Source organism: Promicromonospora sp. NPDC052451, assembly GCF_044547525.1.
Taxonomy (GTDB): domain Bacteria; phylum Actinomycetota; class Actinomycetes; order Actinomycetales; family Cellulomonadaceae; genus Promicromonospora.
The window spans coordinates 77,266-134,037 of sequence record NZ_JBIUAP010000015.1; the positions used below are offsets into that span (position 1 = coordinate 77,266).

General features: G+C 73.2%; 47 protein-coding genes. 25 read left to right on the forward strand and 22 right to left on the reverse strand.

Annotation, left to right across the window (positions count from 1 at the left end; genetic code table 11):
• Positions 1–562 precede the first annotated feature (562 nt).
• From ACIG47_RS22435 to ACIG47_RS22465, 7 genes are all read right to left on the reverse strand, one after another.
• The gene (locus ACIG47_RS22435) at positions 563–1,423 is read right to left on the reverse strand and encodes a sugar phosphate isomerase/epimerase family protein (protein WP_397433254.1); all 861 of its coding nucleotides are present in this window, start codon (positions 1,421–1,423) and stop codon (positions 563–565) included.
• Entirely contained in the window at positions 1,420–2,649 is a 1,230-nt protein-coding gene (locus tag ACIG47_RS22440; protein WP_397433255.1) for a dihydrodipicolinate synthase family protein, read from the reverse strand. The genes ACIG47_RS22435 and ACIG47_RS22440 overlap by 4 nt, the downstream gene beginning before the upstream one ends.
• Positions 2,646–3,776, reverse strand: a complete 1,131-nt coding sequence (locus ACIG47_RS22445) for a Gfo/Idh/MocA family protein (RefSeq protein ID WP_397433334.1) — start codon at positions 3,774–3,776, stop codon at positions 2,646–2,648. Before ACIG47_RS22445 ends, ACIG47_RS22440 begins: the two co-directional genes overlap by 4 nt.
• Positions 3,777–4,188: 412 nt before the next feature.
• The gene (locus ACIG47_RS22450) at positions 4,189–5,325 is read right to left on the reverse strand and encodes a LacI family DNA-binding transcriptional regulator (protein WP_397433256.1); all 1,137 of its coding nucleotides are present in this window, start codon (positions 5,323–5,325) and stop codon (positions 4,189–4,191) included.
• Between the two features lie 51 nt (positions 5,326–5,376).
• Positions 5,377–6,582 carry a glycosyltransferase gene (locus tag ACIG47_RS22455; protein WP_397433258.1) on the reverse strand — a complete coding sequence of 402 codons (1,206 nt, stop codon included), beginning with the start codon at positions 6,580–6,582 and terminating at the stop codon, positions 5,377–5,379.
• A gap of 70 nt (positions 6,583–6,652) precedes the next feature.
• Positions 6,653–7,309 carry a uridine kinase gene (locus ACIG47_RS22460; RefSeq protein ID WP_397412926.1) on the reverse strand — a complete coding sequence of 219 codons (657 nt, stop codon included), beginning with the start codon at positions 7,307–7,309 and terminating at the stop codon, positions 6,653–6,655.
• 267 nt (positions 7,310–7,576) lie between these two features.
• The gene (locus tag ACIG47_RS22465) at positions 7,577–8,374 is read right to left on the reverse strand and encodes an AraC family transcriptional regulator (protein ID WP_397433259.1); all 798 of its coding nucleotides are present in this window, start codon (positions 8,372–8,374) and stop codon (positions 7,577–7,579) included.
• 50 nt (positions 8,375–8,424) lie between these two features.
• Between ACIG47_RS22465 and ACIG47_RS22470 the strand changes: the two genes are divergently transcribed.
• A complete protein-coding gene (locus tag ACIG47_RS22470; RefSeq protein WP_397433260.1) occupies positions 8,425–8,838 on the forward strand; it encodes a DUF2000 family protein in 414 nt (137 codons plus the stop codon).
• Positions 8,839–8,842: 4 nt separating this feature from the next.
• On the opposite strand, the gene ACIG47_RS22475 is transcribed toward ACIG47_RS22470, so the two are convergent.
• From ACIG47_RS22475 to ACIG47_RS22485, 3 genes are read right to left on the reverse strand one after another with little or no spacing between them, the layout of a single operon-like run.
• Complete coding sequence (locus tag ACIG47_RS22475; protein WP_397433262.1) at positions 8,843–9,607, reverse strand: lactate utilization protein C; 765 nt, start codon at positions 9,605–9,607, stop codon at positions 8,843–8,845.
• Complete coding sequence (locus tag ACIG47_RS22480; RefSeq protein WP_397433264.1) at positions 9,604–11,118, reverse strand: LutB/LldF family L-lactate oxidation iron-sulfur protein; 1,515 nt, start codon at positions 11,116–11,118, stop codon at positions 9,604–9,606. Before ACIG47_RS22480 ends, ACIG47_RS22475 begins: the two co-directional genes overlap by 4 nt.
• The gene (locus ACIG47_RS22485) at positions 11,115–11,900 is read right to left on the reverse strand and encodes a (Fe-S)-binding protein (protein ID WP_397433265.1); all 786 of its coding nucleotides are present in this window, start codon (positions 11,898–11,900) and stop codon (positions 11,115–11,117) included. Before ACIG47_RS22485 ends, ACIG47_RS22480 begins: the two co-directional genes overlap by 4 nt.
• Positions 11,901–11,971: 71 nt before the next feature.
• Here ACIG47_RS22485 and ACIG47_RS22490 point away from each other — a divergent pair, with 71 nt between their 5' ends.
• On the forward strand, positions 11,972–12,670 hold the full coding sequence (locus ACIG47_RS22490; RefSeq protein ID WP_397433267.1) for a FadR/GntR family transcriptional regulator: 699 nt from the start codon (positions 11,972–11,974) through the stop codon (positions 12,668–12,670).
• A 4-nt stretch (positions 12,671–12,674) separates the two neighbouring features.
• Here ACIG47_RS22490 and ACIG47_RS22495 read toward each other — a convergent pair whose 3' ends face one another.
• Entirely contained in the window at positions 12,675–13,181 is a 507-nt protein-coding gene (locus ACIG47_RS22495) for a MarR family winged helix-turn-helix transcriptional regulator (protein ID WP_397412933.1), read from the reverse strand.
• 118 nt (positions 13,182–13,299) lie between these two features.
• Here ACIG47_RS22495 and ACIG47_RS22500 point away from each other — a divergent pair, with 118 nt between their 5' ends.
• From ACIG47_RS22500 to ACIG47_RS22515, 4 genes are all read left to right on the forward strand, one after another.
• Entirely contained in the window at positions 13,300–15,624 is a 2,325-nt protein-coding gene (locus ACIG47_RS22500) for an LLM class flavin-dependent oxidoreductase (protein ID WP_397433268.1), read from the forward strand.
• Positions 15,625–15,745: 121 nt separating this feature from the next.
• A complete protein-coding gene (locus ACIG47_RS22505) occupies positions 15,746–16,360 on the forward strand; it encodes a SprT-like domain-containing protein (RefSeq protein WP_397433269.1) in 615 nt (204 codons plus the stop codon).
• A gap of 4 nt (positions 16,361–16,364) precedes the next feature.
• Positions 16,365–17,405 carry a 3-oxoacyl-[acyl-carrier-protein] synthase III C-terminal domain-containing protein gene (locus ACIG47_RS22510; RefSeq protein ID WP_397433270.1) on the forward strand — a complete coding sequence of 347 codons (1,041 nt, stop codon included), beginning with the start codon at positions 16,365–16,367 and terminating at the stop codon, positions 17,403–17,405.
• A gap of 127 nt (positions 17,406–17,532) precedes the next feature.
• On the forward strand, positions 17,533–18,969 hold the full coding sequence (locus ACIG47_RS22515) for a Gfo/Idh/MocA family oxidoreductase (RefSeq protein WP_397412937.1): 1,437 nt from the start codon (positions 17,533–17,535) through the stop codon (positions 18,967–18,969).
• Positions 18,970–19,060: 91 nt separating this feature from the next.
• Here ACIG47_RS22515 and ACIG47_RS22520 read toward each other — a convergent pair whose 3' ends face one another.
• Genes ACIG47_RS22520 through ACIG47_RS22530 form a run of 3 tightly spaced genes read right to left on the reverse strand, consistent with a single transcriptional unit; the run spans position 19,061 to position 23,433 of the window.
• Entirely contained in the window at positions 19,061–20,107 is a 1,047-nt protein-coding gene (locus tag ACIG47_RS22520) for an AEC family transporter (protein ID WP_397433272.1), read from the reverse strand.
• A 12-nt stretch (positions 20,108–20,119) separates the two neighbouring features.
• Complete coding sequence (locus ACIG47_RS22525) at positions 20,120–21,349, reverse strand: Gfo/Idh/MocA family protein (RefSeq protein WP_397433274.1); 1,230 nt, start codon at positions 21,347–21,349, stop codon at positions 20,120–20,122.
• Positions 21,346–23,433 carry a DUF6807 family protein gene (locus ACIG47_RS22530; protein ID WP_397433275.1) on the reverse strand — a complete coding sequence of 696 codons (2,088 nt, stop codon included), beginning with the start codon at positions 23,431–23,433 and terminating at the stop codon, positions 21,346–21,348. Before ACIG47_RS22530 ends, ACIG47_RS22525 begins: the two co-directional genes overlap by 4 nt.
• Positions 23,434–23,723: 290 nt before the next feature.
• Here ACIG47_RS22530 and ACIG47_RS22535 point away from each other — a divergent pair, with 290 nt between their 5' ends.
• From ACIG47_RS22535 to ACIG47_RS22550, 4 genes are all read left to right on the forward strand, one after another.
• Complete coding sequence (locus ACIG47_RS22535) at positions 23,724–24,629, forward strand: carbohydrate ABC transporter permease (RefSeq protein ID WP_397413058.1); 906 nt, start codon at positions 23,724–23,726, stop codon at positions 24,627–24,629.
• Positions 24,622–25,572, forward strand: coding sequence for a carbohydrate ABC transporter permease (locus ACIG47_RS22540; protein ID WP_397433277.1), 951 nt, complete (start codon positions 24,622–24,624; stop codon positions 25,570–25,572). Before ACIG47_RS22535 ends, ACIG47_RS22540 begins: the two co-directional genes overlap by 8 nt.
• Positions 25,573–25,614: 42 nt before the next feature.
• The gene (locus tag ACIG47_RS22545) at positions 25,615–26,964 is read left to right on the forward strand and encodes an ABC transporter substrate-binding protein (protein WP_397433278.1); all 1,350 of its coding nucleotides are present in this window, start codon (positions 25,615–25,617) and stop codon (positions 26,962–26,964) included.
• 79 nt (positions 26,965–27,043) lie between these two features.
• A complete protein-coding gene (locus tag ACIG47_RS22550) occupies positions 27,044–28,669 on the forward strand; it encodes a UxaA family hydrolase (protein ID WP_397433280.1) in 1,626 nt (541 codons plus the stop codon).
• A 103-nt stretch (positions 28,670–28,772) separates the two neighbouring features.
• On the opposite strand, the gene ACIG47_RS22555 is transcribed toward ACIG47_RS22550, so the two are convergent.
• The 3 genes from ACIG47_RS22555 to ACIG47_RS22565 form a co-directional block, all read right to left on the reverse strand.
• On the reverse strand, positions 28,773–31,106 hold the full coding sequence (locus tag ACIG47_RS22555) for a discoidin domain-containing protein (protein ID WP_397433282.1): 2,334 nt from the start codon (positions 31,104–31,106) through the stop codon (positions 28,773–28,775).
• Positions 31,103–32,512: a DUF1996 domain-containing protein gene (locus ACIG47_RS22560; RefSeq protein WP_397433284.1), complete on the reverse strand. Its 1,410-nt coding sequence runs from the start codon at positions 32,510–32,512 to the stop codon at positions 31,103–31,105. The genes ACIG47_RS22555 and ACIG47_RS22560 overlap by 4 nt, the downstream gene beginning before the upstream one ends.
• Positions 32,513–32,577: 65 nt before the next feature.
• Entirely contained in the window at positions 32,578–34,839 is a 2,262-nt protein-coding gene (locus tag ACIG47_RS22565; RefSeq protein WP_397433285.1) for a discoidin domain-containing protein, read from the reverse strand.
• A 297-nt stretch (positions 34,840–35,136) separates the two neighbouring features.
• Between ACIG47_RS22565 and ACIG47_RS22570 the strand changes: the two genes are divergently transcribed.
• The 4 genes from ACIG47_RS22570 to ACIG47_RS22585 all read left to right on the forward strand — a co-directional run bounded on the left by ACIG47_RS22570 (position 35,137) and on the right by ACIG47_RS22585 (position 40,505).
• Positions 35,137–36,183 (forward strand): LacI family DNA-binding transcriptional regulator, encoded by a 1,047-nt coding sequence (locus ACIG47_RS22570; RefSeq protein WP_397412947.1) that lies wholly within the window; start codon positions 35,137–35,139, stop codon positions 36,181–36,183.
• 634 nt (positions 36,184–36,817) lie between these two features.
• Positions 36,818–37,762, forward strand: coding sequence for a glycoside hydrolase family 19 protein (locus ACIG47_RS22575; RefSeq protein ID WP_397433287.1), 945 nt, complete (start codon positions 36,818–36,820; stop codon positions 37,760–37,762).
• A gap of 271 nt (positions 37,763–38,033) precedes the next feature.
• Positions 38,034–39,089, forward strand: coding sequence for an aldo/keto reductase (locus ACIG47_RS22580; protein WP_397433289.1), 1,056 nt, complete (start codon positions 38,034–38,036; stop codon positions 39,087–39,089).
• A 180-nt stretch (positions 39,090–39,269) separates the two neighbouring features.
• Entirely contained in the window at positions 39,270–40,505 is a 1,236-nt protein-coding gene (locus tag ACIG47_RS22585) for an NAD(P)/FAD-dependent oxidoreductase (protein WP_397433291.1), read from the forward strand.
• Between the two features lie 15 nt (positions 40,506–40,520).
• Here ACIG47_RS22585 and ACIG47_RS22590 read toward each other — a convergent pair whose 3' ends face one another.
• A complete protein-coding gene (locus ACIG47_RS22590) occupies positions 40,521–41,270 on the reverse strand; it encodes a TetR/AcrR family transcriptional regulator (protein WP_397433294.1) in 750 nt (249 codons plus the stop codon).
• Between the two features lie 107 nt (positions 41,271–41,377).
• On the opposite strand from ACIG47_RS22590, the gene ACIG47_RS22595 reads away from it, so the two are divergent.
• From ACIG47_RS22595 to ACIG47_RS22610, 4 genes are read left to right on the forward strand one after another with little or no spacing between them, the layout of a single operon-like run.
• Complete coding sequence (locus ACIG47_RS22595; protein ID WP_397433296.1) at positions 41,378–41,875, forward strand: nitroreductase family deazaflavin-dependent oxidoreductase; 498 nt, start codon at positions 41,378–41,380, stop codon at positions 41,873–41,875.
• Positions 41,876–41,885: 10 nt separating this feature from the next.
• Positions 41,886–42,857 carry an NAD(P)-dependent alcohol dehydrogenase gene (locus ACIG47_RS22600; RefSeq protein WP_397433297.1) on the forward strand — a complete coding sequence of 324 codons (972 nt, stop codon included), beginning with the start codon at positions 41,886–41,888 and terminating at the stop codon, positions 42,855–42,857.
• Positions 42,858–42,908: 51 nt separating this feature from the next.
• Positions 42,909–43,577, forward strand: a complete 669-nt coding sequence (locus tag ACIG47_RS22605; protein ID WP_397433299.1) for a ThuA domain-containing protein — start codon at positions 42,909–42,911, stop codon at positions 43,575–43,577.
• A gap of 42 nt (positions 43,578–43,619) precedes the next feature.
• A complete protein-coding gene (locus tag ACIG47_RS22610; RefSeq protein WP_397433301.1) occupies positions 43,620–44,363 on the forward strand; it encodes a VOC family protein in 744 nt (247 codons plus the stop codon).
• Between the two features lie 6 nt (positions 44,364–44,369).
• Here the strand turns inward: ACIG47_RS22610 and ACIG47_RS22615 are convergent, their stop codons facing one another.
• Entirely contained in the window at positions 44,370–44,846 is a 477-nt protein-coding gene (locus tag ACIG47_RS22615; RefSeq protein ID WP_397433335.1) for a tRNA (cytidine(34)-2'-O)-methyltransferase, read from the reverse strand.
• 205 nt (positions 44,847–45,051) lie between these two features.
• Here ACIG47_RS22615 and trpS point away from each other — a divergent pair, with 205 nt between their 5' ends.
• The gene (trpS, locus tag ACIG47_RS22620) at positions 45,052–46,146 is read left to right on the forward strand and encodes a tryptophan--tRNA ligase (RefSeq protein ID WP_397433302.1); all 1,095 of its coding nucleotides are present in this window, start codon (positions 45,052–45,054) and stop codon (positions 46,144–46,146) included.
• A gap of 120 nt (positions 46,147–46,266) precedes the next feature.
• Here trpS and ACIG47_RS22625 read toward each other — a convergent pair whose 3' ends face one another.
• Positions 46,267–48,192 (reverse strand): phosphoenolpyruvate carboxykinase (GTP), encoded by a 1,926-nt coding sequence (locus ACIG47_RS22625; protein WP_397433303.1) that lies wholly within the window; start codon positions 48,190–48,192, stop codon positions 46,267–46,269.
• 196 nt (positions 48,193–48,388) lie between these two features.
• On the opposite strand from ACIG47_RS22625, the gene ACIG47_RS22630 reads away from it, so the two are divergent.
• The 3 genes from ACIG47_RS22630 (at position 48,389) to ACIG47_RS22640 (ending at position 52,259) form a co-directional block, all read left to right on the forward strand.
• Positions 48,389–49,876, forward strand: coding sequence for a helix-turn-helix domain-containing protein (locus tag ACIG47_RS22630; RefSeq protein ID WP_397433305.1), 1,488 nt, complete (start codon positions 48,389–48,391; stop codon positions 49,874–49,876).
• Positions 49,877–49,951: 75 nt separating this feature from the next.
• On the forward strand, positions 49,952–50,626 hold the full coding sequence (locus ACIG47_RS22635; RefSeq protein WP_397412960.1) for a hypothetical protein: 675 nt from the start codon (positions 49,952–49,954) through the stop codon (positions 50,624–50,626).
• A 145-nt stretch (positions 50,627–50,771) separates the two neighbouring features.
• The gene (locus tag ACIG47_RS22640; RefSeq protein WP_397433306.1) at positions 50,772–52,259 is read left to right on the forward strand and encodes a hypothetical protein; all 1,488 of its coding nucleotides are present in this window, start codon (positions 50,772–50,774) and stop codon (positions 52,257–52,259) included.
• 63 nt (positions 52,260–52,322) lie between these two features.
• On the opposite strand, the gene ACIG47_RS22645 is transcribed toward ACIG47_RS22640, so the two are convergent.
• Positions 52,323–53,621 carry an alpha/beta fold hydrolase gene (locus ACIG47_RS22645; RefSeq protein ID WP_397433307.1) on the reverse strand — a complete coding sequence of 433 codons (1,299 nt, stop codon included), beginning with the start codon at positions 53,619–53,621 and terminating at the stop codon, positions 52,323–52,325.
• On the opposite strand from ACIG47_RS22645, the gene ACIG47_RS22650 reads away from it, so the two are divergent.
• From ACIG47_RS22650 to ACIG47_RS22660, 3 genes are read left to right on the forward strand one after another with little or no spacing between them, the layout of a single operon-like run.
• On the forward strand, positions 53,614–53,847 hold the full coding sequence (locus tag ACIG47_RS22650) for a DUF86 domain-containing protein (protein ID WP_397433308.1): 234 nt from the start codon (positions 53,614–53,616) through the stop codon (positions 53,845–53,847). The two genes, ACIG47_RS22645 and ACIG47_RS22650, sit on opposite strands and share 8 nt — an antisense overlap.
• A 24-nt stretch (positions 53,848–53,871) precedes the next feature.
• Positions 53,872–54,582, forward strand: coding sequence for a hypothetical protein (locus ACIG47_RS22655; protein ID WP_397433309.1), 711 nt, complete (start codon positions 53,872–53,874; stop codon positions 54,580–54,582).
• Positions 54,566–55,159, forward strand: coding sequence for a TetR/AcrR family transcriptional regulator (locus tag ACIG47_RS22660; RefSeq protein ID WP_397412965.1), 594 nt, complete (start codon positions 54,566–54,568; stop codon positions 55,157–55,159). Before ACIG47_RS22655 ends, ACIG47_RS22660 begins: the two co-directional genes overlap by 17 nt.
• A 62-nt stretch (positions 55,160–55,221) precedes the next feature.
• Here the strand turns inward: ACIG47_RS22660 and glpK are convergent, their stop codons facing one another.
• Complete coding sequence (glpK, locus tag ACIG47_RS22665) at positions 55,222–56,736, reverse strand: glycerol kinase GlpK (protein WP_397433310.1); 1,515 nt, start codon at positions 56,734–56,736, stop codon at positions 55,222–55,224.
• Positions 56,737–56,772: the final 36 nt, after the last annotated feature.

Genomic DNA, 56,772 nt, shown 5'->3' on the forward strand with positions numbered 1-56,772 from the left:
CGTTCGCCTGCCTGCCAGGCCCGCAGCTCGGGCCGCCAGGTCGGCCGTTCGGCCTGCCCCCAGGTCCGCCGCTTGGCCTGCCTGCCAGGCCCGCTGCTCGGGCCGCCAGGTCGGCCGTTCGGCCTGCCCCCAGGTCCGCCGCTTGGCCTGCCTGCCAGGCCCGCTGCTCGGCCCGCCAGGCCGGCCGCTCGGCCTGCCTGCCAGGCCTGCCGCTCGGCCCGCCAGGCCTGCCGCTCGGCCTGCCCGACCTGCTCGGTCTGCTCGGTCTGTACGGCATGTCCTCTCGGCCCGCTTCGGCCGGTGCGTCCCGCTCGCCGACTCGTCCAGGCGGAAAGGTGCCCCGCGGAGGTGGGTTGCGGACAGTAGACAACGTCTACAGACAGCAACCCACCTCCGCGGGGCACCTTCACTGACGCGCAGTGCGGCCTCCGCCTCCCGGTCTCAGGGTCGAGCCGCGGGGCCGCGGGGCCGCAGGGCTGCGGGGCCTTGGGGCCTCGGCGCGCCGGGACCGGGGGCCAGGAGCCCGGCGCCCCTGTATCGCAGCGGCCCCGCCCGGAGCCGCTCAGAGGTGCGGGGCCACGTGCTGCTGGTAGCGGTCCAGGACGGTCGCCGCCGTCTCCGCCGCGGGGCGGGCCCAGATCTCCTCGTTGAAGATCTCGGTCTCGACGTCGCCCACGTACCCCGCGTCACGCACCCACGAGGTGATCGTCGCGAAGTCGACGTACCCGTCGCCCACGTGCCCGCGCGAGTTCAGCGGCTCGGCCGCGAGCGGCAGCGCCCAGTCGCACACCTGGTACGACGCGATGCGGTCCTCCCGCCCGGCCCGGGCGATCGACTGCCGCAGCGCCGGGTCCCACCACACGTGGTAGGTGTCGACCACGACACCCACCTCGGACGGCGCGAACGGCGCCGCCAGGTCCAGCGCCTGCGCCAGCGTCGAGATCACGGCCCGGTCGGCGGCGAAGATCGGGTGCAGCGGCTCCAGCACGATCCGCACGCCGTGCTCCGCGGCGAACGGCACCAGGTCGGCGATGCGGTCGGCCACCCGGCCGCGCGTCGCCACGAGGTCGCGGTCCACGTCCGACGTCGGGGCGCCGCCCGGAGTCGAGCCCACGAGCCCACCGACGACGAAGACCAGCTCAGCGGTGCCGATCGTCGCGGCCTCCTCGATCGCCAGCTTGTTGTCGTCGAGCGCGGCGCGGATGCCGGCGTCGTCCGCCGCGGTGAGGAACCCGCCGCGGCACAGGGACGACGCGCGCAGCCCGGCGTCCGCGATGATGCGCGCCGCCTGCGGCGCGCCGACGGCCTGCACCACGTCGCGCCACGGCCCGACGGCGCCGAAGCCCGCCGTGGCCGCCGCCTCGCACGCCTCGGCCAGCGAGGCGTGCTTGACGGTGGCGGTGTTGAGCGATGCCCGGCTCATGCTGTCACCCCGTTCGTCGTGAGGAACGCCCGCAGGCGCGCGGCGGCCAGGGGCGGGTCGAGCAGCATGCCGCAGCCGTCGGCCAGGCGGGCCAGCTCGACCAGGTGCCGCACCGACCGGCCGGAGTGCAGGCCGCCTACCAGCGAGAACCCGGACTGGAACCCGTTCAGCCAGGACAGGAACGCGATGCCGGTCTTGTAGTAGTACGTCGGCGCTGCGAAGATATGCCGCCCCAGTGCCTCGGTCGACGCCAGGATCTTGTGGCCGCCCTCGGCATCCCCGGCGTCGAACGCCTGCAGGGCCGTGGAGGCCGCCGGGTAGATCGCGGCGAAGATGCCGAGCAACGCGTCCGAGTGGCCCTGCTCGTCGCCCGCGATGAGCTCCGGGTAGTTGAAGTCGTCGCCCGTGTACAGCCGGGGCCGCACGCCGTCGGCCGACGCCGGCAGCGCCGCCAGCGACCGGCGCAGCCCCACCTCGTGGGCGGCGTCGAGCAGCGACACCTTGACGCCGTCGACCCGTGCCTGGTGCGCGCGGATCAGGTCGAGGAACGTCGCGGTCGCGTCGTCCACGGAGTCCGAGCCCCAGTAGCCCGCCAGTGCCGGGTCGAACATGGTGCCCAGCCAGTGCAGGATCACCGGCTGGTCGGCCTCGGCCAGCACGGCGTCGTACACGCGGGCGTAGTCCTCGGGGCCGCGGGCAACCTGGGCCAGCGCGCGGGACGCCATCACGATGACCTGCGCCCCGGCGTCCTGCACCACGTGCACCTGCTCGCGGTAGGCCTCGGTGACGACGGCCAGGCCGGTGTCACCGGGTTCGAGCGCTGCGACGACCGCCGGGTCGAGCTGATCCGTGCCCGCACCGCACGCGACGCGCGCGCCCACGGACGCCGCCTCGGCCGCCGAGCGCCGGACGAGCTCCTGGGTCGCCGCCCAGTCGAGGCCCATGCCGCGCTGGGCGGTGTCCATCGCGTCGGCCACGCCGAGCCCGTGCTCCCAGATGCGGTGCCGGTAGGCGAGGGTCGCGTCCCAGTCGACGACGGCGGGTGCGCCCGGCACGTTCTCCGCACCGACCTGCGGCACCACGTGGGCGGCCGCGAAGGCGATGCGGGACGTGATCGGGGCGGACGGCGTCGTCCAGGGGCCGGGAGCGTTGAGCTCGACGGCCTCGGAACCGGCGACCCGGCCCTCGGCGTCGAACACGGGGAGGACGGCGGCGACCCCGCTCACAGGGTGATCTCCGGGATATCGATGCGGCGGCCCTCCGCCGACGACCGCAGGCCCAGCTCCGCGAGCTGCACGCCGCGCGCGGCCGAGAGCAGGTCGTAGCGGTGCGGGCGCCCGGCGACGACGTCGCGCAGGAACTCCTCCCACTGCAGCTTGAAGCCGTTGTCGAGGTCGGCGTTCGCGGGGACGTCGAGCCACTGGTCGCGGAACGGCTCGGTGACCGGCAGGTCCGGGTTCCAGACGGGCTTGGGGGTGTGCGCGCGGTGCTGGGCGCGGCACTCGCGCAGGCCGGCGACGGCGGAGCCGTGCGTGCCGTCCACCTGGAACTCGACCAGCTCGTCGCGGAACACGCGCACGGCCCACGAGGAGTTGATCTGCGCCACGACGTCGTCCCCGCCCGGGGTGGTCACGTCGAAGATGCCGTACGCGGCGTCGTCGGCCGTGGCGGCGTACTCGCGGCCCTGCTCGTCCCAGCGGGTCGGGATGTGCGTGGCGGTCTTCGCGGTCACGGTCTTGACCTGCCCGAGGATGCCCTCCAGCACGTAGTTCCAGTGGCAGAACATGTCGGTGGTGATGCCGCCGCCGTCCTCGGCGCGGTAGTTCCACGAGGGGCGCTGGGCGGGCTGCGAGTCGCCCTCGAACACCCAGTAGCCGAACTCGCCGCGCAAGGACAGGATGCGGCCGAAGAAGCCCTCGTCCACCAGGCGGCGCAGCTTCACCAGACCCGGCAGGTACAGCTTGTCGTGCACGACGCCGACGGTCACACCGGTCTCGGCCTGGAGCCGCGCGAGGTCGATCGCCTCGGCGAGGGTCTCCGCCGTCGGCTTCTCGGTGAAGACGTGCTTGCCCGCGCGCATCGCCTTGGACAGCGTCGCCGGGCGCAGGTTGGTCATCGCGGCGTCGAACACGATGTCGGCGTCCTTGATGGCCGCGTCGACGTCGGTGGTCCAGTGCTCGACGTCGTGCTTGGCCGCGAGCTCCTTGAGCTTGTCCGCGTTGCGGCCCACCAGCACTGGCTCGACCTGGACGCGCGAACCGTCGGCGAGCGTGACGCCGCCCTGGTCGCGGATCGGCAGGATCGAGCGCACGAGGTGCTGGCGGTAACCCATGCGGCCGGTGACGCCGTTCATGGCGATGCGAAGTGTGGTCACGGGCGGGACTCCATCGTCGGTGTTCGTCCGCGGACTGTCGCACAGTCCGGGAATGCGCTTTCCGGGCTGACAATAGCGCAGGTTTCCTGGGGAGTACATGGATGGTGCTGGCCGTGCGCACTGCGGCGGCGGTCGTGCACGCTGCGGCGGCGGTCGTGGGCACTGCGGTGGCAGTCATGGGCTCGAGGTCGGCAGTTTGCGCCGCGAACTCGGCAGTTTGCCTCGAGGTCGGCAGTTTGTACCGCAGACTCGGCAGTTTGCCTCGAGGTCGGCACAGGCCTGTACCGACCTCAAGGCAAACTGCCGACCTCACAGGAAGGTGCCGACCTCACAGGAAGGTGCCGACTTCGCAGGAAGCTGCCGACCTCGGCGCACACCGCCGACGGCAGCCTCAGCGGCGCCTGTCCCCGCCGAGGTGGTTCGGCGTCGACTCGCGCAGCACCACCTCGCCGCGCACCGGCGTGCCCGCGTCGCCCGTCTGGCCCAGCGCGAGGTCGGTCGCCAGCTCACCCACCTCGGCGAGCGGGATCCGCACGGTCGTCAGTCCGGGGGAGACGTCACGCAGGGTGTGGATGTCGTCGAAGCCCGCCACGGCGACGTCGTCGGGCACGCTCAGGCCCGCGTCGCGGGCGGCGGCCATCGCGCCCACCGCCATGACGTCGTTGACGGCGAAGACGAGCTCCGGCAGCCGGACCATGCTCGGTGCCGTACCGCCGGACTGCGGGTCGGCGTCGGCCGCCGACGGCGCACTGCCGTCGGCCCGCCGGATCAGGTCACGCATCGCGGAGTACCCGCCGTCACGGGTGAACGAGCAGGCCAGGACGTCGTCGGGCGCGACGGGGCTGCCGAGCTCCGCGAGGGCGCCGGTGAAACCAGTCGTGCGGTCCGCAGCCGTGCGGTGACCCCGGGGACCGGCCAGCACCGCGAACCGGCGGTAGCCGAGCCCGTGCAGCGCGCGGGCGAGGTCGGCCGCGCCGTCGGCGTTCGCGATCTCGACCACCGGCAGGCCGCCGATCGGCTGGCCGATCAGCGCCACCCCGCCGCCGGCCTCCTGGAACGCGTTCAGCGCGGCCTCCAGCGCACCCGAGGCCGGGCGGACATCGTCGACCGGCGTCTGCCCGCCGTCCGGTTCCAGCCGTCCGCCCGCGAGGATGATCGCGCGGGACCGCTGGCGCCGCGCGAGCTCGACGAACGCGAGCTCCCGCTCGGCGCTGTGCTCCGTGGACGCGAGCGTGACGATGAGCCCGGCGCGCTCCGCCGCCCGGGCGACCCCCGCGGCGATGGTCGAGAAGTACGGGTCGGCGATGTCGTGCACCACCAGGCCGAGCGCCGTCGTACGGCCGCGGGCCATCGCCTGCGCGCTCGGGTCGGGCGAGTAGCCGAGGCGGCGCGCGGTCTCCAGGACGCGCTCGCGCAGGTCCTCGCGGACGCTGCGGGTCGCGCTGCCGTTGATCGCGCGCGACGCCGTGGCCAGGGACACGCCGGCCTCGCGGGCGACCTGGCTCAGGGTGACGAGGGCGTCGGACATGAGGTCATCCTGCCGTGTCCGACGCCCCCGTGGGTCGTGAGAGGTCCCGACTCAGACCCGTGCCACGCGTAAGCCCGCGTCGCGGTGGGTGCGCTCGATGACGCTCGAGTAGCCCGCGATCATCCGCACGTGGCTGAACCGGGGTCGCACGGCGGTGCGCGCGGACTCCAGCTCCTCGCGCCGCGCGGCCGCCTCGATCCAGGTCGCGGCGATCTCCGCCGGTTCGTACGAGGTCACGAACCCGATCCGCTCCACGATCGACGGGGCGTCGCCCACCGGCGTGGTGACGGGCACCGCGCCGCACATCGAGCCCTCGATCAGGCACAGCGGTGCGGCCTCACCGAACGCCGAGGTGAGCGCGACGACGTCGGCCGTCGCGTAGACCAGCTCCATGTCGTGCCGCACGCCGAGCAGGTCCAGGCGCTCCAGCAGGTCCGGCCGGTCGCCGAAGATGCGGTCGAGGTCGTCCTGGAGGTCGGGGTTGGCCGCGGTCATGCCCGCACCGCACATGAGCACGTGACCGCGCGGCTCCAGCGCGAGGAACGCGCGGGCCGACCGGAGGAAGAGCTCGGGGTTCTTCATCTCGTCGTACCGCGCCGCGTAGACCACCACGGTCGCGTCGGCGGGCACCCCGGCGGCGCCCCGCAGGGCCAGCCGGCGGGCGCCCTGGACCGGCCGGAACCGGGCCAGGTTGATGCCGTTGGGCACCACGCGCAGCAGGTCGGCAGGCACGCCCGCCTCCCGGTACGCGTCCCGGGTGGACTCCGCGCAGCAGACCACGGCGGCGAGCCGGCCGCGGTCCGCCGCCGTCAGCAGGTCGCCGAGGGCGTCCCCCTGGTGCTCGGGGTCGGACCGGTGCAGGCACGCGATGACCGGACGGTCGGGGAACGCGTCCTGGTTGACGAGCCGCAGCGGCTGCTCCTTGAGGGACAGCACCACGTGCGCACCGCCCACCTCGCGGGCGGCCGTCCCCAGCTCGGTCTCGGTGAAGACCCGCGGGTCGTGGCCGGCGTCGGTGCTCCGGCCCAGCGAACCGATCCGGACGCCGGCGGCGCGCAGGGCGCGGTAGCGCGGGTCGTCCTCCATCCGCTGGAGGGTGGCCTCGCGCCGGACCTCGTGGTGCAGGCTCAGCACGGAATGCTGCTGACGGCCGCCCTGGTGCAGACCGGCGACCACCGTCGAGTGCAGGACACGAGCCCCGCCGCTGAAGAAGCCCTCGTAGAGCGAGAGCACACGCAAACCGTTGCGCTGGATCACAGACACCACCTCCTGCGCCCAGGGTGAGCCCCGCGGATGTGCGAGACATGGCAGTTCGGTTACACGAGGATTACGTATCCGAGGACTTCTGCACAAGAAGGTTTCGGATGTCGCGTTCGGCCTGGGCGGGTGAGATCTCGCGACAGCCCAGTGCCACCCAGCGCCGGATCATCTCCGGTTCGGCGCGCAGCAGCGTCGTCCCGCGGCGCAGCAGGGTGCCGATCGGCTTGCGCGCCTCGGCGACGTCGCGCAGGAACCGGAACCAGAAGGTGATCAGGCGGGGGCGCGACAGGCAGATCGCGTCGGCGAGCAGGCCCTCGGCGCGACAGACGTCGACGAGCTGGGCGGCGAAGACGCCCTCGGCCAGGATGATCGGCGCGTCCCCGATGTCGAGGCGCCGGATGCCGGTCCGGCGCGACGTCGGGATGTCGTACACCGGCACGTCGGCGCGGCCCTCGGTGGTCAGCTCCTGCAGCGCGGCGAGGGCACCCTTGGCGTCCCAGGTCGCGGGGTCGTCCCAGTCCACGCTGCCGTACCGCTGCGGCAGGCCCGGGTGGTCGATGTCCAGGTAGAAGTCGTCGAGCTGCACCACGGGCAGTCCCAGGCGGCGGGTGAGCGACGTCTTGCCCGACCCGGACGGTCCCGTCAGGAGCACCACCCGCGCGCGGGGACGGCGGGCACCCGGGGGCAGGTCGAAGAGGGTGGGCTCGGGCGCTGGGTCGGTCACGAGAGGCCATTCTCCCGCACCCTCGTGGGCTCGCGGTGTGGATGTCACCTTCTACCCAGCGATTGTGCCCAAGACCACGGCCGGTTCTGGGCGCAATCGCTGGGCAGAACGCCACTTCTGTGTGGCCGTGCTGGCCGGCGCCCGCTCGCCGTCCGTCCCGCGCCCGGCCACGTCAGTCCCGCGCCCGGCCACGGCCGTGCCCGCCCCCGGCCACGGCTGTGCCCGCCCGGCCCGCCCGCCCCCTTCGGCGGTCCGCCGTGCGCCCCGTCACCCTCCGGCCGCACCCCGCTGGTACCGCCCCGGGGTCGTACGCAGCAGCCGGCGGAAGTGGCGGGTCAGATGGGCCTGGTCGTGGAATCCGGTGGCGACCGCGACGTCCGCCGCGGACTCGCCCGCCAGCAGCCGGCGCCGGGCCAGGTCGAGGCGGCGGCCCACGAGGTACCGGTGGGGTGGCACGCCGAGCTCGCGGGTGAACGCACGCACCAGGTGGGGCACGGTGACGTCGAGCTCGGCGGCGACGTCGGCCAGCCGCACGGGACGCGTGGGGTCGGCGTCGAGCAGGTCGCGGGCCCGGCGGGCCGTCGATGCCGCGGGCGGTTCGCGCGGCGGCGTCGGGCGGCCGGACAGGTGCCAGGCCAGGCCTTCGGTGACCAGGGCCAGCAGGCCCTCGGCGGCGACGTCCTCGCGGACGGTGAGCGCCCGGTCCAGGCCCGCGAACCGCGCGCGGAGCGTGTCGTCGGGGACCAGGGGTGCGTCGACGGCGCGTCCGGTCAGCCCGGGGTCGAGCACCGCGGGTTCGAGGTAGAGCACCCGCTTGCGGAATCCGGCCGCGGTCACGGACCGCCCGTCGTGCACGACGCCGGGCGGCAGCACCGTCACCCCGGTGTGCTCCGCGGCGTGCTCCTGGCCGCCCAGGCCGTAGCCGATCAGTCCGCGGTCGACGACCAGCACGGTCCAGGTGTCGTGCGTGTGGGCCGGGTAGGCGTGCTCGTGCCATGCGGCGTGCAGCACCTCGGCGACCCCGGGCACCCCGGGCCGCCACGCGCGCACCACGTCCGAGGCCATGTCAAGAACGTACAAGATTCGCGCCGCGCCCCGCCCGCACGCTGGAGAACATGACCTTCGAACAAGCCAAGATCGTGATCGTGCTCCGTGACGACCTGCTCGGCTGGCAGGAGAACAACGTCACCGCGTTCCTGTCCAGCGCCGTGACCGCGGCCTACCCGGAGCTCGTGGGCGACACCTACCGGGACGCGGACGGCCAGGAGTACCTCGCGATGCTCGGCACCCCGGTCATGGTCATGGTGGCCGACGGCGACCGGCTCGCCACCGTCCGCGAGCGCGCCGCCACCCGTGGCCTGCGCATCGGCATCTACACGGCGGACCTGTTCGCCACGGGGAACGACGTCGACAACCGGGCCGCCGTCGCGGGCGTCGCCACCGAGAAGCTCGACCTGGTCGGGGTGGTGGTGACCGGTGAGCGGCGCGTCGTCGACAAGGTGGTCAAGGGGGCGCGGCTGCACCCCTGAGACCTCAGGACACGAGCGCCACGTGCAGCGTCCGGGGGCCGTGCACGCCCTCCACCCGGTCGAGCTCGATGTCGCTGGTGGCGCTCGGCCCGCTGATCCAGGTCAGCGGCCGACCGGGATCGGTGCCGAGCAGCCGCACGGCCTCCGGCACGGTCTGCACCACCTGGTCGGTCCGCACCACGCACACGTGGACGTCGGGGACCAGGGAGATCGCGCGCCGGCCCTGGTCGGGCCCGCCGTCCAGCACGATCGTGCCGGTCTCGGCGACCGCCACGCGCGCGGCCGTGACCACGGCGTCGATCCCGTCCAGCTCGACGGCGGAGAGCGGCGCCTCCCGCGAGTCGGTCCGCACGACGATGTCCCCGAGCCCGGCCAGCCACCCCGGCTCGATCCCGGGCGGCACGACGACGCTGCTCCGCGCCCGGGCCCCGGCCTCGGCGGCCCCCCGGCCGGTCGGCAGAACGTCAGATGATCGGTCGCTCGAGCTGCCGACCACCTGACGTTCTGCCGACCGCCCGGGATCGGCCGTCAGCCCACCCGGCGCCAGCAGCTCCGCCAGCAGGCCCGGCAGCTCCGCCGCCGTCACCCGGTGCACGTGCGCCTTGTAGTCCACGAGCCGGTCGACCAGCTGGTCCAGCACCGGTGCGGACCCGGGCGCGTGCTCGCCGGCGGCCCGGTACGCCCGGGGCACGGCGCGAGCCTCTCGCTCCGCGTCCGCCCCCAGCGCCGTCCTGATCCGGGACAGGATCTCCGTCCGCGCGTCGCTCATCGTCGGTCCTCCCGCTCTGCCCACCAGTCGTGGAACGTCTGCCGCGGTGGCTCCGGCAGGTCCCGGGACCGGGTCCACAGCGAGCCCGGGAACGGCAGCCGCCGGATCACGCCGTGCCGCGAGATCGCACGCAGCACCCGGGGCAGGCGGGCCGCCCGGCGGAACCGGCCGCCGTCGGCCATCGCGAAGGACGCCGCCTTCATGGCGGCCTTCCAGACGCGGTCCGGCACCTCGGGCGAGGCGCCGGCGAGCTCGACCTCGCGCGCCCGCAGCTCCACCAGGATCGACGGGATGTCGATCTTGACGGGGCACACCTCGTAGCAGGCGCCGCACAGCGTGGAGGCGTAGGGCAGGTCGGACTTCTCTCCGGTGAGCTGCGGCGTGAGGATCGCGCCGATCGGGCCGGGGTAGACCGACCCGTAGGCGTGCCCGCCCACCCGTTCGTACACGGGGCAGACGTTGAGGCATGCCGAGCAGCGGATGCAGTGCAGCGCCGAGCGCCCGGCCTCGTCCGCGAGCACGTCGGTACGGCCGTTGTCGAGCAGCACCAGGTGGAACTCCTGCGGCCCGTCGCCCGGAGTCACGCCCGTCCACAGGGAGGTGTACGGGTTCATCCGCTCGCCCGTCGACGAACGCGGCAGGAGCTGCAGGAACACCTCCAGGTCGCGATAGGTCGGCACCAGCTTCTCGATACCCATCACGGTGATGAGTGTCTCGGGCAGCGTGAGGCACATGCGGCCGTTGCCCTCGGACTCCACCACGGCGAGCGTCCCGGTGTCCGCGACGGCGAAGTTGGCCCCGCTGATCGCGACCTTGGCCGAGAGGAACTTGCGCCGCAGGTGCGCCCGGGCCGCCATCGCGAGCTCGCGCGGCACGTCCGTCAGGTCCGGCGGGGCGTCGCCCATCCGTTCGAGGAAGATGTCGCGGATCTCGGTGCGGTTGCGGTGGATGGCGGGCACCAGAATGTGCGACGGCATGTCGTCCGCGAGCTGCACGATGAGCTCCGCCAGGTCCGTCTCGACCGCGGCGACGCCCTCCTCGGCCAGCGCCTCGTTCAGACCGATCTCCTGGGTGGCCATGGACTTGACCTTGACGACCTCGTCGGTCTGCTTCTCCCGGACGATCCCGGCGACGATCCGGTTCGCCTCGGCGGCGTCCCGTGCCCAGTGCACGACGCCGCCGCGCGCGGTCACGTTCCGTTCGAGCTCTTCCAGCAGATCGGGCAGCCGGGCCATGACATCGGTCTTGAGCGCGGAGCCGGCGTCGCGCAGCGCCTCCCAGTCCGGCACCTCCCCGACGACGCGCGCCCGCTTGGACCGGATCGTGGAGGTGGCGTTGCCCAGGTTCCGGCGGAGCTGGTCGTTGGCCAGCGCGGCCCGTGCGGCCTCGGGGAAGGAGGCGCCCCAGTGCAGCGGGTCCTCCGGCCTGCCGACGCCGTCCAGCGTGCCCGGTGCGGCGTCCGGGCGCTGCCCGCCGGTGCGCGCGGAGGGCATGCCGAGGAACGTGCTCATCGGGCCACCTCCTGACGGTCGCCGGGCACCACGGGCGCCTCCCGCGTCGAGGCCAGGATCTCCGCCAGGTGCATGGGCCGCACTCCGGTACCGCCGCGCGAGAGGCCACCGCCGATGTGCATGAGGCACGACCAGTCGCCCGCGGTGAGCACCTCGGCGCCCGTGCCCACCACGTTCGCCACCTTGTCGTCGAGCATCGCCGCCGACGTGTCCGCGTTCTTCAGCGAGAACGTGCCGCCGAACCCGCAGCAGCCCTCCGCCTGCTCCAGCGGGACGAGCTCCAGGTCCTCGACGGCCCGCAGCAGCCGCTCGGGCTTGTCGCCGACGCCGAGCATCCGCAGCGAGTGGCAGGTGGGGTGGTAGGTCACGCGGTGCGGGAACCAGGCGCCGACGTCGGTCACGCCGAGCACGTCGACCAGCAGCTCGGAGAGCTCGTAGGTGCGCTCGGCGACGGCCGTCGCGGCGCGCGCCTCGGTCGGTAGCCCGGCGCGCTCCAGGACCATCTTCTGCTGGTGCCGGATCGAGCCCGTGCACGAGCCGGACGGCACGACGACGGCGTCCCACTCGCCGTCGGCCACGGGGGCGAAGGTGCGCACGTGGTTGCGCACCACGGGTACGGCGTCGGCGAGGTAGCCGGTGTTCACGTGCATCTGGCCGCAGCACGCCTGCTGGTCGGGGAACACCACCTCGTGGCCCAGCCGCTCCAGCAGCGTGACGACGGCCTGCGGAGCCTGCGGGAACATCGCGTCGGCGATGCAGGTGGCGGCCAGGGCGATGCGCATGGGCACTCTCCTTCGAGGTCTGACCACACCATAGCCCACTGTGGACAGACCACACCACGTACCATGCACCGGTGAGAACCCACGAGCGCGTCCTGGCCCGGATCGAGGAAGGCCTCGCCGCGGGCACCTGGTCCCTCGGGGACCGGCTCCCGGCCGAGCGGGCGCTCGCGGAGGAGCTGGGTGTGTCCCGCCCGTCGGTGCGCGAGGCCATCCGGATCCTGGAGGCGATGGGCATCGTGCGCACCGCTGTCGGCTCGGGTCCCGCGGCGGGCGCCACGGTGATCGACCGGCCGGCCGCGGGCCTGGGGGCGGCGGTGCGCCTGCACGTGGCGTCCGGCACCCTCCCTGTGTCCGACGTGGTGGCCACCCGCGTGCTGCTGGAGACCGGCGCGGTGCGCGACGCGGCCCGGCGGGCACCGGACGCGGCCGCCCTGGCGCCGCTGCGCGAGCACCTCGCGGCCATGGCGCGCCCCGGGATCGGCGTCGCGGAGTTCCTGGAGCGCGACCAGGACCTGCATCTCGGGCTCGCCCGGCTCGGCGGCAACCAGCTCGTCGAGGCGTTCCTGAGCGGGATGCGGGCCGCCGTCGCCTCCTACGTGACCGCGGGCGCCGAGGCGGTGCCGGACTGGCCGCGGACGGCGGCCCGGCTGTGCGCGGAGCACGAGGGGATCGTGGACGCCGTCGCGCGGCACGACGGCGAGGAGGCCGCGCGCCTGGCCCGCGAGCACATCGAGGGCTTCTACCGCGAGGCGGGCCTGGGGGAGCGCTGACGCGTCATCCGGCGTCCGAGGGCGGCCGGGTCGCCTGGACCACGGTGCGGCACGGGTCCGCGTCCGGGCCGTTGCCCAGCGCGGCCCGCTCCAGGAGCTCGCGGAGCAGGGTGCGCTGCCCGGGTTCCAGGCCCGCGAGCAGCTCGTCCTCCGCGGCGGCGACGCGGGCGTCCATCGCGGCCAGCACCTCCTGGCCGCGCTCCGTGGCCACGATGCGGCGCGCGCGCCGGTCGGCCGGGTCGCGCTGCCGTTCGACGAGGCCACAGCTCTCGAAGGCGTCCAGCAGGTAGGTCATGACGGTGCGGTCGATGCCGAGGGAGGCGGCCAGGGCGGCCTGGCTCGGCAGGTCGGCGTGCACCACCGCCGTGAGCAGCTGGTAGCCGCGCGTGCCCTGTGGCAGGTCGTCCGCCGCGGCGTCGACCCGGGCGCTCCACTCGCGCAGGAGCGACGCGAGCGACCAACCGAACAGGGAGTGCGCGCCGGTCGTCGTGGTGCCTGCCGTCGTGCTCATGGCCACATCCTACGGGAATGTGCGGTGATCCAGAAGAGTTGTGAGTAATATCGTCTGCAGCACAGACGATCTGCCGCGGATGCGGCAGCGGAGAACGAGGACGAGGGACACCGCGCGCATGACCGACTACGGGCACGACCTGCTCTTCGGTACCTTCATCACCCCCACGAACAGCGACCCCCAGGTCCCGGTGCAGCTCGCCCGGCTCTCCGAGGAGCTGGGCCTGGACCTGGTCACGTTCCAGGACCACCCCTACCAGCCGGGCTTCCTGGACACCTGGACCCTGATGTCGTGGGTGGCCGCGCAGACCGAGCGCATCCACGTGTCGGCCAACGTGCTGAACATGGGCCTGCGCCTGCCGGCCCACGTGGCACGGTCGGCCGCCTCCCTCGACCTGCTCAGCGGCGGCCGCTTCGACCTGGGCATCGGCGCGGGCGGATTCAACGACGCCGCCGTGGCGATGGGTGCGGAGCGCCGCACACCGGCCGAGAGCGTGACCGCGCTGGAGGAGGCCCTGGAGATCATCCGGGGCGTCTGGGACGCCGGTGAGCGCACCCCGCTGCGCGTCCACGGCGAGATCCACCGGGTCGACGGCGCCAAGCGCGGCCCGGCCCCGGCGCACGACATCCCGATCTGGCTCGGTGCGTACAAGAAGCGCATGCTCCGCATCACCGGTGCCCAGGCCGACGGCTGGCTGCCCTCGCTGCCCTACTTCAAGGACGGCGACCTGGCCCGCGGCAACGCGGTGATCGACGAGGCCGCGGTCGAGGCCGGGCGCTCGCCGAGCGCCGTCCGCCGGCTGCTCAACCTGGGCGGGTCCATCACCGCCCGGTCGACCGGGCAGCTGCAGGGCCCGGCCGACCAGTGGGTCGAGGAGCTGACGCGCCTGGCCCTGGAGGACGGCGTGAGCGGGTTCATCGCCACGGCCGACGACCCCGACCAGATCCGGGCCTTCGCCCTGGAGGTCGCGCCCGCCGTCCGCGAGGCGGTGGCGGCCGAGCGGAAGCGCGCCGGCACCGTGCCCGCCACGGCCCGGCGGGGCAGCGCGGCGCTGGCCGCGCGCCGGCCCGGGATCGACTACGACTCCCTGCCGCCCGAGCTGGCCGCGCGCGCCGTCGAGCCCGGTGACCGCGAGTACGGCTCGGTGCGGCACAACTACCTGCGTTCCGGCGCGCCGGGCCTGGTCCTGCGGCCGCAGGGCGTGGACGAGGTCGCATCGGGCCTGGCCTGGGTGCAGAAGCAGGGCGTCGAGTTCGCGGTCCGGTCCGCCGGGCACGGCATCTCCGGCCGGTCCACGAACGACGGCGGCGTGGTGCTCAGCATGCGCGGCATGCGCTCGGTCGAGGTGGTCGACGAGGCCACCCGCCGCGTGCGGATCGGCGCGGGCGCCACCTGGGGCGAGGTCGCGGCCGTCCTCGCGCCGCGCGGCTGGGCGATCACCTCGGGCGACTACGGCGGCGTGGGCGTGGGCGGCCTCGGCACCACGGGCGGCATCGGGTTCCTCGGCCGGCTCCAGGGCCTGACGATCGACCACGTGGTGGCCGCCGAGGTGGTCACGGCCGACGGCCGGGTGCTGCACGCCTCGCGCGACGAGCACCCGGACCTGTTCTGGGCGCTGCGCGGCGCGGGCGGGAACATGGGCGTGGTGACCTGGCTGGAGGTCGAGGCGGGCGCCGTGGGCGACGTCGTCTTCTCGCAGATGACGCTCGACGCGACCGACACCGCGGGGCTCCTGGAGAAGTGGGGGGCCACCGTCGAGGCGGCCCCGCGCGGGCTCACGTCGTTCATGATCCTGGCCCCCGCGCGGCGCGGCCAGCCGCCGATGGCGCAGCTCCTGACCGTGTTCGCGGCCGAGGGGGCGGACGCAGACCCGGAGGAGGCCATCGCCCAGCTCGAGCTGCTCGCGGACTCCGGCCCGCTGCTCGGCCACCAGGCGCAGCTCCTGCCCTACTCGGGCGTGGTGCGGCGCGAGGACGCCCACCACTCGGGCGGGGGCGACCCCTCGGCCCGGTCCGGTCTGCTGACCCACCTGGACCAGGGCACCAGCCGGGCCGTCGAACGGCTGCTGGGCACGGGCGAGTCGTACTTCACGTCGATCCGGGCGACGGGTGGCGCGGGGAACGACGTGGCGCCCGACGCCACGGCGTACGCGCACCGGCACCAGAACTTCGCGCTCTCGGCGCTCGCCACGAACCAGGACCGGCTCAACGGGGCCTGGGACACCGAGATCGGCCCCGTGATGGACGGTTCGTACCTGTCGTTCGACACCGACAGCCGGCCCGAGCGGCTGCTGGAGGCGTTCCCCGAGCCGACGTTCTCGCGGCTGCGTACCGTGAAGGCGGCCTACGATCCCTCCAACGTGTTCCGGACGAACTTCCCGATCCCGCCGGCAGATCCGGCCGACCCGGGTGCTGCGTCGGGACCGGCCGGGGACGGTGCCTGACCCCGGCTGTGGATAACTCCGCCCGGGTGTGGGTGGCAGCCCGTAGGTTCGATGCGTCCGGCACGGCAGGTACGGCACGGCCGGGCGTACCGACCTACTGACGATCTCTGCAGGGGGACCCATGAACCTTGTCGCCGCCTCGCGCCTGGCGCGCGAGCTGATGGACCAGCACGGCCTGAAGACCTGGACGTTCGAGTTCGACGACGCCGTCCGGCGCGCCGGGATGTGCAACTACACCAAGCGCCGCATCAGCCTGTCCGCGCCGCTCACGCGCATCCACGACGGGCCGGAGGTGCGGGACACGATCCTGCACGAGGTGGCCCACGCGCTCGCGGGCTCGACGGCGAAGCACGGTCCGGCGTGGCGTGAGGTGGCGGTGCGCATCGGCTGCTCGGGCCGGCGGTGCGTGGACCCGGCGGCGCCGTCGATCGACGGGCCGTGGGTCGGTGCCTGCCCGGCCGGGCACCGGATCACCCGGTTCCGGAGGCCGCAGGGGATCATGTCCTGCCGCGCCTGCGGGCCCCGGTTCGACCTGGCGCACCTCATCGCGTGGACGTACAAGGGTCGCAACGCGGCGATGGGCGAGCGGTACGACGCGCAGCTCCACGGGGCGTTCCGCGAGGTGGGCGAGGTCCCGGCGCCCGGGCCGGGGGCCGAGGAGCGGATCGCGCGGGCCGCGCGTGCACGGGTTCCGGGACTGACCGTCGAACCCTTGGACCTCGGCGCGCTACGTTGACCCCATGGCTACGTCGCCCGCACTGACACTCCCCTCCGGCGCCGCCGGCTCCCGCATCATCGGCCTGGGTCACCACCAGCCGCCGAAGACGCTCACCAACGAGGACATCGCCCGGCTGGTCGAGACCAACGACGAGTGGATCCGGTCCCGGACCGGCATCGTCACGCGGCACGTGGCCGCCGACGACGTCACGGTCGCCGACATGGCGACGGCCGCCGCCGAGCACGCGCTCGCCGACGCGGGCGTCCCTGCCGACGCGGTGGACCTGGTGATCGTCGCGACCACCACCGCGGAGGACCGGTCGCCCAACACGGCCGGCCGCGTCGCGTACGCCCTGCGCACCGGCGTGCAGCCCGGCGCCTCCACACCCGAGGGCGAGGAGGCGCCGGACCTGCGCCACGTGGTCGGGCCGGCGGTCCTGGACATCAATGTCGCCTGCTCCGGGTTCGCGCACGGCGTGGGCCTGGCCGACCAGGCCATCCGTGCCGGCTCGGCCCGGACGGCGGTGGTGGTGGGGGCCGAGAAGCTCACCGCCTACACCGACTGGACCGACCGCTCGACGTGCATCCTCACGGCCGACGGCGCGGGTGCGGCGGTGCTCCAGGCCACCGACGTCCCCGCCGTCGGGCCGGTCGCGTGGGGTACCGAGCCGGAGCTGACGCCCGCGGTGCGGATCGAGGTGCCGGACGTGAAGTTCCAGCAGGACGGTCGTGCCGTCTTCAAGTGGGCGATCACCCGCGCGGCCGACCGCGCGCGCGAGGTGGTGGCCCGGTCCGGACTGAGCCTCGACGACATCGAGGTGCTGGTGGCCCACCAGGCCAACCTGCGGATCATCGAGCCGCTGGCCAAGGCGCTCGGGCTGGACGGCAAGGTGGTGGTCACGGACATCACCGAGTCGGGCAACACCTCGGCGGCGTCCATCCCGCTCGGTCTGTCGAAGTGGTGGCACGCCGGTCAGATCCCGGCGGGCGTCCCGGCGCTGCTGTTCGGGTTCGGCGGTGGGTTCGCGTGGGCCGGCCAGGTGGTGCTGACGCCCGAGCGCTGAGCGGTCCCCAGGGGGCAGGGCCCGTCCGGCCACCGTCCGGACGGGCCCCGGACACCGTGGACAGCGCTTTCCCGCCGCCGGTATCGTGTCCCGCGACGTCGACGACGACCGAAGGAGCTCACCACCGATGCCCGAGCCCACCAGCGAGCCGACCAGCCGGTCGACCGCCGCGCCGACCACGGAGCCGATCACCGGTCCCACCACCGAGCCCCTGCCGCCGTCGGGCCCGCTGCCCGCCGGGCGGCGCCGCTACGCGGTGGTCGGGACCGGGCACCGCGCCTCGATGTACATCGACGCCCTGATCGGCACGCACGCGCCCGACGGCGAGATCGTCGCCTGGGTGGAGCCCAACCCCGTGCGGGCGGCCGCCTACGAGGCGCGGGTCGCGGCCGCGCTGGGCGGCACCCGCCCGGTCTACCACCCGGACGACCTCGAGAAGGCGATCGCGGAGCAGTCCGTGGAGCGGGTGATCGTCACCTCGGTCGACCGCACGCACGCCGACCTGGTCACCCGCGCGCTGCGGGCCGGCACCGACGTCGTGGTCGAGAAGCCCATCGCGGCGCACCCGGACCAGGCCCGGCAGATCGTCGACGCCGTGGCCGAGACCGGCCGCGGCCTGGTCACGACGTTCAACTACCGCTACTCGCCCCGCAACAGCGCGCTGCGCGAGGTGATCGCGAGCGGTGAGATCGGCCGGGTGCTGTCGGTCCACTTCGACTGGGCCCTGGACACCGTGCACGGTGCCGACTACTTCCGCCGCTGGCACCGCGAGAAGGTGAACAACGGCGGGCTCCTGGTGCACAAGTCCAGCCACCACTTCGACCTGGTCAACTGGTGGATCGACGGTGTACCGCGACGCGTCTTCGCCACGGGCGGGCGCCGCTTCTACGGCGACGACGCCGCGCACGGCACCGACTACGAGCCCACCGCCGCCGAACGTGCGCTGAACGAGCGCGGCGTCGACCCGTGGCACCTCTCGGTGGAGCAGAACCCCTGGTTGTCCACGCTGTACGGGCCCGAGGCCCAGGCCGTCGACGGGTACGTGCGCAACCGATCGGTCTTCGACGCGGGCATCACCACCGAGGACACGCTCGGCCTGGTGGTCGAGTACGAGGGCGGCGCGCTGCTCACCTACTCCCTCACCGCGCACTCGCCCTGGGAGGGTTACCGCGTGGTGGTCAACGGCACGCGTGGCCGCGCGGAGCTGGAGGTCACGGAGCGGGGCTCGGTCGAGTTCGGCGACAACGGCGCGGCCATCCTGGACCCGAGCGCCACCGCCGTGTTCGCGCAGGACCCGGTGCGGCCCACCGGTGAGCGGCTCGTGGTGCAGCGGCACTGGGAGCGCGCCGAGGAACGGCCGATCGTGCGCGGCGGCGGCGGGCACGGCGGTGGCGATGCGCTGCTGCTGGCCGACGTGTTCCGCCCGTCGGCCACCCCGGACCCGCTGGCCCGCGCGGCCGGCTACGTCGACGGCGTTCGCGCGTCGTCGGTCGGGTACGCCGGCAACCGTTCGCTGGAGACGGGCGACCCGGTCCGTATCGAGGACCTCGACCTGGGCATCTGACCCCCGCTCGCCGAGGGAGGACGGCAGCGAGACAGAACCGCAGACGCGTTCCATCTCGCTGCCGTCCTACCTCGGCAGGGTTCGGGGTGGGTCAGGTGAGCAGGGCGCCCGCGGCCACGAGCACCGGGACGCAGGCGGCCGTGGTCCAGACCGTGGCGCGGGCGGCCACGCCGTCGAACACGCCGTAGCGGGTCGCGTACGTCGTGACGTTCACCGCCGTGGGCAGGGCCGCCATGGTCACCACCAGAGCGAGAGCCGGTGCGTCCAGGCCGGCCGCCGTGCCGAGGGCCCAGGCCGCGAGGGGGTGCAGCACGTTGCGGACCAGCACCGCCAGCGCGATCACCCAGCCCACCACGTGCCCGCCGCGGGCGGTGGCCGCACCGAGGTCGGCGTCCGCGGGCGGCATGGGCACCGCGAGGGTCATGCCGAACGCCAGCAGGCCCAGCGGCGGGGCGGCGGCGCCGATCAGGTCGAAGGGGATGAGCACGACCTCGGGCAGGCGCGCGCCGGTCACCTCGCTGACCAGCGCCACGAGCAGGCCCGCCAGCGTGCCCAGCGTGATGGGGTTGCGGAACGCCGCGAGGAACACCTGCCCCACGGAGCGCAGCCCCCGCCCGCCCGTCGATCCTGCCGACCCTGCCGAGGCGCCCGCCCGGTCGAGCACCGAGAGGGCCAGCGGCGCGAGCACCAGGAGCTGGAAGAGCAGGGTGGGCACCACGGCCAGCGCGTCGTCGAAGAGGTACACGGCGAGCGGGATGCCGATGTTGCCGCCGTTGACGTAGACGGCGGCCAGCGTGGTCACGGCGGCGGGACCCGCCGGCAGGCGCAGGAGCCACCGCGCCACGGCGGCCGTGACCAGGCCGAGCACGGCGGTCGTGACCCACGTGACCACGGCGCCGCGGGACAGCACGTGCGCGAGGTCCGTCGAGGCAAGGGTGCTGAACATCAGCGCCGGCGCGCAGATGGTGAACGACAGCGTGGCCAGCGTCTGCCGGGCGCCCGCCCCGCCGTCGCCCGGCGTGTCACGCGCAGGCCCTCGTGGCAGGCCGCGTCCGGCCAGCAGGCCGGTCCGCTGGATCACCCAGCCGAGCGCGACCACGCAGGCCATGGAGACGATGGCAGTCAGGACGGACAGCACCCGAGCACCATGTCATGTCCCGCGGATCGACGGCCGGCCCGTCCACGGAGCGCCCAGCTCCGTGAACGTGCGCTGCTCGCGCGCCGCCCGCTCGCACCACGCAGCGACGTCGTGCACCACCGGATGCCGTGTGTCCCCCGAGGGGTTCCCCTGGCCGACGACGCCCGGGTCAGCGGCGCCGTCGGCCCAGTCCACGAAGGTGTCCCCGATCGGAGCCGGGTCGGGCGCCGTCCGTACCGCCTCCAGGACCCGCATGAACGCGCCGGTGTCCCGTACGTCGCACAGGAGCCGCCCGCCGCCGCGGCCCGCCGGGACGCCGTCGGCGCTCTGAGCACCGCCCGCCCCGCCGCCGGCCCGCACGGCGAGCAGGTTCTCCAGCAGCCCCGTGCGCTCGTACTGCTTCTCGGCGACCACGCGTCCGGTCCGCAGCCGCACCAGGTCGTGCTCGTACTCCAGCTCGATCTGGCCCGCGGTACCCCGCACGATCACGCGGGCCGGCGTCCGTGCCGCGGCGCACAGGGTGAGCCCGAACCCGTACCGCGTGCCGTCGGTGCCCACGACCCGCAGCGACGAGGTGTCGTCCGCCTCGATCGGGTTCGCGCGCCACAGGTCGGTGTGCACGTAGGCGATGTCGGCGGTGGTGCGGGCGCCGCCCACCCAGAGGGCCGTTGCGACGGCGTGCGCGAGCGGGTTGGTCACCACGCCGTCCACCACCGCGCGGTCGCCGATGCGCCGTCGGCCCGCCCAGGGTGACCGTGCCCAGTACGCCGCCGTGCGCACCCACGTGCCCACGGCGCCGATGCCGGTGACCTGCCCGATCTCGCCCCGCGCGATCATGTCGGCGACGGCGGGCAGCGCGTGCGACCCGAACGTCTGGAACCCGACCTGGCACAGCTGCCCGGTGCGCCCGGCGACGGCGACGAGCTCCGCGTGCTCGGCCAGGGAGGCGGTCGTGGGCTTCTCCAGCAGCACGTCGATGCCCGCCTCCATCGCGGTGCGCGCGAGCGGCAGGTGCGTATGGATCGGGGTGGAGAGCACCACGACGTCGGGCAGCGCGTCCCTGCCTGCCGACAGCAGGTCACCGAGGTTCGCGAACCACGGCGCCGCTGCGTCCGCGGGTTCGCGCGGGTCGACGACGGCGCTCAGCCGCGCCAGCCCCCGGGCCTCCAGGCCGGCGACCGTGCGCAGGTGCGAACCGCCGTGGCCGTGGATGCCGACCACGGCGACCTTCGGCGGTCTCACCGGAGGCCGCCGTCCGGGACGCCGCCGTCGGTGAGGTGCGCGGCGAGTGCTGCGGCGGCGGTGCCGGTGAGTGCGCTGTCGAGCAGCACGGCGACCAGGCCGACCGACACCGAGCCGCCGTCGGGCACGAGCAGGGGCGCGTCCCAGGCGAGCGCGGGGCACGCGCCGGGGTACTCGGCGGAGCGCAGGAACCACGGGCGGACCTGGCCCGGCTGCACCAGCAGGAGCGTCGTGGACCGGCCGCCGTGCTGCTGCACGAACGCCACCCACGGCGACGTGCTGCCGTGCGCCCGGCTCTCGCCCGTGCCCGTGGCCGACAGGACGGTGGTGCTCTCGGCGATCGGGAGCCGCCAGAACAGGCCGCCGTAGCCCGCGCCCGGCCGCCCGTTGGTGGCGGGGGAGCGGATCTCCAGGGGGCCGTGATCGGCGTGCAGCGTGGAGCGCCAGTCGAGCACCCAGCCGGGCGCGGCGTCGGTCCCGGGGAGCCGGGGCAGCAGGCGGGCCGTGATGCGGCGCTCCTCGCGGAGCTGCGGGCCGCCGTGCTCGTCCGACCACAGCACGTCCTCGACGAGCGTCTCGCCGGCTCCGGCCCCGGCTTCCTCGGCGGGGCCGGTCAGGTCCGGCGCGGCCTCGACGCGGACGCCCGTCGAGGTCTGCCGCCCGTGGTTCTTCAGCAGCGTGGGGCCCACGTCCTCGATGAACGTGCGGCCGCCCCAGTGGCTGGTGCCGTTCACGTCCGGCACCGCGATGCCCACGCCGTAGTGGTGCCGGTGGTCCACGGGGCTCACGTCGGTGAGCGGCACGCCCGCCAGGGTGTGCACGGGGTGCAGGTAGGGGCGCCGGGCGTGCACCCTGGGCATCCGGTCACCCGTGTCGCGGCGGGCGAGCTCCAGGCCGTCACCGCAGGTCAGCACGACGGCGTCGCTCGACCCCGCGGGCAGCGACCACGTGGGTGCCACGGTGGGCGGCACGGTGAGGATCTCGTCGCGGCGCGGGAGCACGGCCTCCGCGCCGCCGTCGTCGGTGACGTGCACGCGCTCCGGACCCTGCGGCACGGGACCGGTGCTGCCGCGCACCTCCAGGCGGGGTGTGAACCGTGCTGAGCGTGCGGGGTGGGCGTCGTCGTCGATCACGGCGTGCAGCTCCCTCCAGGCGTGTCGGCCGAGCTCGGCCTGCGGCACCGCCACCGTCGTCAGGGCGGGTGTGGCGTAACGGGACAGCTCGATGTCGTCGAACCCGGCCACCGAGATGTCGGCGGGTACGGCGACCCCGGCCTCGTTGAGCCCGGCGAGGAGGCCGAACGCGACCAGGTCGTTGAAGGCCACCGCGGCCGTGGCCCGGGTCGCCAGCACGGCGGGCGCGGCGGCGTGGCCGGCCTGGATGTCCGGCCCGGCGGGCAGGTCGAGGATCTCCAGGTCGCCGTGCTCCGCGCGCGCCCGCGCCAGGCCGGCGCGGCGCATCTCGTCGGAGGCGCTGCGCACGGGGCCCCCGAGATACACCAGCCGCCGGTGCCCGAGCGCCACGAGGTGCTCGACCACCTGGAGCGCCGCGTCCTCGTAGTCCACGACGAGGCTGGGCGCCGCGCCGCCGGACTCGCGGTTGACCAGCACCACGGGTTCGACGTCGGCGACCAGTGCGCTCAGCTCCGCGTCGCCGATGCGGGGTGACACGAGCACGAGGGCGTCGCACCGCAGCCGGGCCTCCAGCGCGATGGCGCCCTCCTGCTGGTCGTCCTCGACCGTGTCGGCGACGAGCACGCGGTAGCCGTCCTCGGCGGCGCCGTCCATGACACCGCGCAGGATCTGCTGGAACACCGGGTTGCCGAGGTCCGGCACCACGAGCGCGACCGTCTGGGTGCGGCCCAGCGCCAGGCTGCGCGCGGCGTTGCTGGGCCGGTAGCTCAGCTCGGCCGCCGCGTCCCGCACGCGTTCCGCGATGGCGGCGTCGACGGTGCTGCGGCCGTTCATGACGCGCGAGACGGTGGCCCGGGACACCCCGGCCGCGGCCGCGACGTCACCGATCGTGGCCACGACACGGCGCTGACCTGCACGCTGACCGGTGTCCCGTGGGCTGCGGCTGACCATCTGCACTCCTTGCGTCACTGTCCGGCCCGCCGGGCGGGCTCCTGCGCCGTCCTTGGCGCGGCACCCGGCGGTACCGGTTTCCCGAGGTGACCGTACACCATGGGAAACCGGTTCCTCATGTGGTACGTTCCTCCACCAGAGACCGGTTTCTCACAGGTGAGGCCGGGGATCGACGACGATCCGGAGGACAACGCGATGCGCCACCCGACCAGCGAGCCCGGACCCTGGTGGTCCCCGCCCGTACCCCCGCCCGGCAGCGTGGGGGTGAGTCCGTGTCCGTGATCCAGGAGCTGTCCCGCACCGAGCAGAGCGTCAGCCCCCGCAAGAAGGGGGACGGGCGCTGGGCGCTGCTGTTCCTCGCCCCGTGGTTCGTGGGGCTCGTGCTCATCACGGCGGGGCCCATGGGGGCGTCGCTGTACCTGTCCTTCACCGACTACGACCTGCTCTCGGCCCCGCAGTGGATCGGCCTGGAGAACTACACGCGGATGTTCGACGACCCGCGGTTCCTCACGTCGCTCGGCGTCACGTTCACCTACGTGCTCGTGTCCGTGCCGCTGCAGCTCGCCGCGGCCCTCGGCCTGGCGCTGCTGCTCGACAAGGGCATGCGCGGGCTGGCCCTGTACCGCTCGGTGTACTACCTGCCCTCGCTGCTCGGCGGGTCGGTGGCCATCGCGATCCTGTGGCGCCAGATCTTCGGCGCGGACGGCCTGGTCAACCAAGTCCTGGCGCTCGTCGGCATCCAGGGGCAGGGCTGGGTGTCGCACCCCGACTACGCCCTGGGCACCCTCATGGCGCTCAACGTCTGGACGTTCGGCGCGCCCATGGTGATCTTCCTGGCGGGCCTGCGGCAGATCCCGCAGATGTACTACGAGGCCGCCGCGATCGACGGTGCGGGACGGTGGCGGCAGTTCCGGTCCATCACGCTGCCGCTGCTCACGCCGATCGTCTTCTTCAACCTCGTGCTGCAGCTCATCGAGGCGTTCCAGTCGTTCACGCGGGCGTTCGTCGTCAGCGGCGGCAACGGCGGCCCGTCCGACTCGACGCTGCTCTACACGCTGTACCTCTACCTCAAGGGGTTCGGCTCCCTCGACATGGGCTACGCGTCGGCGATGGCCTGGTTCCTGCTGCTGATCATCGGCGGCATGACGGTCGTCAACTTCCTCGCCTCCAAGTACTGGGTCTTCTACGATGACTGACGCCTCGACGACACAGACCGCTCCGACGGCGCCGGCCCCGGCGTCGTCGTCCCGCACGGCGGCCCGGCGGGGCGAACCCGCCCCGGTCGCCGTCCGCCCCCGAGGCCGCCGCGTGCGGGCCCGGCTCGGCAGCGTGCTCAAGCACGCGGGCCTGATCGCCTTCGGGTTCGTGATGCTGTACCCGCTGCTGTGGATGGTGGCCAGCTCGTTCAAGCCGAACGCGCTGATCTTCCGCGAGCCGGGCCTCATCCCCACCGACATCGACCTGTCCAACTACACGGACGGGTGGAACGCGCTGCTGCACCCGTTCAGCCACTACCTGATCAACTCGGCGCTCGTGGTGCTCGGGTCGCTGCTCGGCAACCTGCTGTCGTGCTCGATGGCGGCCTACGCGTTCGCCCGGCTGGAGTTCCGGGGCCGGCGGCTGTGGTTCGCGGTCATGCTGATGTCGATCATGCTGCCGATCCACGTGGTGATCGTGCCGCAGTACGTGCTGTTCTCCCAGCTCGAGTGGATCAACACGTTCCTGCCGCTGATCGTGCCCAAGCTGCTGGCCACCGACGCGTTCTTCATCTTCCTCATGGTCCAGTTCTTCCGCGGCATCCCGCGCGAGCTGGACGAGGCCGCGACGCTCGACGGCTGCAACCACCTGCGCATCTACCTGCAGATCATGCTGCCGCTGTCGCTCCCGGCCCTCGCCACCACGGCGATCTTCACGTTCATCTGGACCTGGAACGACTTCTTCAGCCAGCTCATCTTCCTCACCCGGCCGGAGATGTACACCGTGCCGATCGCCCTGCGCACGTTCGTCGACTCCACGGGCGAGAGCTCGTGGGGATCGCTGTTCGCGATGTCGATCGTGTCCCTGATCCCCGTCTTCATCGCCTTCCTGTTCGGACAGAAGTACCTGGTCAAGGGCATTGCGACCACCGGAATCAAGTAGCTCCACCGCGATGAGACAACGACGTCACCGAAGGAGAAGCACATGAGCATCACCCGTACCGGACGACCTGCGCGACGCGGCAGGAGGATCACGTCCTCGGCCGCGGGCATCGCGGCCGTCGCCCTGACCCTCGCGGCCTGCGGGGGCGGCGACTCGGGCATCGGCGGAGGCGGCGACGACGCCCCGGCCGCCGCCGAGGAGTGCCCCTGCGAGATCCGTTTCGCGTGGTGGGGCTCCGACACCCGCCACGAGTCGACGCAGCAGATCATCGAGGCCTTCGAGGCCGAGAACCCGGACATCACCGTGGTCCCCGACTTCACCGACTGGGACGGCTACTGGGACAAGCTCGCCACCTCGGTGGCCGCGGGCGACACCCCCGACGTCATCACCCAGGAGGAGCGCTACATCTCCGACTACTCGACCAAGAACGTGCTGGCCGACCTGGGCACGCTCGACATCGACACCTCGAAGGTGGACGACGGCGTCCTGGCGGGCGGGCAGATCGAGGGCACGCAGTACGGCATCCCGACCGGCATCAACGCCTACGCGCTCGTGGCCGACCCGGAGATCTTCGCCGACGCCGGCGTCGACGTGCCGGACGACAGCACCTGGACGTGGGAGGACTACGTGACCACCGCGAACGCCGTCGCCGACGGTGCGGGCGACGGCGTCTGGGGCACGCAGGACTACGGCTTCAACGAGGCCGGCCTCAACGTGCTGGCGCGCCAGCGCGGCGAGACCCTGTTCACGCCGGACGGCGAGCTCGGCGTCTCCGAGGAGACCGTCGCGGACTTCTTCCAGGTCTCGCTCGACCTCATGGCGGGCGGTGGTCAGCCGGACGCCGCCCGCACCGTCGAGTACCAGGCGGCCGGGCCGGAGGGCGGCCTGCTCGGCACCAACCAGGGGGCCATGGGGGTCTGGTGGACCAACCAGCTCGGCGCGCTGACCGAGTCGTCGGGTCACGAGCTCGAGCTGTTGCGCCTGCCCGGCGAGACCGAGGGGGAGCGCACCGGTATGTACTACAAGCCGGCCATGTTCTACTCGGTCTCCGCGGACACCGAGTACCCGGAGGCGTCCGCGAAGTTCGTGGACTTCATGCTGAACTCCGAGGAGGCCGCGAAGATCATGCTGACCGACCGCGGCCTGCCGGCGAACGCCGACGTGCGCGAGGCGATCCTGGGCGACCTGTCGCCCACCGACCAGAAGATGGCCGACTTCATGGCGGACATCGAGGACGAGATCGTCGACACCCCGCCCGTCCCGCCGCACGGCTCGGCCGAGCTCGCCGACATCATGGAGCGCATCAACACGGAGGTCCTCTTCGAGCGCCTCACCACGCAGGAGGCGGCCACCCAGTTCACGGAAGAGGTCACGGCGGCCATCTCGAACTGACCGACGTCGAGTGCGGGATCTTCGCCCTGGCAGAGCCTCTGCGAGGGCGAAGATCCGCACTCGACGTCGTCTCGGTAGGATGAAACGGTTCAACGGGAGGTCTCACGTGTCACAGGAACTGCTCGTGCTGCGGGACGGGGACGACGTCGCCGTCGCCACGCGGGACCTGAGCCCGGGCGAGACGCCCGAGGCTCCCGGGACCGGTCCGGTCGACGTCCGCCAGGCGGTGCCGCGCGGGCACAAGGTCGCGCTGCGGGCCGTGTCCGCGGGCGGCCCGGTGCGCAAGTACGGGCAGGTCATCGGGGTGGCCACCGCCGACATCGCGGTCGGCGACCACGTGCACTCCCACAACCTCGGGTTCGAGGAGACCCAGCGGGAGGCGCCGCTGGGCGGCACGCACACGCACCTCCCGGTGCCCGACGACGAGCCCCGGCCCACCTTCCGCGGCTACCGCCGGGCCGACGGCCGCGTGGGGACCCGGAACTTCGTCGCGATCCTGACCAGCGTGAACTGCTCGGCCTCGACGGCGAAGATGATCGCCGACCAGTTCCGCGGCGCGGCGCTGGACGAGTTCGAGAACGTGGACGGCGTGATCGCCCTGACCCACACCTCGGGCTGCGGCCTGGTCCCGGACTCCGAGGGCGGGCAGATCCTGCTGCGCACCCTGCGCGGGTACGCCGCGCACCCGAACGTCGCGGGCCTGCTGGTGCTCGGGCTGGGCTGCGAGATGGTGCCGGGCGCCGCGCTGTCGGCCCGCTCGGGTCAGGTCGCCGACCTGGGGATGCCCGGGATCGGTGCCCCCGACGAGCGACGGTCCGGGCTGCTCGCGGCCATCCCGGACGACACCGTGGTGCGCTCCCTGACCATCCAGGAGGCCGGCGGCGTGCGGGCCTCGGTCCGTGCCGGAGTGGCCGCCGTCCGCGAGCTGCTGCCTCTGGTCAACCAGCGCGAACGCGTCGAGTGCGACGTGTCCGAGCTGGTCCTCGCCCTGAACTGCGGCGGGTCGGACGGCTACTCCGGCATCACCGCGAACCCGGCCCTGGGCTGGGCCTCGGACCGCCTGGTCGCCTACGGCGCCACGTCCGTGCTGGCCGAGACGCCCGAGGTCTACGGCGCGGAGCACCTGCTCACCGCACGGGCGACCGAACCCGCCGTGGCGAAGAAGCTGCTGGACCGGATCGACTGGTGGCGCGGCTACGTCGCCGCGGGCGGCGGCACCCTGGACAACAACCCCTCACCGGGCAACAAGGCCGGCGGGCTGACCACCATCCTGGAGAAGTCCCTCGGGGCGGTGGCCAAGGGCGGGCAGGCCGACCTGGGCGCCGTGTACGAGTACGCCGAGCCGATCACGGAGACCGGGTTCGGCTTCATGGACACCCCGGGCTACGACCCGGTGTCCGTGACGGGCCTGGTCGCGGGCGGCGCGAACGTCGTCGTCTTCACCACCGGACGCGGTTCGGTGTTCGGGTGCCGCCCGACGCCGTCCATCAAGGTGGCCACCAACACCCCGATGTACTCGGCGATGTCCGAGGACATGGACATCAACGCGGGCGTGGTCGTGGACGGCACCGCGACCGTCGCCGAGGTGGGCCGGCAGATCTTCGACCGCGTCCTCGCCGTCGCCTCGGGGGAGCAGACGGTCAGCGAGGAGCTGGAGATCGGCGCCGAGGAGTTCATCCCCTGGCACATCGGCGCGGTCACCTGACGGCTGCCGCGGCCCCCTGGAGACGACCATGCACCTGCTGCCAGGCAGGTCCTGGTTCTGGCAGCAGGTGCATGGTCGTCCGGGCATGGTCGTCCGGGCAGGGTCAGGGGTAGCTCACCACCTTCGCCGGGATCGTCTCCGTGCCCGCCGCGCGCGGGCCGACGCCGTTGATCACGTGCTCGTATGTGCCCACCCCGCCCAGCGACACGGTGAGCAGCGAGTGCATCCGCACGCCCGACGTGACCGGCACCTCGAACCCGTTGTCCGAGGTGATCGACGCGTCCGAGGTGAACACGCAGTACGACCCCAGCCCCCACGCCTCGTGCTGCGTCACGCCGTCCGCGACCTTGTACGCCGCCCAGCCCTGGATGCCGTCGTGGTTCCACGCGGCCTGGTTCGGCGGGTCGTACGGCAGCTCGTTCTGGTAGAAGATCGTGCGGCCGCGCTCCCCGGTCCACAGGGTGTTGTACTCCTGGTAGTGCTCGACGAAGAGCCCGTACCCGTCCACGTCGTCGCCGTTGACCACGAGCCCGTTGCGCGCGGTGTTCACGTCCCAGCCGACGCCGTCGCCGTGGTCGCCCCGCCACGACCAGATGTGGTCCACGATCGTGTCGTCGGCGTTGACCACGATCGCCTGGTCCACGCGCCCGGCGTGTGCCCCGCCCACACGGACGAACACGTCGTGCAGCGAGATCGGGTCGTCCGCGTGGTCCGCCGTCGACCCCGCCGTGCCCACGGTGAGCATGGACGGCGACTCGGCCGCGCCGGCGTCGAAGAGCACGCCCGCCACGCGCACGCCGTCCACGTCACCCACCCGCATCGCCGTCTGCCCGGCCGTCGGCACGATCGTGGCGTACCCGAGCCCGAGCACCACGGTGTCGGCACGGTCCACCTCGATGGTCCCGGTGGTCTCGTAGACGCCCGGCGTGAGCAGCAGGTGCAGCCCCTGGTCGAGCGCCTGGTTGATCCGCTCCGCGGAGTCGCCGGGCCGGGCCACGTAGAACTGGTCCAGCGGGATCGAGGTGCCCGACGTCGTCCCGCCGTCCCAGGTCGCGCCCCGCGTGCCGGCCCGGTGTGCCGGCACGAACACCGCGTAGTCGTCCCCGTCGAGGTACAGGTACGGCTTCTCGCGGATGACGCCGGTGGTGTCCAGGGTGGTCACCGCGGGTTCGGGGAACGACGTCGGCGGGGCGTTCTCGGTGCCGGAGAACACCATGTTCCACAGCGTCCCGGCCCAGCCGCCCGTGAGCGTCGAGTCGCGGGTGTACCACTGCTGCTGCGTCCAGGCGCGGACCTGCCCGTCGACCACCGAGTCGGCGATGTACCCGCCCGACGCCCAGCCGTACCGCGACGAGTGCAGCATGAGGTTGCCCTTGACGTGCACGCGCCGCATGGGCGCCGCCTGCGACACGGCCCACCGCATGTCCCCGCCCGACGGCGTCACGGCCAGGTTCTCGACCGACCGCCAGAAGTTCTGCGTGGCGTTGCCCTCGAACCACTCGGCGTCGGCCCAGACACCGCCCGTGATGTTCACGTCGTCGGGCCTCGTCCCCAGGCCGGAGATCGAGGTGTGGAAACCGGCGTTGACGTGCACCGGGTAGGTGCCCGGCTCGAAGAGGAACTGGTGCCGCCCATCGCCGAACTGGTCCGCCTCCTGCTGGTCGTAGACGGCGTCGACCGCCGCCTGGACCTGGGCCGTCGGCGTGTCCGGGCCGAAGACGTGCACGTTCGGGCCCAGGTCGCCGCCGCCCGGGATCGGGTCGCCGGGCGTGGTGCCGCCCTCGCCGGCGAACACCTTGAGCTCCCAGAGCGAGTAGCCGTACCCCGTGCCCCGCTCCGTGCCGGTGAGCCGTACGTACCGGCCCGACCCCGTGACCTCCAGCGACTGGTTGCCGCCGGTCCCGTTCGTGACCGTCGTCAGGGTGCGCCACGCGGAGCCGTCGTCCGAGGCCTCGATCCGGAACCCCTTGCCGTACGCGGCCTCCCAGGACAGGTCGACCCGGCACAGGTCCTGCACGGAACCGAGGTCCACGCGGATCCACTGCGGGTCGCTGAACTCGCTGGCCCAGCGGGTACCGGGGTCGCCGTCCACGGCCGACGCCGCGCCGAACGGACCCTCCGTCGACGATGCCGTCGCCGGCCGCCCGAGCGCCACGTTCGTGCTCCCGCAGGCGGCAGCCGCCGCCTGGTCCGGCCCTGACGCCGGGACTGACGCCGGGACGGGTGCCTGGACCGACGCCGACGCCGGGACGGGTGCCTGGACCGACGCCGACGCCGGGACGGGTGCCTGGACCGACGCCGACGCCGGCCGCGCCGTCGTCCCGGGAACCGGCGCGGCCGCCGCCGTCAGCGGGGCCGCGACGCACGCCGCGACCGCCGCGGCAGCCAGCCAGGCCCGTGTGCCGGCCCCGTGCGCACCGCTGGGGACGGCCCTCACGACGCCACCTCCTCACGTGCTGCCGTGGTCTCGGGCACCAGCTCGTAGTTCTCGTCGAGCACGGTGCCCCGGTGCGGCTTGTACAGGTCGTAGCCCCGCGGGTTGCACTGGAGGCCGCCGTTGATGCAGTGCTCCACCAGCCGGCGCAGCACCTCGGGGTCCCAGGCGTTGACGAAGTCGTAGTGCCACGACTGGTCTGACCCGCTCACCAGCGCGACGTCGGACATGTCGCCGCTGACCGGCCACGCGATCTTGAACTCCAGCATCGGCACCGCGACGGGGTGGCTCATCGGGCACTGGCCCGCCACGGGGTACGCCATGTGCGAGCCGTGGCCCATGTGCGCCGACTCCTCCGGCGTCAGGTGCATCCCGTCCCAGCAGCTCGGCGCCTGGTACCGGATGTTGAGCTGCGTCCCCTCGGGGCAGTACGCCGGGATCTCCCAGCTCTTGGAGATGTCGCCGCACTCCCAGCCCTCGACGGCGCCCGGCGCGGTGCGGAACTCGTCCACCGTCGCCATCATGTCGCCGGTCACGAACTGGAGCCCCTCCGGGAACGGCACCACGTCGCGGTAGTCGTCGATCCCCGACTTGTAGTAGACGGTCAGCGGGATGTTCGGCTCCACCGGCACGCCCGCCCTGGTGATGGCCGGGAACCAGTACGCGGAGTGGTCCTGGGGTACCGTGCAGGTGCTCTCCGGCATCGCGTGCAGGCTCGTCGGCGTGGTGAAGGCGTCCGTCGAGCGGTTGCCGATGAACGTGTGCAGGTGCGACCGGCCCGGCTGGTTCGGGTAGACGATCGAGTCGTCCGGCAGGAAGTGCGAGAAGGTGCAGTTCGCCTGGAACTCGTGGTGGGTCACCTCGTCGCCGGGGAACGGCGGCGGGTCCTCCGGCCCGCCCGCCTCGCCGTCGCCGAACACCTGGAGCTCCAGGAGCGAGTAGCCGTAGCCGGTGCCGCGGGCCGTGCCGACGAGCTGCACGTAGCGGCCGGTCGCGGTGATGTCGTAGACCTCCGTGCCGCCGGTCCCGGCACCCTCGGTGACGACGGTGGTCCAGGCGGCGCCGTCGACCGAGACCTGGATCGTGAACGCCGCGCCGTACGCGGCCTCCCACTCCAGGGCGACGTGGTCCAGGGCGTAGGACTGCCCCAGGTCGATCCGGATCCACTCGTCGTCCGTGGGGGCGCTGGCCCAGCGGGTGGACCGGTCGCCGTCCACCGCGAAGCGCGGGCCGAGGCCCGCGGACTCCGAGCTGGACGCGGCCGTGAGCGCACCCTGCGAGAGCAGGGTGTTCGGCTCGGCGACGGCGGTGGTGGCGCCGATCGTGCCCGCTGCGCTCAGGGTCGAGGCGAGCAGGGCCGTGGCGAGTGCGCCCGCGAGCACGCGGGGTCTGCTGAGGGTCGTGCGCATGGTTCCTCCTTCTTCGCAGGTGTGCCGTGCTGACCTGTCACTGCTGATCTGTCACTGCTGGTCTGTCACTGCTGGTAGACGCCGACCTCGTACAGCGAGTAGCCCCACTCCGTGCCGCGTTCGGTGAGGTTGAGCCGCACGTACCGGCCGCTGCCCTGGACGTCGAGGCTGTCGACGCCGCCGTTGCCGCCCGTGACCGTCCGGACCGTGGTCCAGGTGTTCCCGTCGTTCGACGTCTGCACCTGGTAGGACTTGCCGTAGGCCGTCTCCCAGACGAGCTGCACGTGGTCGAACGACTGCACCGACCCGAGGTCCACCTGCCACCACGCCGACGGGCCCCACTCGCTGGCCCACCGCGTCGTGGCGTCGCCGTCGACGGCGCGGCCGGGCGTCCAGTCGCCGTTCCACGGGTCGAAGCTCGAGGCCGTCGCCGTCCTGCCGCGCGCGATGTTCGTCCCGTCGACCGGCGGCGCGACGACGCGGAACGACCTCGTCTCCACGCCCACGTTGCCGTGCCCGTCCTCGGCGAACACATAGACCTTCCAGACGCCGAGCATCTCGGGTGCCGTGACCCGGAACGTGCCCGGCGCCGTCTGCGTGAACTGCGCCTGCGCGATGCCGCCCGCGTTGTTGACGTACTTGCTGTTCAGCATCACGTTGGCGTCGATCGGGTCGCCGTCGGGGTCGGTCACGTCCACGCTGACCGTGAACTCCTCGCCCGCGGACACTGCCGTCGCGCCCTGGACGTTCATCGCGGTGATGCGCGGCGGGGTGTTCATGCCGGAGGTGTCGACGCCCCAGGCACGCGCGATCGAGTAGTAGCCGAGGCGCCGGTTGTCACCGGGGATCACGTTGAACCACACGCCGCCGAAGTCGCCCTCGATGCCGTAGTGGAAGAACGTGGCGCCCAGCGCGACGCCGTCGTGCTCCCGCAGGCAGCGCCACGAGTCGACGTACGCCTGCTCCTTCTCGAGGTCGGTGGGCTCGTCCGGGACGCCGTTGGCGTCGTCCGGCACCTCCCACTCGCCGGCCGCGCCGCCCTCCGTGATGAGGTACGGCCGGTCGTAGCCGCCGGCCTCCCAGGCCGCGGGCACGTTGCACAGGTCGCCGTACGCGTTGACCGAGAGCAGGTCCAGGTCGGGGGCGTTGCGCTCGATGTACGGCCAGGCGCCCACCCAGGCGTCGGTGCTGGTGGTCGGGTGGTTCGGGTCGGCCTGGTGCACGGCCACGCTCACCTCGTTGACGAACGCCGCGTACGCGTTGCGGATCTGCTCCAGGTCGGTGCCCGAGTAGCAGTTCTGCAGGCCGAGCAGCGACTCGTTGCCGATGTTCCACATGAGCACGCCCGGGTGGTCCTTGTACGCCGCGACCTGACTGAGGATGTCGGCCTTGGTGTTCGCCTTGTAGGTGGCGTCGGTGCGGTAGTCGATGCAGCCGCCCGACCCCGGGCCGCCGCCGGGCAGCAGCCAGAAACCCATCACGACGCGGACGTCGTGGGCCGCGGCCGAGTCCAGGAGCTGGCGGGTGTCCGCCCCGGTGCCCCACGTGCGGATCGTGTTGGCGCCCATCGCCGTGAGCGTCGGCATGTAGTGGTCGGCCGTGCTGAACGCCGGGCCCCAGGTGAAGCCGCGGACCGTGTACGGCTGCCCGTCCACCTGGAGGTCCCAGTCGCCGTTGCCGCCCACCACCTCGACGGTGCTCGGGCCCGAGTCCCGGACCGGGACGTCCGGGTGGCCCGGGTCCACGTAGGCCGGCCCGCCCGGATCGGTGCTGCCATCGCCCTCGCCGAAGACGCGCAGCTCCCACAGCGAGTTGCCGTACCCGCCCGAGCGGGCGGTCGACAGGAGCCGCACGTACCGGGCCGTCCCCTCGACGTCGAACGCGTCGGTGCCGCCGTCGCCCGACGTGGTCGAGTACACGGTGGACCACGCAGCGCCGTCCGCCGAGACCTGGAACTGGTACGCCGTCGAGTACGCGGCCTCCCACACCAGCTCGACACGGTCGAGCGTGGCCGGGCGACCCAGGTCGACCCGGATCCACTGCGGGTCGCTGAACTCGCTGGCCCAGCGGGTGGTCAGGTCGCCGTCGACGGCGGCGCTCGCGGGCGTGTAGTCGGGGTTCTCCACCGACGACGCCGTCGCGGGCCGGCCCTGCGACAGCAGGACCGGTTCGGCCTGCGCCGTCGTGGCGGGCACGACGAGCGCCGCCGTGGCCAGCAGCCCGGCCGCCAGGGCCGCGACGGTGGCGCGCCCGTGCCTGGTCCGGGTGGCGTGCGTGGTGCGTCGGGGGCCGGCGACCGGCGTACCGGGTGATCCGGTGGTGGTCATGGTGTTCCTCTCCGTCCGCTGCTCGGCCGGGCAGAGCGGCCGTGGCGCGGTTCGTCGTTGAGCCTGCGAGCGCGACGCTCCAGTGCGTCGCGAGTGGGAGAGCGCTCTTACCCGGCTCATCCTCGACCCGTGCTCGGTCGAGCGTCAAGGGTCTGGGACCCCTTGGCCGTCTCTGTTTATCGGCTTCATTACCTGTTTTGTTGGCGTCTGGTGCACCTTGCTGCATCCCAGGCTGAGTGGAGAGGTCACCCGGCGCGGCTCGCTCGGAGAGCGCTCTTACTCTGTTACCGTCGGCCTGTGAGCAAGGACCCGCGGCGTGCGGCGCCGACCCTGGAGGACGTGGCGAAGGTCGCCGGCGTCTCGCGCGCGACCGTGTCCCGCGTCATCAACGGCAAGCGCAAGGTGGCGCCGGCGGTCCAGGAGGTCGTGCTGGAGGCGGTGGCCGAGACGGGCTACGTGCCCAACCGGGCCGCGCGGTCCCTGGTGACGCGACGCACCGGTACGGTCGCCGTCGTCATCTCGGGCGCGGACGCCGATCCCGAGGGGGAGCTCGACCTCTCGGGCGTCTTCTCGGACCCGTTCTTCGGGCGGGTGGTCGGGTCGCTCGTGCGGACGCTGCGCCCGCACGACGTGCACCCGGTCCTGATGTTCGCCGACGACGAGCAGACCCGGGCCCAGGTCGTCTCCTACCTGCGGTTCGGCAACGCGGACGGCGCCCTGCTGGTCTCCACCTACGCGGACGACCCGCTCCCCGAGGGGCTGATCGGCACCGGCCGCCCGATCGTGCTCTTCGCGCGGCCCGGGCATCCGATCCCGGCCAGCTACGTCGACCTGGCCAACGCCGACGGCGCCCGCCTGGCCGCGAACCACCTGCTCGACCGGGGCCGCCGCGCGCTCGGCGTGATCTCGGGGCCGCTCGACGTGCCCTCCGCCCGGGACCGCCTGGAGGGCTTCCGCGACGCGGCGGCCCGGCGCGGGCACGCGTTCGTCCCGAGCGTCGCGGGGTCGTTCACGTTCGAGAGCGGTGAGGCGGCGATGGCCGAGCTGCTCACCGTGGCCCCGGACCTGGACGGGATCTTCGTCTCGAACGACCTCATGGCCCAGGGTGCGATCCACGTGCTGCAGGCCAACGGCCGGCGCGTGCCCGACGACGTCGCGATCGTCGGGTTCGACGACAGCCCCGTCGCCGTGCAGACCCGGCCCCGGCTGACGACCGTCCGCCAGCCCGTGGAGCAGATGGCCCAGGAGATGGCGCGGATGCTGCTGGAGCAGATCGACGCCGACGAGCCGGCGGTGCGCTCGTCGATCTTCGAGCCGACGCTGGTGGTGCGGGACTCGGCGTGAGCGGCTGGGGGTGATGCTGGTCGCGGCGGCGGCGGCGTGGTGCTGGGGGGCTGCTGGGCGTGATGCTGGCCGCAACGGTGGCGTGTTCGGTCCGTTGCCCCGAGATCGGCCTGTCGATGGACCGATCTCGGAGCAGCCGACCGATACGTGCGGCAACTGACCGAACATGCGCGGCAACTGACCGAACATGCGCGGCAACTGACCGAACATGCGCGGCAACTGACCGAACATGCGCGGCGGCAGGCCGAGCACGCGGCAGCTGAACGAACACCACCCGCGGCAGTCGACCGAACATGCGCGACGGCAGGCCGACACGCGGCAGCCGACCGAACACCGCCCGCGGCAACTGACCAACACGCGCAGCAGTAGACCGAACTGCGGCAGCCGACCGAACCTGCGGCAGCAGACCGAAACCGCCGCCGCAGAACGAAACCGCCGCCGCAGACCGGTCCGGGGCAACGGACCGAACCGGGCGGCAGCTGACCGAACCCCCCGCTGTCGTCTCCCGCCGGGCACGTACGGGTACCCGTGTGGGAATCCCTCACGACCCGGCTGGACGTACCTTGCTAGGTTCCTGAACAAATCGGTCGCCGTCGTCCGCGGCGGCCCAGGACCCGAAGCGAGGTGGTTCCCCATGAGATCTCGTCGCGTACCGCTCTTCGTCACCAGCCTTGTCGCCGCGCTCCTCACCGCAGGTGCCGTGGCAGTCCCCGGTGCGGCCGCGCCCGTCGCCGACGCCCCGGCTCCCGCCCCGGCCGCGGTCGCCGACTGCACCGCCGCCGCCTGGAGCAGCAGCGCCGTCTATGTCGGCGGCAACCTGGTCACCTACGGGGGCGCGGCCTGGCGCGCCAAGTGGTGGACCCAGGGGGAGACACCCGGCACCACGGGTGAGTGGGGCGTCTGGGAGCGCGTCGGCACGTGCGACGGCGGCGAGCCGCCTGTCGACCCGCCCGGCACCGACGCGTTCCCGGTAAGCCAGGCCCAGTTCAACTCGTTCTTCCCGAACCGGAACTCGTTCTACACCTACGCGGGCCTCGTCGACGCGCTCAGCGCGTACCCCGGGTTCGCCAACAGCGGCAGCGAGACCGTCCAGAAGCGTGAGGCGGCCGCCTTCCTCGCCAACGTCTCCCACGAGACCGGCGGTCTGGTGCACATCGTCGAGCAGAACACCGCCAACTACCCGCACTACTGCGACACGACCCAGCCCTACGGCTGCCCGGCTGGCCACGACAAGTACTACGGCCGTGGCCCGGTCCAGCTCAGCTGGAACTTCAACTACAAGGCGGCGGGCGACGCCCTCGGCATCGACCTGCTCAACAACCCGAACCTGGTGCAGACCAACTCGGCCATCGCCTGGAAGACCGGCCTCTGGTACTGGAACACGCAGAACGGTCCGGGCACCATGACGCCGCACAACGCGATCGTCAACGGCGCGGGCTTCGGTGAGACCATCCGCAGCATCAACGGCGCCATCGAGTGCAACGGCGGCAACCCGGCACAGGTCCAGAGCCGGGTCGACACCTACCTGCGCTTCACGAGCGCCCTGGGCGTGGACCCGGGCGGCAACCTCTACTGCTGACCCCCTGCCGACCATGCGGTTGCTGCCAGATCAAGACCCGTCCTGGCAGCAACCGCATGGTCAGCTCTCCGAGCCGGTCCGAGCCGGTCCGAGCTGGTCCGAGCTGGTCCGAGCTGGTCCGAGCTGGTCCGAGCTGGTCCGAGCTGGTCCGAGCCGGTCCGAGCCGGTCCGAGCCGGTCCGAGCCGGTCCGAGCAGGCCCGGCCGGCCTGGCCGACCCGAGCCGCCCGGCCGATGTCCAGGCCGCCACGGTCTTCGTGCCACGATGACCCCATGCCTCTCGCACCCCGGTATCTCGCAGCCGACGACCGCTACGAGACCATGACCTACCGCCGCACCGGACGCTCCGGGCTCGACCTGCCCGCGCTGTCCCTGGGGCTGTGGCACAACTTCGGCGACACCAGCCCGTTCGACACCCAGCGCGCCATCCTGCGCCGTGCCCTCGACCTGGGCGTCACGCACTTCGACCTGGCCAACAACTACGGCCCGCCCTACGGCTCCGCCGAGGAGAACTTCGGCCGGCACCTCGCCGCCGACCTGCGGCCCTACCGCGACGAGCTGGTCCTGTCCACGAAGGCGGGCTACGACATGTGGCCCGGCCCGTACGGCGACCACGGCTCGCGCAAGTACCTGCTGGCCAGCCTGGACCAGTCGCTGACCCGCATGGGCGTGGACTACGTGGACGTCTTCTACCACCACCGGCCGGACCCCTCGACCCCGCTCGAGGAGACCATGGGTGCCCTGGCCTCGGCGGTCCGGCAGGGCAAGGCGCTGTACGTCGGCGTCTCCAACTACTCGCCGGCCCGTACGCGTGACGCCGCGCGGATCCTCGGCGAGCTGGGCGTGCCGCTGCTCATCCACCAGCCGTCCTACTCGATGTTCAACCGGCACATCGAGAACCCCGCGCACGAGGACGGCTACGACGGGGTGCAGAGCGAGGCCCTGCTCGACGTCGTCGGCGAGCTCGGCGTCGGCACCATCGTGTTCTCGCCGCTCCAGCAGGGCCTCCTGACCAGCAAGTATCTCGCCGGTGCGGCCCCGGCCGGGTCCCGGGCGGCGCGCACCGACTCGCCGTTCCTCTCCGACCGCGCACTCACCGACGACTACCTGAGCCGCGCCAAGGCGCTCAACGAGATCGCCGCGGGACGCGGCCAGACCCTCGCGCAGCTCGCCCTCGCCTGGGTGCTGCGGGACGAGCGCGTGACGTCGGCACTGATCGGCGCGTCGTCGGTGGCGCAGCTCGAGGACAACGTCGCGGCGCTCGCGGCGGGCCCCCTCGGTGACGACGAGATCGCCGCGATCGAGCCCCTGGCGCAGCCGCTCGGCTGAACGGGCGGGCCGGTGCGGCGTCGCGTCCGGCGCCGCGCCGCCGATCCCACACACCCTGTTCGGCCGCACTTCACGGGAAGGTCGCGCCGAATCGACCCGTCGGGCGGACGATGAGGGCGACCGCCGCTCGACGGGGAGGGGTACTGGCAGGTACTGCACTCGCGAGAAGGAGCAACAAGCGTGCCCGAGACGAAGAGCGCCATCATCGTAGGGGCCGGCATGGTCGGTCTCTCCACCGCGTGGCACCTGCAGGAACGCGGCGTGGAGGTGACGATCCTCGACCGGCACGGCGTCGCGGCCGGGGCCTCCTGGGGCAACGCCGGGTGGCTCACGCCCGGCATGGCGATGCCGCTGGCCGACCCGTCGCTCTGGGCCTACGGCCCCCGGGCGATGCTCGACCCCGACGCCGCGCTCAGCGTGCCGTTCCGCTTCGACCGTGCCCTGTGGGGCTTCGTCGCGCGGTTCATGGCGCACGCGACGCCCGGCGCGTGGCAGCGCGCGATGGCCGCCCTCACGCCGATCGACCGGGTGGCGCTCGAGGCCTACGACGAGCTCGAGGCCGGTGGCGTGCACGCGACGTCCTACCCCAGCCGCTGGGTGGTCGCGTTCGAGCACGAGCGGCAGTCGGTCCCGTTCGTGCACGAGCTGCGCAACGTGGCCAAGGCCGGCCAGGAGGTGCGGCTCTCCCGGGTGCCCGACGGCGTCCGCGTGCCGCACCTCTCCCGAGCGGTGCGGTCGGTCTGGTCGCTCGAGGGGCAGCGGTACATCGAGCCCGGGCCGTACGTGGAGGCGCTGGCGACGTCGGTCAGCGCCCGCGGGGCGAAGGTGCTCACCGACGCCCGGGTCACGGCCGTGCGCGCGGTGCCGGGCGGCACCGAGGTCGCCGTGAACGGTCACGACACGGTGCGGGCCGACGCCGTCGTGGTCGCCACCGGGGCCTGGCTCCCCGAGCTGGTGCGCCCGCTGGGCGTCCGGACCCGGGTGCAGGCGGGACGGGGCTACTCGTTCAGCGTGCCGGTGGAGGGACCGCCGATCGACCACCCGGTGTACTTCCCGGCCCGGCGGGTGGCCTGCACGCCGTACCAGGGACGGCTGCGCGTGGCGGGCACCATGGAGTTCCGCGGGCCGGACGAGCCGTTCCAGCCCGGCCGTGTCCGGGCGATCGTGCGCTCGGTCCGCGACCTGTTCGAGGGCGTGGACCTGGACTCCCGGGCCGACGAGTGGGTGGGCTCCCGGCCGGTGACCCCGGACGGGCTGCCGCTCGTGGGCCGGACGGCCGCCCCGGGGGTCTACGTGGCTGGCGGTCACGGCATGTGGGGCATGGTGCTGGGGCCCGCGACCGGGCGGGCGCTGGCGGAGCAGATCACGACGGGGCGGACGCCTCAGGAGATCCTGCCCTTCGATCCGCTGCGGTGAGCGGGCCGGGGCGGCTTACCGCTGGTCCGCGGCGAGCCGCTCCAGCCCGTCGAGGATGAGGTCGAGGCCGAACTCGAACTCGGTCTGGTCGTCGCACCAGCCGAGGGTCTGGCCGGGTTCCTCATGGCCCACCTCCGCCAGCATCTCGACCATGTGCGGCACCTGGTCGGCCATCTGCTCCAGCAGTGCGGTGGCGGTGGCGTCGGCACCCTCGGTGGCGGCGCCACCGGCTGCGGAGCCCGCCGTGGCGCCGTCCGGTTCGAAGAGCTCCTGCGAGAACCCGAGGGCACGGCTGCCGAGGGCGTGCATGGCATGGTGGATCAGGTCGTACGAGAGGCCGCCGCGCCGCATCAGCCCGAGCAGCGAGTCGTAGTAGCGCACCACGTGCAGGCTGAACGACGTCCTCGACTCCAGGACGGTCGTGGCCCACGGGTGCCGCAGCAGGACGGCGCGCGCCGTGAGGATCTGCCGGCGCACGGCGGACCGCCAGGCGGACGGCGGCGCGTCGTCGGGCAGCGGGTCGAGCCGGCCCACGGCCTCCTGGATCTCCCCGGCGACGACGTCGACCACGCCGTCGAGCAGATCCTCCTTGTTCGAGACGTGGTGGTACAGCGACATCGCCTCGATGCCGAGCTCCCGGGCGAGGCTGCGCATCGTGAGCGCCCCGAGCCCGTCGCGGTCCGCGAGGGCGACGGCCGAGCCGAGCACGCGGGCGCGCGTCAGGGCGCTGCGTGGTGCGGTCGCCGCTCTCTGCCGGGAAGTCATGGTCCCGCGATCCTACGTCGCCCTTCACCCTTGACGCGGTGGTGCGCCGGCTCTACCTTACGGCGTAAGGCTTACAACGTAAGGCTGCGACCGGAAGGCGGTACGTCATGTGGGGCTGGATTCTCTGGACGCTCCTCGGGGTGGTGGCGCTGCTGCTGGCCGGCGTCCTCGCGATCGTGCTGGTCATGCGCTCGAAGAACCCGCGCGGACTCGGCATGGTCCGCCGGTTCAACCGGCGGTTCACCAACAGGCAGGCCATGCGGCACGCGGGGGAGGCCGGCTCGGAGTACGCGGTGATCCGGCACGTCGGGCGCAGGTCGGGCGCGCCCTACGCGACCCCGATCGGGACCTACCCGGTGGGCGACGACTTCCTGGTCTTCCTCCCGTACGGCGCGGACGCCGACTGGGTGCGCAACATCCGCGCGGCGGGTACCGCGGAGCTGATGACCGACGGCCGGGTGCACCAGGTGACCCCGCGGGTGGTCGACGCGGCGGAGGCGCTGCCCCACCTGCCCGCCGGTGACCGCCGGATCGCCCGCCTCTTCCGCGTCACGGACTTCCTGGTGCTGGAGCGTGCGGCGGTCGCGTCGGGCGGCGCACGGTGAGGGGGACCTGGTGAGAGCCGTCGTCCGCGAGCGGTACGGGCCGGCCGACGTCCTGCGCGTGGCAGCCGTCGAGGTACCCGTGCCGGGCGGGGGTGAGGCCGTGGTCCGGGTCCGCGCCGCGTCGCTGAACACCGCCGACCTCGACCACCTGCTCGGTCGCCCGCGGATCGCCCGCATCGCCACGGGCCTGCGGCGGCCCGTGAACCGTCGCGTCGGCGTCGACCTGGCGGGCACGGTCGAGGCCGTCGGCCCGGGGGTCACCGCGTTCCGGCCGGGCGACCGTGTCTGGGCGGACCTGTTCGACAGCGGGCACGGCGCGCTCGCCGACCGGGTACGCGTGGCGGCGTCGGCCCTGACGCCGCTGCCCGGTGACGTGCCGTTCGACGTCGCCGCGACCGCACCGCACTCGGGCGCGCTCGCGCTGCAGGCCCTGCGCTCGGTCGGCCCGGTCCGGCCGGGCGAGCGGGTGCTGGTCAACGGTGCCGGCGGCTGCGTGGGCCCGTTCGCGGTGCAGCTGGCGAAGGCGCGGGGCGCCGTGGTCACCGCCGTCGACCACGGGGACAAGCTCCCGTTCCTCCGCGACCTGGGCGCCGACGAGGTGGTCGACCACACGCGCGAGGACGTCACCCGGGGCCGGCGCAGGTTCGACGTGGTGGTGGACATCGCCGACACGCGGTCGCTGCTGAGCCTCCGCAGGTGCCTGGCGCCCGGCGGCCGGTACGTGCTCGTGGCGCGGCGGATCGGGTCGTTCGCGGAGAAGGCCCTGCTCGGACCCGTGGTGGGCGGCCTCACGGGCGTCCGCATGGGCACGTTCGTCTGGCGCCCGAACCGCCGGTCCGACCTCGACGAGCTGGCCGCGCTGCTCGCCTCCGGCGGGGTACGGCCCGTCGTCGACCGGCGGTACCCCCTCGACGAGGCGGCGGAGGCCTTCCGGCGCCTGGCCTCCGGCGCGGCCCGCGGCAAGATCCTGGTGCTCCCGTGAGGGCCGGCCGGGCCCGGTCCGGGCCTCGCCACGGAGTGGGAGGATCCCTGTATGACGCAACGTCGCATCCTGATCCTCGCCGGCCGCGGACGGTACGAGGACCCCTGGCACGACCACGCGGCGACGTCGCACGCGGTCGCCGGCCTGATCGGTGACCTGGGCGCCGTGGAGGTGCGCGGGCTGTTCCGGGACGCGCTCGACGACCTGGGCCCCGACGACCTGCTCGTGGTGAACAGCGGCACGGGCCGCCGGGACCCGGAGTTCGACGGTTCGGACGACGACTGGCTCGGCGTCCACGCCCGGCTCGCCGGCTGGGCGCGGTCCGGCGGCGCGCTGCTCGGCCTGCACCAGGCGGCCAACACGTTCTACGACGCTCCGGACTGGGAGGCGGTGCTGGGCGGCCGCTGGATCCCGGGCGAGTCGATGCACCCGCCGATCGGCGAGGCCCGCTTCGACCTGGCGCACGGGCATCCCGTCACGGACGGGCTGGCCGCCGTCGAGGCCTTCGACGAGCGGTACTGCCACCTCCGCACCACCCCGGACGCCCGGATCCTCGGCACCACACGGGACGACGCCGCCGCCGCCCACCCCGTCCTGTGGGTCACCGAGGCGCACGGAGGTCGCACGGTGTACTCGGCGCTCGGGCACGACGTCCGCTCCTACGCCGCGGAGAGCCACCGCGCCCTGCTGCGCCGGGCGGTGTCCTGGCTGCTCTCCTGACCACTTGACCTCAACCCTTGTTGAGGTTGTTGGCTGAGCCGCATGCAGATCACGAGCGTCGACACGGTGACCCGATCGATCGCGGAGACGGCCGCGTACTACGAGACGGTCCTCGGGCTGCCGGTCCGGAAGGAGATCCGGGCGGTGGAGGTCACGCTCGGTCGATCGGTCGTCCGGTTCCGCGAGGACCCGGACGCCGAGGGCGACCAGCACCTCGCGTTCCTCGTCGACGACGCGCGTCTCGACGCCGCCCGGGCCTTCCTCCAGGCCGGCCCCGGCCTCCTGGCCGACGGCGACCGCACCGAGTTCGAGGCGCAGCCCGCGTGGAACGCACGCTCGCTGTACTTCCCCGGTCCGGACCGGTCGGTCCTCGAGGTCATCGCCCGCCGTGATCTGCCCCAGCCGCTGAGCGCCGGGACCGCACCGGGGGCGAAGGCCTCGAGCCCGGCCGCACCCGGCGCTCAGCTCCTCCCGTTCGGCCCGGCGGACCTGCTGTCCGTGAGCGAGGTGGGCATCGCGGTGCCCGACGTCGTGGGCACCGCCGACCGGCTCGCCCGGGCGGGGATCGGCCGCTACCCCGACGGGTCGGCGACGTTCACCCCGGCGGGGCACGTCGACGGCATGCTGATCCTGGTGAGCCCGGGCCGGACCTGGTTCCCGACGTCCGACCGGGTGGCGGGCGAGCCGCCCGTCACCGTGGTCGCGCAGGCCGGGCCGGCGAGCCCCGGCGTCGTGCCCGGTCGGTACGAGCTGGCCCCGGGCCGCGTGCTGGTGGTGCGTCCGTAGGCGGCGTCACGCGCCTTCGGCGAAGCCGAGCTGGCGCCACACCTCGTACACCGCGATCGACGCCGCGTTCGTCAGGTTGAGCGAGCGCCGGCCGGGCAGCATCGGGATGCGCAGCTCGTCCGTGACGCGCGGGTGCGCCAGCGCCTCCGGCGGCAGGCCCGTGGGCTCCGGGCCGAACAGCAGCACGTCTCCGGACCGGTACGCCACGTCGGTGAACCGGGTGGTCGCGCGGGTCGTGAACGCGAACACCCGGGCGTCCGGCAGCGCGTCGAGCGCGACATCGAGCGAGGGGTGCACGTCCATGACGGCGAGGTCGTGGTAGTCGAGGCCCGCGCGCTTCAGCTTGGCCTCCGACAGGTCGAAGCCCAGCGGCTCCACCAGGTGCAGGCGTGCGCCCGTCACCGCCGCCAGCCGGATCGCGGAACCGGTGTTGCCGGGGATGCGCGGCTCGAAGTACACGATGTGGGCGAGCGGGGGCGGCATGGGGGCGTCAGCGGAGTGCGGCACCCGTCCATTGTCGCTGTAGCCTGGGAGCATGACGCACGGGCTGAGCTGGTGGCGGCTGCACTCGCAGCCGTGACCTGACGCGCCCACCCGCACCGAAGTCCCGAGCTGCCCGCCGCAGCCGGGACTTCTGTCGTCGTACCCGACGTCGCGCACGGGCGGCTCCCTCACCAAGGAGACCCGCATGTCCGTCATCACCTCACCCGGAGCACCCACGCCCGCCGTCGCGGCCGCCCGGGAACGCAGCGCCGAGCTGGAGCACCTCGTCGCTCGCAACCCCGCCGGGTACCGCGTACTGACCGGCGACCGCCCCACCGGGGCGCTGCACCTGGGCCACCTGCTCGGTACCGTCGCCAACCGCGTGCGGCTGCAGAACCTGGGTGTGGAGGTGTTCCTGATCGTCGCCGACTACCAGGTCATCACCGACCGGGACGACGCCGGGGACCTGCCCGCCACCGTCCGTGAGGTGCTGCTCGACTACCTCGCGGCCGGCGTGGACCCCGCGCGCAGCACCGTGTTCACCCACTCGGCGGTGCCCGCCCTGAACCAGCTCCTGCTGCCGTTCCTCTCCCTGGTGAGCGTCGCGGAGCTGGAGCGCAACCCGACCGTGAAGGCCGAGGCGGAGGCCTCGGCCGCGCAGGGCCGCCGGGGCACGAGCGGCCTGCTGCTCACCTACCCGGTGCACCAGGCGGCCGACATCCTGTTCTGCCACGGCAACCTGGTGCCGGTCGGCGCCGACCAGCTGCCCCACCTGGAGATCACGCGCACCGTCGCCCGGCGGTTCAACCAGCGCTACGCGGCGGCGCGCCCATACTTCGCGGAGCCCGACGCACTCGTGACGCCGTCCCTCACCGTGCTGGGCGACGACGGGGTCAAGATGTCGAAGTCGCGGGGGAACGCCCTGGAGCTGCGCGCGTCGGAGGACCAGACCGCGGCCTACTTCAAGCGCGCCAGGACCGATGCCGACCGCACGATCACCTACGAGCCCGAGCGCCGGCCCGAGATCGCGAACCTGCTCCGGATCGGCGCGCACTTCTCCGGCACGTCACCGGAGGCGCTCGCCGACGAGGTCGGTCCCGCGGGCGCCGGGCGGCTCAAGGCACTGGTCACCGAGGCGGTGGTCGAGGGCCTGCGTCCGCTGCGGGCCCGACGCCGGGAGCTCGCCTCCGCGGGCCCGCGGTACCTCGCGGACGTGCTCGCGCGCGGGAACGCCCGGGCGAACGAGATCGCGGACCGCACGCTCGACGACGTGCGCGGGCTGATGGGGATGCGGTACTGAGCAGGCAGGGGAGCTCCCCGGCCGGGATGCCTCAATAACCCGGCCGGGGAAGCCTGTTCGGGCGGCCGGCGGCGCGACGGGTAGCCACCCGGGAAGGTCGCGCCGCCGACCGCCCGAAGCTCATCGGGCCAGTCGCTCCCGCAGGGCGTCCAGCTGGTCGCGCAGGGCAGCCGGCGTGTGGTCGCCGAACTGCGCGAAGAACTCCTCGGTCAGGTCGGCCTCGGCGAGCCAGGGCCCGGCGGGGACGTCGAACAGGGCGGCGAGATCGGCGTCCGGCACGTCCAGGCCGGTCAGGTTCAGCGTGCCCGGCGCGGGCAGCAGGCCCACGGGCGAGCTGACCGCGGCGTCGTCGGGCCGCAGGCCGCGGCCGGCCTCGACCTGGCCCACGATCCACTCGACGACACGCGAGTTCTCGCCGAACCCGGGCCAGAGGAAGCGGCCGTCGTCGCCCTTGCGGAACCAGTTGACCTGGAAGATCCGCGGGCGCTTCGACTCCTCGATGCCCGCGCCGACCTCCAGCCAGTGCGCCCAGTGGTCGGCCATGTTGTAGCCGCAGAACGGGAGCATCGCGAAGGGGTCGCGGCGCAGCTCACCGAGGGCACCCTCGGCGGCGGCGGTCCGCTCCGAGGAGATGGTCGCGCCCATGAACACACCGTGCTCCCAGCCGAACGACTGGGCCACGAGGGGCACGTTGGTGGCGCGGCGCCCACCGAACACGATCGCGTCGACCGGCACGCCGGCCGGGTCCTCCCAGGTGTCCGCGATGGTGGGGCACTGTGCGGCGGCCACCGTGAAGCGGGAGTTCGGGTGCGCCGCAGGGGTCCCGGAGTCCGGCGTCCAGTCGTTGCCCTGCCAGTCGGTCAGGTGCGCCGGGGGCTCCGGCGTCAGGCCCTCCCACCAGACGTCGCCGTCGTCGGTGAGCGCCACGTTGGTGAAGATGGTGTCGCGGTCGAACGTGGCCACGGCCGTCGGGTTGGTGTCGATGCCCGTACCGGGTGCGACACCGAAGAAGCCGGCCTCGGGATTGATGGCGCGCAGCGTGCCGTCCGGGCCGGGGCGCATCCACACGATGTCGTCGCCCAGGGTCTCGACCGTCCAGCCCGGGATCGTGGGCTGCAGCATCGCCAGGTTGGTCTTGCCGCACGCGCTCGGGAAGGCCGCGGCCAGGTGGTACTGACGCTGCTCGGGCGAGGTGATGCGGATCAGCAGCATGTGCTCGGCGAGCCAGCCCTCGTCGCGGGCCATCGCCGAGGCGATGCGCAGCGCGAAGCACTTCTTGCCGAGCAGGGCGTTGCCGCCGTACCCGGAGCCGTACGACCAGATCTCGCGGCTCTCCGGGAAGTGCACGATGTACTTCGTGTCGTTGCACGGCCAGGCGACGTCCGCCGCGCCCTCGGCCAGCGGCGCACCCACCGAGTGCACGGCGGGGACCCACTGCTGCCCGGCGTCGATCAGGCGCAGGATCTCGTCCGAGACCCGCGTCATGACGTGCATCGACACCACGACGTACGGGGAGTCCGTGATCTCGATGCCCACCTGCGAGATGGGGCCGCCCACGGGGCCCATCGAGAACGGCACCACGTACATGGTGCGGCCCTTCATGGAGCCGGCGAAGACGCCCTCCAGCTCGGCGCGCATGTCCGCCGGGGCCACCCAGTTGTTGGTGGGGCCGGCGTCCTCCTCCCGCTCCGAGCAGATGAAGGTGCGGGACTCGACACGGGCCACGTCGGCCGGGTTGGAGCGGGCCAGGTACGAGCCCGGCCGCTTCTCGGGGTTCAGGCCGACGAGCGTGCCGGCGGCCAGCATCTGGTCGATCAGGCGCTGCTTCTCGCCGGCCGAGCCGTCGCACCACACGATCCGGTCCGGCTGGGTGAGCTCGGCGACGCTCGCCACCCAGGCACGCACGTCCTGCCGTCCGGCCTCCTGCGTGTCGCGGCGCGCGGCCCGGGCGTCCGCGTCGGCGGGGGCGGAGCCCTGCTCGGTGGTCACGTCGGAGACGAGCTCGGCGACGAGCCGGGTTCGGCGGGGGTTCGCGAGGACGGACATGTGCGCTCCGATCGTCAAAAGCGGGCCACGGTGGCGGGCTTGTTTCCACTCTCATGTGCGGATCGCCCCGAATTCCAGCCCTCCGGCTGTCAAGAATCGCCGATCTTCACGTAGTGTGAAGGAGCGGGATCCTGCTGCCCGGTCACGGCACGGGGTGGCCGGCCGGCCACGGCGCAGCGGACGGAGGGAGCGAGCCATGCCGAACACCAGCGACACGAGCACCGGCGGCGAGACCGACCTGATCACGCTGGGGCGGCGCATCCGGCACCTGCGCACCGCACGCGGGCTCACGCTGGACGCGCTGGGCGAGCAGGTGGGCTCGGCACCCAGCCTGCTCTCGCTCGTGGAGAACGGCCGGCGCGAACCCCGGCTCGGGCTCCTCCGGTCGATCGCCGAGGCCCTCGGCGTGCCGATGGGCGAGCTGCTCAGCCCCGAGCCGCCGTCGCGCCGCGCGGCCCTGGAGATCGCGCTCGACCGCGCGCAGCGCTCGCCCCTGTTCACCACCCTGGGCGTGCCCGCCGTCAAGCCGAGCCAGAAGCTCCCCACGCCGGTGCTGGAGCAGCTCGTGGGCCTGCACGACGAGCTGGCCCGCCGTGAGCAGCTCGCCATCGCGACGCCCGAGGAGGCGCGCCGCGCCAACACCGACCTGCGCCTGGAGCGGGAGGCCCGCGACAACCACTACCCGCAGTTCGAGGCCGTCGCGGAGCAGATGGTCAAGGCCGCCGGGTACACGGGCGGCGCACTGACCCACCGCACCGTGGCCCGGATGGCCGAGCAGATGGGCTTCACGCTGCTGCACGTCGACGACCTGCCCCGGTCCGCCCGGTCGGTGACGGACCTGCGCAACGGACGCATCTACCTGCCCCCGGCGTCGACCCCGGGCGGCCACGGGCTGCGGTCGCTCGCGCTCCAGGCGCTCGCGCACCGCGTGCTGGAGCACGACCGGCCCAGCTCGTACGGCGAGTTCCTGCGTCAGCGCGTCGAGATCACGTACTTCGCCGCCGCCTGCCTCGCGCCCCAGTTCGTGGCCGTGCCGTTCCTCCAGGACCGCAAGCGCGAGCGCGACCTCGCCGTGGAGGACTTCCGCGACGCGTTCGGCATCACGCACGAGGCGGCGGCGATGCGGCTCACCAACCTCGCCACGCACCACCTCGGCATCCCGCTGCACTTCCTGCGCGTGGGGGCGGACGGCGCCCTCTTCCGCGGCTACGCCAACGACGGCCTGCCGTTCCCCCAGGACGTCACGGGGGCCATCGAGGGGCAGCTCATCTGCCGGCGGTGGGCGGCCCGCGAGGCGTTCGAACGGCGCGACCGGGCCACCGAGTTCTACCAGTACACCGACACCCCCGCGGGCACCTTCTGGTGCTCCACCCAGACCGGCTCCATGTCGCCGTCGGGCGGGCCGGACGGAGGGTCGGGCGCGTTCTCCATCACCGTCGGCGTGCCCTACGCGCACGCCAAGTGGTTCCGCGGCCGCGACACGCAGGTGCGGCGCACGTCCACGTGCCCGGACCCGGCCTGCTGCCAGCGCCCGGCGCCCGAGCTCACCCAGCGGTGGTCCGGCGAGGCGTGGCCGTCCGGCCGCATGCACCAGCAGATCCTCGCGGCCCTGCCACGCGGCGCCTTTCCCGGTGTGGACGACGCCGAGGTCTACGCGTTCCTCGACAAGCACGCCCCCGACTGACCCGAATGTCGGACAGGTCCAGGGGGTCCGATTCCGCCGAGTCCTCCGGGCGTCGCCGGGTTAGCGTAGGCAACCGTGGCATCCAACCTGGCATGTATCGGACTGAACGTCTGGCGGCGTAGCGACTTTCGCGACATGGTGGCGGCGGCCCGCTCGGAGGCGGAGACCATCGCCAAGGACGGCGAGGTCGGCGTCCATATCTGGACCGACGCGTCCGGTGCCCGCCTGGTCATCACCACCGAGGGCGACCTGGTTCGCGTGGTCACGCCCACCTTCTACGCAGCCCCCGGCGCCGTCATGTCCGAGCCGCAGGCGGTCGACGGCGGGCTCGTGCTCGCCGAGCTCGTGAACGACCAGGACGAGGTCTTCACCGAGATCGCCTGCCAGCTCGAGGAGCTCGCCCTGCTCGGCTCGGCGGAGCCGCCGATCGAGGCCCCGGTGTCCGTGGTCGTGCTCGGCAACACGGTGCACGTCACCGGCCGGGCCGACGGCGTCCCGCCCGGCCTGGTCTTCGAGCCTACCGGGGCCTACGCCGCCTCGACCGATGCCACGGCGCACCTGACCGGCGTCGTCCTGGCCGTCGAGGAGCGGTCCGTCAGCCGGACCGGCCAGGGCTTCACCGCCGCCCGCGTGCAGACCGACGGCTTCCAGGTGACGCTCTGCGTCCCCGTCGGCGAGCCGCGCCTGGCTCCCGGCGACGTGCTCGAGATCGACGGCTACGTGGTGGCGTCCATCCCGTCGCTGCGCTGACCCCGACGGCGGCCGGGGCGCCCGCCCGGGAGCTGTGGGGAAATCACTGATGACAGCGGGTGCGGCCCCCTGGTGTGATGGCGTCCGGCCGGTGCGCGTGCGGCCTGCCCCACCGGATCCCGGCCCGAGAGGAAGGCCCCGCCGGATGAGCACCTCCCGAGCCCTGGCCGGCACCACCGCGGCGCTCGTCGCCGTCGTCACCGCTGTGTCGGTCGTCGCTGTGTCGGTCGTCGCTGTGTCGGCCGTCGCTGTACCGGCCGCTGCGGTGCCGGTCACCGCCGTGTCCGCCGTCGCCGCACCGCCCGCGCCCGCCACGCCGCCGGCCGCGTCCGCGGCGTCCCCCGTCGTGTCCGCCGCGCCGCCCGGCGGCACGTACTACGTGCAGAGCGTCACGACCGGGCTCAACGCGGCCGACGCGGCGGGTGCCGTGGAGCAGCACCGCCCCCGGGGCGACGAGGACCACCAGCGCTGGAGGTTGCGGGCCGAGGGGTCCGCCACCGTGCTGGAGAGCGCGGACACGGCGGGGCGCTGCCTGGGCCGGTCCGGGACGCAGGCCCGGACGGTCGCGTGCGGCACGGTGGAGGCGGCCTGGGAGATCGTCGACGTCGGCGCCGACCGTTACCGGCTCAGGGCTCCCGGGACCGACGGCTACCTCGCGGTCGGTCCCCGGCCGAGCGGGGCCGGCTACCCGGCGCAGCTCACGGTGGGTGCGTCCGGGACCCTCGCGGAGTGGTACCTGACCCCGGAGGGCCCGGTGACGAACCCGGCGCCACCGGCCGGCGAGCGCACCCTCGACCAGATGACGTTCCTCACGGCGCACAACGCGTACGCGAACGGTGTGGACGGCGGCTTCGCACCGCCGTTCGTCAACCTCGCGCCCAACCAGGTGCGCGGCATCGAGCAGCAGCTCGCGGACGGCGTGCGCGGGTTCCAGCTCGACGTCCACCAGACGCCGGACGGCGCGATCCTCTGCCACAACAGCTGCACGCTGGTGGGCAGCCCGGTCGCACTGTGGGTCGACCTCCAGCGCATGGTGGACTTCCTGGCGGCCCACCCCGACCAGTTCGTCACCGTGTTCCTGGAGGACTACGTGGACCCGGAGGTGCTGCGCGCCGAGCTCGACCGGGTGACCGGCCTCGCGGACGTGCTCTACCGCCCGGACCTGACCGGGGTCCGCGAGCACGGGTGGCCCACCATGGAGCGGCTCGTCACGGACGACGACCGGCTCCTGATCTTCAGCGACCACAGCCGGTCCGCGGACGAGTCCGCCGGGCTCACGCGGGACAGCTTCGGAGTGCTGTACCAGCGCGAGTGGACGGTCGAGAACTACTGGTCCATGGGGCCCGGCATCGGCGACTCGGATTGGTCCTGCTACAGCCGGTGGTACGACGCGGGCACGAACATCCCGCTCACGGAACCCGGCTCCGGGTTCCGGCCGCTGTTCGTGATGAACCACTTCCGGGACGTCCCCGTCGCGGCCACGGCCCGGACGGACAACGAGCGGCTGCTCAACCGGGCGCAACGGTTCTGCCAGCCGGCAGCCCGCAAGAAGCCGACCTACCTCGCCGTGGACCGCTACGACGTGGGCGACCCGGCCGCGGCGGTGGCGACCCTGAACACCTACACCTACTGATCCTGCCGACCGGCACGTGTCAGGCGTACAGGTCACCTGAGGGATCTGTACGCCTGACACGGTTCAGCCGCGCAGCGGGCCGCCTCGGGCGTCCAGACGGTCCAGCAGCCGGGGGAGGACGTCGCCGAGCCGCAGCCCGTCGTGCTCGAACTCGTTGGTGACCCACGGCTCCACGTTGCCCACGTGCGCGGCGGTCTCCAGCGAGAGCGACGCGTCGACGAACATGTCGTCGAAGTACACGGCGGCCTCGACGGGCACCTCGTTCTCCGCGAGCCGGTGCAGGTCGTACAGGTCGCGCCAGTCCTGCCGCTCCGCGAGCGCGTGGGCGGCCGCCTCGAACGGCCGCAGGGTCTTGATCTCGGAGAACATCCAGGGGTAGATCATCTCGCCGGTCAGCAGCAGCGGCCGGGCCGACTCGTCGAACGCGGGATCGGCGTCGCGCACGGACTGGGCGGCCCACGCCGTCGGGCCGGTGTGGGACTGGGCGTAGATGGACTCGTGCAGCACCGCGTACAGCGGGTTGGTGGCGAACGAGGTCTCGGCCGCGACCGTGGCCAGGAACGTGTCGCTGAGCGGCCCGCCGTGCGGGGAGTCGAACGCCTCGTCGACGATCCAGTGCACCCGCTCGAAACCGGGCTGCATGCCGAAGTCCATGCCGAGGGTCTGGAAGCGACGCGTGGTCAGGACGTCCCCGCCGGGCTCCGTGACCCCGCCCGAGGCGAGCCGGTCGGCGATCTGCCCGAGGGTCTTCACGGCGTGCGGGTAGCGCGCGCGGAACCGCTCGTTCTTGGCCACCACGCGCGGCTGGGTGCGCTCGTAGACCTCCCGGGCCGACGCCGTCAGCCCGGGCAGGCCGCCGGTGACGAGGCTCGCCGCCAGGCCTTCGGGGGCGAACGAGAGGTACGTCATGGTGATGAACCCGCCGTACGACTGCCCGAGCGACGTCCAGCGCCGGCCGTCGAACAGGACCTGCCGCACGTGCTCGGCGTCGTGCACGATGTTGTCGGCGCGGAAGTGCGACAGGTACTCGGCCTGGTCCTGCGCCGAGCCGAGCGCGCCGAGCGTCGCCGCCCGGACGGGCGTGGACCGGCCGGTGCCGCGCTGGTCGAGGAGGATCACGCGGAACCGCTTGAGCGCCTCGCCGACCCAGCCCTCGGGGCCGGTGGGGCGTGGCCCCTTGCCGCCCGGGCCGCCCTGGAGGAAGACGAGGAGCGGCAGGTCCTCGGTGCGGCGGGCCGGGTCCACCAGCTCGCGGGCGAAGACGGAGATGGCGGGGGAGCCGTCGGGCTGGGACCAGTCCAGCGGGACGTCGACGGAGTGGTCGGTCACGTGGACGCCGGGGAGGGAGTAGCTGATGGGCACGGGGCAACGGTATCGGGGCGCGGGGATCCTTCAACCACGACCCGTCGGGGTCCTGCGTCGATCCGGCCTCGACGTCGGCTGGCCGGCGCTCAGGGGGGTGCGCAACGTGATCGCACACGTCTACGACGGCGTGGACGACGAGCTGGTGTGGCGCGCGCTGGAGAAACGCGTGCCGCAGATGATCGAGCAGCTCGTCGACCGGGACGGGCGAGCGTTGCAAAAATAGAGTAGCTGCTCTAATAATTGAGGTATGACGACCACCCCGGTGCGCCAGCCGCCCGCGCTCCCCGTCCTGATCGGCCTCGGCACGCTCGCCCTCGGCCTCGTGCTGGGCTGGTTCGCGTCGCCCCTGGCGGGTGGGCTGGCCGGGCTGATCGACGCGACGCCGCTGCCGGTGCCCGGCGTGCTCCGGCTGGTCGAGTCGCTGTCCCTGCCGTGGTCCCTCGGCATCCTCGGCGGCCTCGGTCTCGTGGGCGGAGCCTTCCTCGCCATGGTCACCGTGGGCGAGGCGCCGGTCCTGACCGTGGCGCGTGACCACCTGGAGCACGAGCAGGAGGAGCGGGCCGCCTGGGTCGAGCGCTCGGACGTCGGAGCCGTGTTCCGGGACCGGAGCGACCTGGTGCTGCTGCGGCCCGACGGCGGTCTGCGTGCCCGGCTGGACGTCGACACCCTGCCCGCCGCCCGGGTGCGCGACGCACTGGCGGAGCACGGCTGGCCGTGGTCGGAGGCCGACCCGCACGAGCAGCGGTTCGAACGCTGGGTCGACGGCCGGCCGGGGTTCACGGCGGCCGAGCACGAGGTGCTGCGCCGTCGGCTCGCGGAGCGCAAGGACGCTGTCGCACGCCGGGCGGCGGACGAGGAGCTGGACGCGCTCGGGCTCGTGGCGCGGCTCCGGGACGACCGGCTCCAGGTCCGTCGCACGGCGTCGGCCGCGGGGGGTTCGCGTGGCACGGACCGTTGATCCCGCACGGCACGAGGCCCGCCGGCTCGTCATCATCGACGCCGCGTTCACCGTCTTCGCCGAGCGGGGGTACGACGGCGCCACCACCGCCGCGATCTGCCGGCAGGCGGGCATCGGGTCGGGCACGTTCTTCCACTACTTCCCGACGAAGCGGGACGTGCTGCTGGCGATCCTGACGCTCGGCGTGGCCGAGGTGCGGGAGCGCGCCGAAGCCTATGCGGGACGGACGGATGCGCTCGGCGTGCTCCTCGACGTCGTACGGCGCGGCGCCGAGGATGCGGCAGACCCCCGGATGCCCGGGTTCGTGCGCGCGGTGGGCGGCATCATGCAGCAGCCGGACGTCGCGGCGATGCTGGAGGAGGACGCCCGGGCGCAGCGCGAGCTGATGCTGCCGTGGGTCGAGCGGGCGCAGCGGGCGGGGCAGATCCGGGCCGACCTCGGGCCCGAGCGGATCGTCTCGTGGCTCTACCTGCTGACCGACGGGTTCCTCGGCCGTGCGGCGTCGGAGGACGGCTTCACGGTCGAGGCCGAGACGGAGACGCTGGTCGACGCCGCCCGTCGCTTCCTGGCCCCCTGACGCGGCAGACGCCCAGGTCACCGGGGTGACCTGGGCGTCTGGCGGTGCTCCGGACGTCTTCGCTACTGGACGTCCTCGTCGACCCAGTCGAAGGTCTTCGTGACGGCCTTCTTCCAGCTCCGGTACAGGCGGTCCCGTTCGGCCTCGTCCATCGCCGGTTCCCAGCGCCGGTCCTCGGCCCAGTTGGCGATCACGTCCGACTCGCCCTGCCAGAAGCCGACGGCGATACCGGCCGCGTAGGCGGCGCCGAGCGCCGTCGTCTCGGCGACCACCGGGCGGACGACGGGCACGCCGAGCTGGTCGGCCTGGAACTGCATGAGCAGCTCGTTGGCGACCATGCCGCCGTCGACCTTGAGCTCCGTGAGGTCCACGCCGGAGTCGGCCTTCATGGCGTCCATGACCTCGCGGGTCTGGAACGCCGTCGCCTCCAGCGCGGCGCGCGCGATGTGGTTGCGGTTCACGTACCGGGTCAGGCCCACCAGCGCACCGCGCGCGTCGGGCCGCCAGTACGGCGCGAACAGGCCGGAGAACGCCGGCACGAAGTAGGCGCCGCCGTTGTCCTCGACCTTGCGGGCGTACCACTCGACGTCGGGTGCGTCCGCGAACAGGCCCAGGTTGTCGCGCAGCCACTGCACCAGCGAGCCCGTGACGGCGATGGAGCCCTCCAGGGCGTAGATCGGCGCGGCGTCGCCGATCTTGTAGCAGACCGTGGTGAGCAGGCCGTTCTCGGAGGGCACCTTCTCCGTGCCTGTGTTGAGCAGCATGAAGTTGCCGGTGCCGTAGGTGTTCTTCGCGGTGCCGACCTCGAAGCACGCCTGGCCGAACGTCGCGGCCTGCTGGTCGCCGAGGATGCCCGCGATGGGGACGCCGGGCACCATGCCGCGCGGGCGGCCCTTGCCGTACACCTCGGAGGAGGAGCGGATCTCCGGCAGCATCGACAGGGGGATGCCCATGTCGGCGGCGATGTCCTCGCGCCAGGACAGCGTGTCGAGGTCCATGAGCATGGTGCGCGACGCGTTCGTGACGTCGGTGACGTGCACGCCGCCGTCGGGCCCGCCGGTCATGTTCCACAGCACCCACGCGTCCGTGTTGCCGAACAGCAGGTCGCCGCGGTCCGCCGCCTCGCGGGCGCCCTCCACGTTGTCGAGGATCCACTTCACCTTGGGGCCGGAGAAGTAGGTGGCGAGCGGCAGGCCCACCACCGACTTGTACTTGTCGGGGCCCTCGGAGCCGCCGAGCTCGTCGACGATCGCCTGCGTGCGGGTGTCCTGCCACACGATCGCGTTGTAGACGGGCTTGCCCGTGGTCTTGTCCCACACCACCGTGGTCTCGCGCTGGTTGGTGATGCCCACGGCGGCGAGGTCGGTGTGGTTGAGGTTCGCCTTGGTCAGGGCGAGCCCGACCACCTGGCGGGTGTTGTCCCAGATCTGGTCGGGCTTGTGCTCCACCCAGCCGGCCTTCGGGAAGACCTGGTCGTGCTCGATCTGGCCCGTGGACACGATGGTCCCGGCGTGGTTGAACACGATCGCCCGGGTGCTCGTGGTGCCCTGGTCGATCGCGAGTACGTAGTCAGCCATCGGAAGAGACTCCCTTGTCCATGTCGTGGTCCGTGT

What these genes read in the sequence shown, in the direction of transcription:
- ACIG47_RS22590 (WP_397433294.1), bottom strand. Translation starts at nt 41,270, where the DNA reads ATGACTTCCCGGCAGAGAGCGGCGACCGCACCACGCAGCGCCCTGACG.
- ACIG47_RS22550 (WP_397433280.1), top strand. Translation starts at nt 27,044, where the DNA reads ATGAAACGGTTCAACGGGAGGTCTCACGTGTCACAGGAACTGCTCGTG.
- ACIG47_RS22480 (WP_397433264.1), bottom strand. Translation starts at nt 11,118, where the DNA reads ATGAGCACGTTCCTCGGCATGCCCTCCGCGCGCACCGGCGGGCAGCGC.
- ACIG47_RS22625 (WP_397433303.1), bottom strand. Translation starts at nt 48,192, where the DNA reads ATGTCCGTCCTCGCGAACCCCCGCCGAACCCGGCTCGTCGCCGAGCTC.
- ACIG47_RS22575 (WP_397433287.1), top strand. Translation starts at nt 36,818, where the DNA reads ATGAGATCTCGTCGCGTACCGCTCTTCGTCACCAGCCTTGTCGCCGCG.
- ACIG47_RS22450 (WP_397433256.1), bottom strand. Translation starts at nt 5,325, where the DNA reads ATGTCCGACGCCCTCGTCACCCTGAGCCAGGTCGCCCGCGAGGCCGGC.
- ACIG47_RS22630 (WP_397433305.1), top strand. Translation starts at nt 48,389, where the DNA reads ATGCCGAACACCAGCGACACGAGCACCGGCGGCGAGACCGACCTGATC.
- glpK (WP_397433310.1), bottom strand. Translation starts at nt 56,736, where the DNA reads ATGGCTGACTACGTACTCGCGATCGACCAGGGCACCACGAGCACCCGG.
- ACIG47_RS22495 (WP_397412933.1), bottom strand. Translation starts at nt 13,181, where the DNA reads ATGAGCACGACGGCAGGCACCACGACGACCGGCGCGCACTCCCTGTTC.
- ACIG47_RS22505 (WP_397433269.1), top strand. Translation starts at nt 15,746, where the DNA reads ATGAACCTTGTCGCCGCCTCGCGCCTGGCGCGCGAGCTGATGGACCAG.
- ACIG47_RS22615 (WP_397433335.1), bottom strand. Translation starts at nt 44,846, where the DNA reads ATGCCGCCCCCGCTCGCCCACATCGTGTACTTCGAGCCGCGCATCCCC.
- ACIG47_RS22650 (WP_397433308.1), top strand. Translation starts at nt 53,614, where the DNA reads ATGGGCACGGGGCAACGGTATCGGGGCGCGGGGATCCTTCAACCACGA.
- ACIG47_RS22560 (WP_397433284.1), bottom strand. Translation starts at nt 32,512, where the DNA reads ATGCGCACGACCCTCAGCAGACCCCGCGTGCTCGCGGGCGCACTCGCC.
- ACIG47_RS22465 (WP_397433259.1), bottom strand. Translation starts at nt 8,374, where the DNA reads ATGGCCTCGGACGTGGTGCGCGCGTGGCGGCCCGGGGTGCCCGGGGTC.
- ACIG47_RS22580 (WP_397433289.1), top strand. Translation starts at nt 38,034, where the DNA reads ATGCCTCTCGCACCCCGGTATCTCGCAGCCGACGACCGCTACGAGACC.
- ACIG47_RS22485 (WP_397433265.1), bottom strand. Translation starts at nt 11,900, where the DNA reads ATGCGCATCGCCCTGGCCGCCACCTGCATCGCCGACGCGATGTTCCCG.
- ACIG47_RS22445 (WP_397433334.1), bottom strand. Translation starts at nt 3,776, where the DNA reads ATGAACGGCGTCACCGGCCGCATGGGTTACCGCCAGCACCTCGTGCGC.
- ACIG47_RS22565 (WP_397433285.1), bottom strand. Translation starts at nt 34,839, where the DNA reads ATGACCACCACCGGATCACCCGGTACGCCGGTCGCCGGCCCCCGACGC.
- ACIG47_RS22530 (WP_397433275.1), bottom strand. Translation starts at nt 23,433, where the DNA reads ATGGTCAGCCGCAGCCCACGGGACACCGGTCAGCGTGCAGGTCAGCGC.
- ACIG47_RS22640 (WP_397433306.1), top strand. Translation starts at nt 50,772, where the DNA reads ATGAGCACCTCCCGAGCCCTGGCCGGCACCACCGCGGCGCTCGTCGCC.
- ACIG47_RS22595 (WP_397433296.1), top strand. Translation starts at nt 41,378, where the DNA reads ATGTGGGGCTGGATTCTCTGGACGCTCCTCGGGGTGGTGGCGCTGCTG.
- ACIG47_RS22610 (WP_397433301.1), top strand. Translation starts at nt 43,620, where the DNA reads ATGCAGATCACGAGCGTCGACACGGTGACCCGATCGATCGCGGAGACG.
- ACIG47_RS22540 (WP_397433277.1), top strand. Translation starts at nt 24,622, where the DNA reads ATGACTGACGCCTCGACGACACAGACCGCTCCGACGGCGCCGGCCCCG.
- ACIG47_RS22515 (WP_397412937.1), top strand. Translation starts at nt 17,533, where the DNA reads ATGCCCGAGCCCACCAGCGAGCCGACCAGCCGGTCGACCGCCGCGCCG.
- ACIG47_RS22605 (WP_397433299.1), top strand. Translation starts at nt 42,909, where the DNA reads ATGACGCAACGTCGCATCCTGATCCTCGCCGGCCGCGGACGGTACGAG.
- ACIG47_RS22435 (WP_397433254.1), bottom strand. Translation starts at nt 1,423, where the DNA reads ATGAGCCGGGCATCGCTCAACACCGCCACCGTCAAGCACGCCTCGCTG.
- ACIG47_RS22500 (WP_397433268.1), top strand. Translation starts at nt 13,300, where the DNA reads ATGACCGACTACGGGCACGACCTGCTCTTCGGTACCTTCATCACCCCC.
- ACIG47_RS22470 (WP_397433260.1), top strand. Translation starts at nt 8,425, where the DNA reads ATGACCTTCGAACAAGCCAAGATCGTGATCGTGCTCCGTGACGACCTG.
- ACIG47_RS22475 (WP_397433262.1), bottom strand. Translation starts at nt 9,607, where the DNA reads ATGAGCGACGCGCGGACGGAGATCCTGTCCCGGATCAGGACGGCGCTG.
- ACIG47_RS22655 (WP_397433309.1), top strand. Translation starts at nt 53,872, where the DNA reads ATGACGACCACCCCGGTGCGCCAGCCGCCCGCGCTCCCCGTCCTGATC.
- trpS (WP_397433302.1), top strand. Translation starts at nt 45,052, where the DNA reads ATGTCCGTCATCACCTCACCCGGAGCACCCACGCCCGCCGTCGCGGCC.
- ACIG47_RS22545 (WP_397433278.1), top strand. Translation starts at nt 25,615, where the DNA reads ATGAGCATCACCCGTACCGGACGACCTGCGCGACGCGGCAGGAGGATC.
- ACIG47_RS22510 (WP_397433270.1), top strand. Translation starts at nt 16,365, where the DNA reads ATGGCTACGTCGCCCGCACTGACACTCCCCTCCGGCGCCGCCGGCTCC.